This is a genomic window from Cellulosimicrobium cellulans (assembly GCF_007679345.1).
Taxonomy (GTDB): domain Bacteria; phylum Actinomycetota; class Actinomycetes; order Actinomycetales; family Cellulomonadaceae; genus Cellulomonas; species Cellulomonas cellulans_A.
This window is the reverse complement of sequence record NZ_VEGH01000006.1, coordinates 230687-288357: the sequence shown is the minus strand read 5'-3', so window position 1 is coordinate 288357 and position 57671 is coordinate 230687. Positions and strand designations below refer to the sequence as shown.

Below are 57671 nucleotides of genomic sequence, written 5' to 3'. Positions count from 1 at the left end.
CGCGACACCCGGTTGTCCGTGCCGAGCTCGTGCCACCAGGACCCGCCCGACCGGTCGACGAGGAACTCCTCGGCGTAGTCCCACCAGGTCGCGTACCAGTCGTCGAACCGCTGCTCGCCGGTCGCGGCGTGCAGGGCGGCGGCCGCGGCGATGCCCTCGGCGGCGACCCAGTGCATCCGCTCGCGCACCACCGGCTGCCCGGACCAGTCGACGGTGTAGACGAAGCCGGGCGCGCCGTCGACGGCCCAGCCCTCGAGGACCGCCGCGTCGAACAGCGCGGTGGCGTCCTCGAGCATCCAGGCGGGGGCGACGTCCCCGGCGGCGGTGAGCGAGGCGCGGGCGTGCAGGGTGAGCCGCGCCCACTCGAGCCAGTGCCCGACCGTCGCGCCGTAGGGCCGGAACGGGTGCGCGGGGCTGTCGGCGTTGTACTCGAGGTCCGCGTGCCACCGCGCGTCGAAGTGCTCGGGGATGCGCCAGTCGTTGTCCCGCGCGAAGCCGTGCACCACCCGGGTGAGGATGCGCACGGCGCGGTCCAGCCACACGCGCTCGCCGGTCACGCCGTGCGCGGCGAGGTAGGCCTCGACGGTGTGCATGTTGGCGTTGACGCCGCGATACGTGTCGAGCTCGGTGAACGTCCGGTCCCACTGCTCGACGGCCATCCCGGCGTCCTCGTCCCAGAACCGCCGCCCGGACACCTCGAGCGCCTCGCGCAGCAGCGCCTGCGCGCCCGGCCGGCCCGCGGCGACCGCGGAGGACGTGGCGAGGACGACGAAGGCGTGCGGGTACGCGGCCTTGGTGTCGTCCCTGGGCGAGCCGTCGGCGTTCACCTCGGCGTACCAGCCGCCGTGCTCCGGGTCGCGGAACAGCCCGTCGAGCGCGGCCAGCCCGTGGTCGACCAGCGGGGCGGAGCCCGGCCGCCCGAGCAGGTGGGCCAGCGCGTAGACGTGCGTCATCCGGCAGGTGATCCAGAGCTCGGCGGGCCCGGGCAGGGGCCGGCCCACGTCGTCCAGGCGGAGGAACCCGCCCGACGGTGCGGCGGACGCCGTCCCGAAGGCGAGCAGGCGGTCGGTCTCGGTCTCGAGCCAGCGGGCGTGCGCGGGCGTCGTCAGCCACGTCATGGGTGTCACCCTAGTCACACCCGGGCCCCCGGCACGCCCGCGGGTGCGGCTCCGCCGGACCCGCGGACACCCCCGCCCGCGGACGTCCGCGCAGCCCGCGGCCGCACGACCGACCACCCGGTCGCGATGTGCACGAACGTGCAGGCAGCGGCCGCCGCGCCCGGTTCGTCCGGGTCGTCCTGGCCCTTTGACAGCGCGGCCCGCGGGCCACCAGAATCGTCGCGGATTTGACCGGTCAAAGTGGCTCCGTCGGTCCGCACGCCGCACCGCACCCCACCCCGCACGGACGCCACGAGGACCGCCCCCATGCCCACCGCCGACGACACGCGCAGCAGCACGCACGCGCCGCGGGTGACGATCCGCGCCGTCGCGGAGCACGCGGGCGTGTCCCGGCAGACGGTGTCCAACGCCCTGAACGCCCCGGGCCGGCTGTCGCCCGCCACCCTCGAGCGCGTGCGCCGCTCGGTCGCGGCGCTCGGCTACCGCCCCGACCACGCCGCCCGCGCGCTGACCTCCCGCCGGTCCGGCCTCATCGGCATCCGCGTCGGGTCCACCGCCCACCGCACCGCCGCGCACCCCGACCGGCTGCTGCACGAGCTCGTCGCGGCGGCCCGCCCGCACGGCTACCGGTTCCTCGCGTTCAACGCCCCCTACGGGGACGACGCCGCGGAGATCGCGGCGTACGACGAGCTGCTGGCCGCCGGTGACGTCGACGCGGTGGTCGTCGCCGACACGCACCCGGGCGACACCCGGCCGGGATGGCTCGCGGCGCGCGGCGCACCGTTCGTGGCGCACGGCCGGCCCTGGGGCGACCCGGACGCCGGCCACCGCTGGGTCGACGTCGACGGCGCCCTCGGCGTGCGGCTCGCGGTCGAGCACCTCGCGGAGCGCGGCCACCGCCGGATCGGGTTCGTCGGCTGGCCCGCCGACGGCGCCGGCGGTGACGCCCGGCGCGCCGCCTGGCACGCGGCGACCGCGGCGCGCGCCGGCGCGGACGCCACGCGCGGCCCGGAGCTGACGGCCGCCGCGGACACCCCCGACGCGGCCGCCGCGGCCGTGTCCCCGCTGCTTCGCGACCCGGCGACGGCACCGACCGCGCTGGTGTGCGCGTCCGACGCGCTCGCGCTGGGCGCGCTGGCGGCGGTCGCGGACGCCGGCGCCACCCCCGGCCGGGACGTCGCCGTCACCGGCTACGACGACTCCGACCTCGCGGCGTTCGCGCGCCCGGGGCTGACGAGCCTGCGGCAACCGATCAGACTGGTGGCGCAGACCCTCGTCGAGCAGGTGCTGGACCGGCTCGGGGTCGACCTCGGGCGACCGCCCGCCCCCGCCGGGCTGGTGGCGCCGGAGCTCGTCGTCCGGGCGTCCAGCGCCGCGCCGGCACCGCGCGGCACCGTCCCCGAACCGGCCGGGGGCCGACGCGCCTGACGCCCGACCGCAGCACCCGCAGCACCGACCAGCACCACCCGCACACCACGCCCCTGGGAGCACCACCGTGGCAACCGCAGCCGACCGCCCCTCCGCGGTCCTCGACGGCCTCGACGCCGTCCTGTTCGACCTGGACGGGGTCCTCACCCCCACCGCCGTCGTGCACATGCACGCCTGGGCGCGCCTGTTCGCGCCCCTGCTCGACGCCCGCGGGGCCGCGCCGTACACGGACGCCGACTACTTCGCGCACATCGACGGCAAGCCGCGCTACGAGGGCGTGCGGTCCCTGCTGGCGTCGCGCGGCATCGAGCTGCCCTGGGGCGATCCGGCCGACTCCCCCGACACCGAGACGGTCTGCGGCCTGGGCAACCGGAAGAACGCCGTGTTCACGCAGGTGCTCGAGTCCGAGGGCGTGACGCCCTACGCGGGCTCCGTGCGCCTGGTGGACGCGCTCCTCGCGCAGGGGCGGAAGGTCGCCGTGGTGTCGAGCAGCCGGAACGCGGTGCCCGTGCTGGCCGCCGCGGGCCTGACCGACCGGTTCCCGCTCGTGGTCGACGGCCTCGTGGCCGCCGCGCACGGCCTGGCGGGCAAGCCGGACCCGGCGACGTACCTGTACGCCGCCGAGCAGCTCGGCGTGCCGCGCGAGCGCGCGGTCGTCGTCGAGGACGCCGAGTCCGGCGTCGCCTCCGGCCGGGCCGGGGCGTTCGGGCTCGTCGTCGGCGTGGACCGCGGCGCTGGCGCGGACGTGCTGCGCGAGCAGGGGGCAGACCTGGTGGTGGACGACCTCGCCGAGCTCGTCACCACGTCCGACGACACCGACGAGCACGAGAGCACCCTGCCGTGAACCCGACCTCCCTGTTCACCCCCGACCCGCTGGACCGCAACCGGTTCCCCAAGGACGAGTGGCGGCTGCGCGAGACGCGCCACGACGCGTCCGACCTGGGCCGGACCGAGACCCTGTTCGCCGTCGGCAACGGGTACCTCGGCATGCGCGGCAACGTCGAGGAGGGCCGGGACAGCCACAGTCACGGCACCTTCATCAACGGGTTCCACGAGACCTGGCCGATCCGGCACGCCGAGGAGGCGTACGGCTTCGCCCGCGTCGGCCAGACCATCGTCAACGTCCCGGACGCCAAGATCATGCGGCTGTACGTGGACGACGAGCCGCTGCTGCTGACCGTCGCCGACCTGCACTCCTACGAGCGCAGCCTCGACTTCCGCGACGGGGTGCTCTACCGCGACCTGGTCTGGCAGACCCCGTCGGGCAAGCGGGTGCAGATCCGCACCCGGCGCATGGTGTCGTTCGCCGAGCGGCACCTGGCGGTCATGACGTACGAGCTCACGATGCTCGACGCCGATGCCCCGGTGGTGCTGAGCAGCCAGATCCTCAACCGCCAGGACGGCCAGGACGAGTACCACGTCCGCGCCGCCGCGATGGGCGAGGGCTTCGACCCCCGCAAGTCCGAGACGCTGTCCGCCCGCGTCCTGGAGCCCCGCACCCACTGGGGCGCCGAGGGCCGGTACGTCATGTCCTACCGCGCCGCCGCGTCCGGCATGACGCTCTCGGTCGCCGCCGACCACGACATCGAGACGGACAACGCCTACGAGGAGCTGTCGCTGGTCGAGGAGGACCTCGCCAAGCACGTCTACCGGATCGAGGCGAAGCAGGGCCAGCCGGTCCGGATCACCAAGGTCGTCACCTACCACTCCTCCCGCGGCGTGCCCGCGCGCGAGCTCGCCGACCGGTGCCGCCGCACGCTGGACCGCGTGCAGACCGCCGGGGTCGAGCAGCAGTTCGCCGACCAGCGCGCGTGGCTGGACGACTTCTGGGCGCGCAGCGACGTCGAGGTGCCCGGGCAGCCGGACCTGCAGCAGGCCATCCGGTGGAACCTGTTCCAGCTCGCGCAGGCCACGGCCCGCGCTGAGGGCAACGGCATCCCCGCGAAGGGCCTGACCGGGTCCGGGTACAGCGGGCACTACTTCTGGGACACCGAGATCTACGTCCTGCCGTTCCTCACCTACACCTCCCCGCGGATCGCGCGGAACGCGCTGCGGTTCCGGTACACGATGCTCGACGCCGCGCGCCGCCGGGCCGCGGAGCTGAACCAGAACGGCGCGCTGTTCCCGTGGCGCACGATCAACGGCGAGGAGGCGTCCGCCTACTACGCGGCCGGCACCGCGCAGTACCACATCGACGCGGACATCGCGCACGCCGTGCGGCAGTACGTGGCCGCGACCGGCGACGACGACTTCCTCGCCCGCGAGGCCGTCGACATCCTGGTCGAGACCGCCCGCATGTGGGCCGACCTGGGCTTCTGGCGCGGGACCAACGGCGACGCGTCGTTCCACATCCACGGCGTCACCGGCCCGGACGAGTACACGACCGTCGTGAACGACAACCTGTTCACGAACGTCATGGCCCGCGCCAACCTGCGCGGCGCCGTCGAGGCGGTCGACCGCCTGGCGCACGAGCACCCGGCCGAGCACGCCGCGCTCGTCGCCCGGCTGCACCTGACCCAGGACGAGCTGGACGAGTGGGCGCACGCCGCCGAGCGGATGCACATCCCGTACGACGAGCGCCTGGGCATCCACCCGCAGGACGCGAACTTCCTCGAGAAGGAGCTGTGGGACCTGGCCAACACGGACCCGGCCAAGCGCCCGCTGCTGCTCTACTACCACCCGCTGGTCATCTACCGGTTCCAGGTGCTCAAGCAGGCCGACGTCGTGCTGGCGCTGTTCCTGCAGGGCGACCAGTTCACCGCCGAGGAGAAGCTGGCCGACTTCGACTACTACGACCCGCTGACCACCGGCGACTCGACGCTGTCCGGCGTCGTGCAGTCGATCGTGGCGTCGGAGGTCGGGTACCAGGAGCTCGCGCTGCGCTACTTCACCTCCGCGCTGTACGTGGACCTCGCCGACCTGCACCACAACACCGCCGACGGCGTGCACGTCGCGTCGGCGGGCGGCGTGTGGAGCGCGCTGGCGTGCGGGTTCGGCGGCATGCGGGACCACGAGGGCGTCGTGTCCCTCGACCCGCGGCTCCCGGAGGTCTGGGACGGCCTGACGTTCCGGCTCACGCTCCGCGGCAGCCGGGTGCGGGTCGACGTCCGGCACACCGAGCTGCGGCTCACCGTCGAGGAGGGCGACGCCGCGGACCTGGTCGTGCGGGGCGAGCCGGTCAAGGTCACCGCGGGCGACCCCGTCGTGCTGCCGCTGGCGCCCGCGCCGCGGCTGATCGGCACGCCGACGGTCCGGGACATCGAGGGCACCCGGCGCGCGGACGGCACGCTCATGACCGCCAGCGTTCCGGACCACCCCACGGTGCTCACCCCGCCGCCCGTCTCGCACGACTGAGCGGCCGCGGGGCGCTCGCGCCGGTCAGCCCGTGAGCGCCTCGCGGAGCTGCCGGAGGACCTCGACGTCCTCCGGCTCGTAGCGGAAGTCGGTCACCCGCGGGGCCGGCTCCCGGCGCGGGAGCGCGGGGGCGGGCCCGTCCGCGGGTGCCGCGTCGTCGCCCGACCCGTCGGCGGCGGGACCGTCCGCGGCAGGCTCGTCCGCCGCGCGGCGCACCGGGCCGGCACCGGCGCGGTGCGGCTCGCCGTCGGCCAGCGCGGTCCGCACCAGCCGGCGCACCAGCGCCAGGTTGAGGTCCGCCCCGGCCGCGACGACGAGCGTCCCGTGCCCGCCGAGCCGGTGCGCGAGCAGCGTCCGCGCCGGGGACTCCACCAGCAGGCTGCTGGCGTCCCCGGCGAGGTCGCCGCCGTGGCGGGACACCGTGGCCGTCAGCGCGCCGACGAGCGCCGCGACGCCCGGCTCCGGCGCCGCCACCCCGGGCGCGCCCGAGCCGTCGGGCGTGAGCCAGGAGGCCGTCGCCCCCGGGGGCAGCGCCCGGACCAGCGTGTCGAGCACCAGCGCGACGTCCACGCGCACCTCCAGGGTCGTCGCCGTGCGCCGCTCAGCGCTCGAGCTCGATGCCGGCCTGCGTCAGCTCGCGCAGCCGCCGGCGGGCCAGCGCGAGGTTGCCCCGGTGCCGGTCGAGCACGAGGTAGGAGAACAGCCCGGCGTACCGCGGGTCGTCGCTCAGCGTGATCAGGTGCAGCTCGTCCGACAGCGAGATCAGGATGTCGTCGATCGACTGCCCGCCGCCGAGCTGGTCGATCGAGCGCATCTGCGCCCGCACCACCTCGGTGGCCACGGCCGCCGCGAGCTCGATGTCGAACGGCTTCACGACGGTCGACATGATCGTCATGCCGCTCGTGTAGTCGACGCCCGCGAGCGCGATCGCGCCGTCCAGCGCCATCACCTGGGCCGTTGCTTCCTCCATGCTGACCATGCGTCACTCCTCGTCGTCCGGGTGGAACGCGAGCGACGCTGCCACCGGGGCGCACCACCCCAATACGGCCGCACCACCCCGTGAACGGGGTTTCGGGGGCGCGGGGCCGGGGCCGTCAGAGGTCCACGGCGCCGCCGAGCGAGCGCAGCGTCCGGCGAGCGAGCGCGAGGTTGCCGCGCTGGCGGTCGAGGGCCAGGTACCCGAAGACGCCCTGGAGCCGCGGGTGGTCGCACACGAGCGTCAGGTGCAGCTCGTCGTGCAGCGTGACGAGGATGTCCTCGACCGCCCCGCCGCGACCCATCTGCTCGACCGCCCGCAGCTTGGCGCGGACGAACTCGGTGGCGACGGCGGCGGCGAGCTCGATGTCGTACGGCACCGAGGTGGCGGACGCGAGCATGAGCCCGTTCGTGTGGTCGACGAACGCGAAGGCGATCGCGCCGTCGAGGTTCATCAGGTCCTGGGCGACGTCCTGCAGGGTGGGCACGGGGGGGCTCCTCGGCGGCGGCCGTCGGGGGTCCGGCCGCGGGTCGGTGGTCGCGCGCGGCGGGGGCCGACGTGCGGTGCGCCGTACGCTATCCGCGCTGCCCGATAATGTCAGCAGTTCGCTGACCAGCGGGACAAATGTGGGCAATCGATGCCAGACCGGGGTTTCTGCGCATTTTCGCGACATTCTGCGCGGCGCCCGCGCGACATCGCGGCACCGCGCCCGGCGCGCGCGGCCGGGGCCCGCGGCCGGGACCGAGGTCCCCGGGACTCCGGTCCCAGACTTTGTGAAACTTTTCTCGATACCGTTCTGGTCGTGAGGTCGACGGAGCCCTCCGCACCCCAACCCACCACCCTCGGGAGAGTCCCCGTGACCACCACGACGACGAGCACCGACACCGCCGCGGCCATCGACCAGCTGGTCGCAGGCGCGACCAAGGCGCTGGCCGAGTACGCCCGCTTCACCCAGGAGGACGTGGACCGCCTGGTCAAGAAGGCCGCCGTCGCGGCGCTGGACCAGCACGGGCAGCTCGCCGAGCTGGCCGTCGAGGAGACCGGCCGCGGCGTCTTCGAGGACAAGGCCGTCAAGAACATCTTCGCCTGCGAGCACGTCACCAACTCGATGGCGGCGCTCAAGACCGTGGGGGTCATCTCCCGCGACGAGATCAACGGCATCACCGAGATCGCCGAGCCGGTCGGCGTCATCTGCGCGATGACCCCGGTGACCAACCCGACCTCGACCGCGATCTTCAAGTCGCTCATCGCGCTGAAGACCCGCAACCCGATCATCTTCGCGTTCCACCCGAACGCGCAGAGGTCGTCCGTCGCCGCCGCCCGCGTGGTGCGGGACGCCGCGGTCGCCGCCGGCGCCCCCGAGCACTGCATCCAGTGGGTCGAGACCCCCTCGATGGAGGCCACCGGCCTGCTGATGAACCACCCGGGCGTCTCGACGATCCTCGCGACCGGCGGCAACGCGATGGTCCGGGCCGCGTACTCCTGCGGCAAGCCGGCCCTCGGCGTCGGCGCCGGCAACGTCCCCGCCTACATCGAGAAGACCGCCAAGCTCAAGCGGGCCGTCAACGACGTGGTGCTGTCCAAGTCCTTCGACAACGGCATGATCTGCGCCTCCGAGCAGGCCGTCATCCTGGACGACGAGATCTACGACGCCGCGCTGGCCGAGTTCGCCGTGCTGCACGCGTACCGCGCGTCCAAGAAGGAGAAGGCGCTCCTCGAGAAGTTCATCTTCGGCGTCGAGGCCAAGGGCAAGAACTGCGGCGACGCCAAGCTGAACCCGACCGTCGTCGGCAAGTCCCCGCAGTGGATCGCCGAGCAGGCCGGCTTCACCGTCCCCGCCGACACCTCGATCATCCTGGCCGAGGTCGGCTCGGTCGGCCCGAACGAGCCGCTCACCCGCGAGAAGCTCTGCCCGGTCCTCGCCGTGCTCCGCGCCACCTCGACCGAGGAGGGCATCCAGCTCGCCGAGCAGATGGTGGAGTTCGACGGCCTCGGCCACTCCGCCGCGATCCACACCCAGGACGACGCCCTCACCGAGGAGTACGGCAACCGGGTCAAGGCGATCCGCGTCATCGCGAACGCGCCCTCCTCGCTCGGCGGCATCGGCGACATCTACAACGCCTTCATCCCGTCGCTGACCCTGGGCTGCGGCTCCTACGGCCACAACTCGGTGTCGAACAACGTCTCGGCGATCAACCTCGTCAACATCAAGCGCGTGGGCCGGAGGAACAACAACTTGCAGTGGTTCAAGGTCCCGGCCAAGACGTACTTCGAGCCGAACGCCATCCGCTACCTGACCGACATGGCGGACGTCGAGCGCGTCACCATCGTCACCGACGCCACGATGACCACCCTCGGCTTCGTCGACCGGGTCCTGGACGTCCTGCACCGCCGCGGCAACAACGTGTCCGTGCAGATCATCGACCAGGTCGAGCCCGAGCCCAGCGTCAAGACCGTCCAGGCGGGCGCCGCGCAGATGCGCCACTTCCGCCCCGACACGATCATCGCGCTCGGCGGCGGGTCGCCCATGGACGCCGCCAAGGTCATGTGGCTGCTCTACGAGCACCCGGAGATCGTGTTCTCCGACCTCAAGCAGAAGTTCTTCGACGTCCGCAAGCGCGCGTTCAAGTTCCCGACCCTGGGCGAGCTCGCCAAGCTGGTGTGCATCCCCACCACCTCGGGCACCGGCGCGGAGGTCACCCCGTTCGCCGTCATCTCCGACCCGGACGCGGGCAAGAAGTACCCGCTCGCCGACTACGCGCTGACCCCGACGGTCGCGATCATCGACCCGGTCCTCACCTCGAAGATGCCGCGCTCGCTGGCCGCCGACTCCGGCTTCGACGCCCTGACCCACGCCACCGAGGCGTTCGTCGCGGTGTACGCCAACGACTTCACCGACGGCATGGCGCTGCAGGCGATCCGCCTGATCTTCGACAACCTGGCGCAGTCCGTGAACGGCGACCCGGCCGACCCGGCCACCAAGGACGCCCGGGAGAAGATGCACAACGCGGGCACCATCGCCGGCATGGCGTTCGGCAACGCGTTCCTCGGGATCGTGCACGCGATGGCGCACGTCATCGGCTCCACGTTCCACCTGGTGCACGGCCGGACCAACGCCACGCTCCTCCCGCACGTGATCCGGTACAACGGCCAGATCCCGACCAAGCTGACCAGCTGGCCGAAGTACGAGCACTACGTCGCCCCGGAGCGGTTCCAGCAGATCGCCCAGATGCTGGGCCTGCCGGCCGAGACCCCGGAGCAGGGCGTCGAGTCCTACGCCCTGGCGATCGAGGCGCTGCGCGCCAAGGTCGGCATCCCGTCGTCCTTCCAGGCGCAGGGCGTCGACGAGCAGGACTTCCTGTCCCGGCTCGACGAGGTCGCCATGGGCGCGTACGAGGACCAGTGCGCGCCCGCCAACCCCCGCATGCCGATGCGGGCGGACATGAAGGACATCATGACCGCGGCCTACTACGGCACCTCCGTCGCGGAGGTGCGGGGCCGCCGCGAGCAGCAGGGTGCGCAGAGCGCGCCCGCCGGGGCGGGGGCCCCGGCGCCGGCCGACGCCTGAGCGTCCGCCCGGCCTGACCCCAGGCCGCTGCTCGCCGAGCGCCCCGCCCGCGACCACGCGTCGCGGGCGGGGCGCTCCTCTGCGTCCGGGTGCCCGAGGGCTCCCGGGGCGCTCCGAGGTGCGCCTGGCACACTGGGCGGTCCACCGACGAGGAGGCCCGCCGATGACCACGCGCCGCACCACCCGCCGCACCACCGGCCGCACCGCCCGCCGCGCCCGCGCCGCGACCGCCCTGCCGCTCGCGCTCGCCGCCGCGCTGACCCTGGGGGCCTGCTCCCAGGCCGAGGACCTCGCGTCCGGGGCGCAGTCCGTCGCCGACTCGGCCAGCGAGGCCGCCGGCAACCTGCGCGACCTCGCCGACCAGGTCCGCGAGCGCGTCGAGTCCGCGCAGTCCGCCGTCGACGACGCCCGCGCCCGGCTCCAGGACCTCGACGCGAGCGCGCGCGAGGCCGCGCAGGGCGCGGTCGACCAGTCCTCCACCGCGATCGACGACGCCACCGCGGCGCTCGAGCAGGCCCAGGCCGACGGCACCGCCGCGACCCAGGCGCAGCTCGACTCCGCGCGCTCTGCCCTCGACTCGGCCCGCAGCGCGCTCGACTCGGCGTCCTCGCAGGTCGACGCCACGACGGCCGACGCGCTCGACAAGCTCGCCCAGCAGGTCGAGCAGCTGTCCCAGCAGGTGCAGGAGACCGAGCAGGGCTGAGCCCGGGCCGCCGGGCCGGGGCCCGCACGGCGCCGGCCGACGACCGGGTGGCGACCGGGTGACGCCCCGCCGGGGAACTCACCCGGCCGGGTCCGCGGCGATCACTTGAGCCCGGCCGCGTGGTGCCGATCACACAGGCATGACCACGCAGCACCCGCGCACCCGGACCCGGCACCACGTGCCGTGGTGGGTCGCGTGCGCGTGGGGGTCGCTGGTGCTGCTGGTCCTCGCCGGCCTGGCGGCCGCCTCCGGCATCCTCTGACTCCCCCCCGGGCCACCACCGCCGAGAGTGCGGCACCTGCGGGGTTCCGGGGCCGGCAACCCCGCACCTGCTGCGGTCTCGGCGCCCGTGACCGCCCGGAGCGCGCGTGCGGGGCGTCGGCTAGCCTCCCTCGGGTCCCCTCACGAACGGACCGCGATGACCGCCACGCCCTCCCCCGCCCGCCCCACGACGCCCGGCCGGTGGCGCGACGTCGCCCGGGCCGCCGGGCTGCTCGGCGCCGACGGCGTGCCGCGGCCGACGATCTTCGCCGAGATGTCGGCGCTCGCCGCACGGACCGGCGCGCTCAACCTTGGGCAGGGGTTCCCGGACGTCGACGGGCCGGAGTCGGTCAAGCGGGTCGCCGCCGACGCGATCGCCGCGGGAGTCAACCAGTACCCGCCGGGGCCCGGCGTCCCGGAGCTGCGCCGCGCGGTCGCCGAGCACCAGCAGCGGCACTACGGCCTGAGCCCGGACCCCGACGCCGAGGTGCTGATCACCACCGGCGCGACCGAGGCGCTGGCGGCCGCGGTGCTCGCCCTGACCGAGCCCGGCGACGAGGTGCTGACGCTCGAGCCGTTCTACGACTCGTACGCCGCGGTCATCGGGCTGGCGGGCGCCCGGCACACCACCGCCCCGCTCGCCGCGACCCCGGACGGGTTCCGGCTCGACGCGGACGCGCTGCGCGCCGCGGTCACCGACCGGACGCGGGTCATCCTGCTCAACACCCCGCACAACCCGACCGGGGCGGTGCTGACCCGCGAGGAGCTCGCGGTAGTCGCGGAGGTCGCCGAGCGGCACGGCTGCGTGGTGGTCACCGACGAGGTCTACGAGCACCTGACGTACGACGGCGTCCCGCACGTGCCGTTCGCGACGCTGCCCGGGGCCGCGGACCGCACGCTCACCATCTCCTCGGCGGGCAAGACGTTCTCGTTCACGGGCTGGAAGATCGGCTGGGTCACGGGGCCCGCGGCCCTGGTCGACGCGGTGCGCGCGGTGAAGCAGTTCCTCACCTACGTGTCGGGCGCGCCGTTCCAGCCCGCGATCGCGCACGCGCTCGACCTCGAGACCACGGACTCCCCCGATGCCGGGTACGTCCGCGGGCTCGCGACGTCGCTCGCCGCGCGCCGGGACCTGCTGAGCGCCGGCCTCACCGCCGCCGGGTTCGACGTCGTCCGGCCGCAGGGCACCTACTTCGTCGTCGCCGACGCCGCGCGGCTGCTCGCCGGCCCGCTCGCCCGGCACGGCCTCCGGGACGCCGCCGACCTGTGCCGCGCGCTCCCCGGCCTGGCGGGCGTCGTCGGCGTGCCGGTCGGGGCGTTCACGCACGACGGCTCTCCCGCGGACCGCGCGCTGCGCACGGCGGTCCGGTTCACCTACGTGAAGCAGGAGCCGGTGCTCCGCGAGGCGACCGGGCGCCTGGCGTCCCTGGCGGGCTGAGCCGCACGGCAGCTCTCGGCGAGCGCGGCAGCTCTCGGCGAGCGCGGTAGATCGCGCCGAGCGCGGCAGCTGGAGCGACCGCGCTCGGCTGGAGCCACCGCGGTGGACGGGAGCCCTCGCGGTCGGCGACCGGCGGGCGTCAGTGGGTCTCGACCGCCGTGCCCAGGCCGCCCTCGGTCCAGCCGCCGCGGCGGTACGCCGGCGTGGCCAGCGCCAGCACCAGGAGCGCGCCGCCCGCGCCCGCGAGCATCACGGTCGCCATCGCCCACGCCGACTCGCCCAGCACGCCGACCAGCGGCGCCACCACGCCCGAGACGCCGGCCTGCAGCGCGCCGATGAACGCCGCCGCGGTGCCCGCGCGCTCGCCGTGCCGGGACAGCGCGATGGCCGACGCGTTGGGCGGCGTGAAGTTGACCAGCGACATCGTCAGGAACAGCACCACCAGCAGCGCGGGCAGGCCGCCCCATCCCGTGATCGCGATGACGAGCAGCGCCAGGACCAGCACGAACGACGCCGGCAGCGCGACCCGGATGATCTGGATGGGCGCGTACCGGCGGACCAGCGCGGCGTTGACCTGCGCGCCACCGACCAGCCCGATGCCGTTGATCGCGAAGATCAGCGCGAACTGGCCGGCCGACAGGCCGTACCCCTCCCGGAGCACGAACGGCGAGCCGACGACGTAGCTCATCAGCACCGCGAGCCCGAGGCCCGGCAGCAGCGCCAGCGCGACGAAGTGCCGGTCCTTCAGCAGCACCCCGTAGCCGCGCCACACCCCGCGCGAGGTCGGCAGCCGGCGCTCGGCGGGCAGCGTCTCCGGCAGCCGGAGCAGCACGACGACCCACAGCACCGCGCCGTAAATCGCGAGCGCGACGAACACGGCGCGCCAGCCCCACTCGCCGGCGATCAGGCCGCCCACGCTCGGCGCGAACAGCGGGGCGACGCCGATCACGAGCATGAGCCGGGACAGCAGCCGCGAGGCGTCCGGTCCGACGAACCGGTCCCGGATGACCGCCATCGCGACCACCGACGCCGAGGCGTTGAAGAACCCCTGCACCATCCGCAGCCCGATGAGCGGGACGATCGCCGGCGCGACCGCGCACAGCAGCGACGTCACGACGTGCAGCGCGACCCCGATCAGCACGGGCAGCCGGCGGCCGAACCGGTCGGACAGCGGGCCGATCACCAGCTGCCCGGCGGCGCCGCCGACCAGCATCATCGTCATCGTCAGCTGGGCCGCGGCGGCGCTGGTGCCCAGGTCGCGCGCGACGTCGGGCAGCGACGGCAGGTAGATGTCGGTGGTGATCGCGGGCAGGGCGGTCATCACGCCGAGCAGCAGGACGTACTTGGCGCTGGGGCGGAACGCGGGCGCGGGGCCGGGTCCGGCCGACGGTGCCGCGGCGGTCGTCGAGGGTCGGGCGGGGTGCGGGACGGGTTCGCCGGTGCTCATCTCGTGCTGCATCGTCGCACGCGCACAGCCCCCGGGCGAATCGATTCGACCCCTACGCAGGTCACGGCCCCGAGCGCCACCGGGACCCGGCCGGGCGCCGACGGCGCGCCGCCGCGGGCCCGGCTCAGTCTGCCGGGCCGAGCTCCTGGAACACCGTGAGCTGCAGCCCGGCGGGGCCCTCGAGCCGCGCGTTCAGCGAGCGCCACGGCGTCTCGGTGGGCGGCGCGACGAGCTCCGCACCGCCGTCCTCGACCAGCCGCTGCGTCGTCGCCCGGGTGTCGGCCACCTCGAACGCGACCCGCACGTGCCGAGCGACCTGCCGGCCCACCTCGACGTCGTCGATCAGGCGCTTCTGCGCGGGGTTGGCGATCTCGAGCGTCGCCCGGCCGGCGTCGAGGATGGCGACGTGCGCGCCGTCGCCGCCCTCGTACGCCTCGAGCTGCTCGAGCCCGAGCACGTCCCGGTAGAACGCCAGCGCCGCGTCGTAGTCCTCCGCCTCGACCACCAGCCGCAGCTGGCGGACCGGGCGGCCCTCGCCGGGCACCGTCGCCGCCATCACGCCCGCCGGATCCGGACCGGCGCCAGCGCCCCGATCCCCTCGAGCTCGCGCTCGGGCAGCGGCTCGAGCAGCAGCCCCGGGGCGTCGAGCAGCAGCCGCGCGGTCGCCGGGTCGGTGAGCACGGTGCTCGGGTCGGCGATGTCGGTGAGCCGCGCCGCCACGTTGACCGACGGCCCGAACACGTCGCCGAACCGGGAGAGCACCCGGCCCCAGACGACGCCGACCCGCACGGGTGTCACGCCGCGGGCGCCCTCGGCGATCCCGCCGGCCGCGCGCTCCCGCTCGACGTCCAGGTCCCCGCCCAGCACCCGCGCGAGCTCGAGGGCCACCTTCGCCCCGGTCCGCACGTCGTCGGCCACGAACAGCACCGCGTCGCCGATCGTCTTGACCACCCGGCCGCCGCACTGGGTCACCACGTCCCGGGCCGCGGTCTCGAACCGCTGCACGAAGTCCGACAGGTCGGTGGACCCCAGGCCGGCCGTGCGGCGGGTGAACGACACCATGTCGGCGAACCCGACGGCACGCGCCAGCGGCAGCGCGGCCGGGTCCGTCCCGGCGCCGGCGTCACCCCCGGCCGCGAACTCGACGGCGTACCGGGCCGCGATGGACGCGAGGTGCCGGCGGTAGGCGTGCAGCAGCTGCGCCTCCAGCACGGGCGCGAGCCGCGGCAGCTCGTCGAGCACGGCGCGCCGCGCGGCCGGGTCGTCGAGGTCCCGCCGGGTCGCCATGTCCTCCACCAGCGCCTCGACCTGCCACAGCGCGAGCCGGTCGCTGGTGTGCCCGAGCGCCCGGGTCAGCGAGATCATCGTGCGCCGGCCCACCTGGTCCTCGCGCAGCAGCGCGGCGACCCGCTCGACGGCCTCGGCGTCCCGGCCGGTGAACGCGACGTCGTCGGCGTCCGGGTGCGGCAGGCCGAGCGTCCGCCAGTACAGCCGCACCAGGTCCAGGTCGAGCCCGGAGCGGTCCGCGAGGTCCCGGAGCGACAGCGCCCGGGGGCCGCCGAGCAGCGCCGCGTCCAGCGCGGCCGCCTGCACCCCGTCCTGCACCTCGTCCGTCACGACTGCGACCCTAGTTCACCGAGCGGGCGGACGTGACGCACGTCACCGGCGAGCAGCACCCGCTCGGCGCCGGACGCGTCACGCACGACCAGGGCGCCCTGCGGGTCGATCCGCTCGGCCGCCCCGCGGAGCTCCGTGCCGTCGGGCAGCGTCGCGCGCACGGCGCCGCCGAGGGTCAGGCAGGCGTCCGCGACGGCCGCGTCGAGCCCGGCCGCCGCGACGTCGCCGTCGTGGTCCTGCCAGCGCTCGACCACCGCGACGACCTCCCCGACGACGGCCACCAGCAGCGCCGTGCGGTCCACGGCCCCCGCCCCGGCGGCGCGCAGCGACGTGGCGCTCGGCACCGGCAGCTCGGCCGGCGCCTGGTCGACGTTCAGACCGATGCCGAGCACCACCGCGTCCCCCGCCGGCGCGACCTCGGCGAGGACGCCGGCGACCTTGCGGTGCGCCCCCCAGCCGGGCAGGTCGGCACCGTCCGGGGCGGGCAGCAGCACGTCGTTCGGCCACTTGACCCCCGCCGCGAGCCCGGTCGCCGCGCGCACCGCGCGGGTGACGGCGAGCCCGGTCAGCAGCGGCAGCCAGCCCCACCGCGCGCGCGGCACGCCGGGGCGCACCGCCAGGGACAGGGTGAGCGCCGCGCCCGCCGGGGTGGTCCAGGCGTGGTCGGCGCGGCCGCGGCCCGCCTGCTGGTGCTCGGCGACCAGGAGCCCGCCGTCGGCCCACCCGGGATCGGCGGCGACGCGCGCCAGCAGCTCGGTGCTGGTCGAGCCGGCGGCGGGCAGCACCTCGCACCGGCCCAGCGGCCCCGCGGGGTGCAGCAGGGCGGCGCGCAGCTCGGGGACGCGCAGCGGCGCGCGCGGGTCGGTGTCGTCCACCGCCCCATCCTCGCCCGCCCGGCTCGCGGCGGCGTTGTCGCATTCGCACGACCCGGCGCGCGGGAGTCCGTGCCCGTCGCCCAGGCCCGCCGGCGCGTCCGGCCACTAGCCTCGTGCGGGTGACCGACCAGCTCCCGGCGGACCAGCCCGCCGCCACGCCCGAGCCCGCCGCGCCGGAGGCGCCCGCCGCGACCGCCGCACCCCGGCCCGCGGGCACCGCCGCCAAGGTCGCCGACCTCGCCGACCGGCACCGCCGCGCCGTCACGGAGCCCGAGGAGGCGGCGGCGGCCAAGCAGCACGCCCGCGGCAAGCGCACCGCCCGCGAGCGCGTCGAGCAGCTGCTGGACCCGGGCTCGTTCACCGAGCTCGACGCGTTCGTGCGGCACCGCTCGACCAACTTCGGCCTCGAGGCCAAGCGGGTCCCGGGCGACGGCGTCGTCGTCGGCCACGGCACGGTCGACGGCCGTCCGGTCGCGGTGTACTCGCAGGACTTCACGGTGTTCGGCGGCAGCCTCGGCGAGGTGCACGGCCAGAAGATCACCAAGGTCATGGACCTCGCGCTGCGCACCGGCATGCCGCTGGTCGGCATCTCGGACGGCGGCGGCGCCCGCATCCAGGAGGGCGTGGCGGGCCTGACCCAGTTCGCCGAGATCTTCCGGCGCAACGTCGCCGCGTCGGGCGTCATCCCGCAGATCAGCCTGATCCTCGGCCCCTCGGCCGGCGGCGCGGTGTACTCCCCCGCGCTCACCGACTTCATCGTGATGGCCGACGGCACGTCGAACATGTTCATCACCGGCCCGGACGTGATCCGCGCGGTCACCGGCGAGGACGTCGGCTTCGAGGAGCTCGGCGGCGCGACCACGCACAACACCCGGTCCGGCGTGGCCCACTACCTGGCCTCCGACGAGGACGACGCGCTCGACTACGTGCGCTCGCTGCTGTCCTACCTGCCGCAGAACAACCTCACCGACCCGCCGGCCTACCCGCAGGAGGCGGACCTCGACGTCACCGACGAGGACCTCGAGCTCGACACCCTGGTGCCGGACTCGGACAACCAGCCGTACGACATGCGCACCGTCGTGGAGCACGTGCTGGACGACGGCGACCTGCTGGAGGTCCAGCCGCTGTTCGCCCGGAACGTGCTGGTCGGCTTCGGCCGGGTCGAGGGGCACGCGGTCGGGATCGTCGCGAACCAGCCGCTGACGATGGCCGGCACGCTCGACATCGACGCCGCCGAGAAGGCCGCGCGGTTCGTCCGGACCTGCGACGCCTTCAGCATCCCGGTGCTGACGTTCGTGGACGTGCCGGGCTTCCTGCCCGGCACCGACCAGGAGTGGAACGGCATCATCCGCCGCGGCGCGAAGCTCATCTACGCCTACGCGGAGGCGACCGTCCCGCTGGTCACCGTGATCACCCGCAAGGCGTACGGTGGCGCGTACATCGTCATGGGGTCGAAGCAGCTCGGCGCCGACGTGAACCTGGCCTGGCCCACGGCGCAGATCGCGGTCATGGGCGCCGGCGGTGCGGTGAACATCCTGCAGCGCGGCGCGCTCAAGCAGGTCGCCGAGGCGGGCGGGGACGTCGAGGCCGAGCGCGCCCGGCTCACCCGCGAGTACGAGGAGGCCATCGTGAACCCGTGGGACGCCGCGGACCGCGGCTACGTGGACGCCGTCATCGCGCCCGCCGAGACCCGCACGCAGATCGTGCGCGCGCTGCGCGTGCTGCGGACCAAGCGCGCGGCGCTGCCGCCCAAGAAGCACGGGAACATCCCGCTGTGACCGGCGACCCGCTGCTGCCCGGCCCCGGCGAGCACGACGGCCACGACCACGCGCACGACCACGCCGGCGGCGCGCACGGGCCCGAGCCGCTGCCCGGCGTCGACACCGCGGCGATGCACGGCGTCGTGGACGGTCTCGCCGCGGCGCTGCACGAGTACGTGGACACCGCCGCGGGCGTGCGCGCCGAGTTCGGTGCCGCCGAGGCCGACGAGGACCCGCGGGTGCTCGCCCTGGAGTCCCGGGTCTCCGGGCTGAACGCCCGGCTGTACGACCTGCTGCACGAGAGCCTCGGCATGCACTCCGAGCTCACGGGCATGACCTGGGAGGACGGGGCCGCGCCCGCCGAGGCGCCCGCCGCGGACGAGGACACCGACGAGTTCCACCTCGGGTTCGTCGTGAGCATGCCCGCGGGACCGCACGACCAGTCGATCGACGCCGTGCTCGGCATCGTCGACAACGGGGGCGCGGAGATCGTCGAGCGCCTGCTCGACAGCGGGTTCACCGTCGAGGGCTGGGGCGCGTCGAGGGGCGCGCCGGTGTCGTTCGACGACGACGAGGACGGCGAGTCGTGAGCGCGGGGGACGGCGTGGTGCTGCCGCACGTCCAGGTGGTCCGCGGCACCCCGGACGACGTCGAGCTCGCCGCGCTGGTCGCCGGGCTGGTGGCCGCGTCGGTGCCCGGGGACGACGACGCGGCCGAGGACGGGCTGCCCCGCCCGGCCTGGGGCGACCGCGCCCGCTCGCTGCCCGGCGCCCGCGGCGCGTGGCGCACCGGGCCGGACGCGTGGCGGCGCAGCCTGCGCTGACGCGCCGACCGGGCCGCGGGTAGGGTCGACCGGGTGAGCACTCCTGACACCACCGGGGCGCCGCAGCGCCCCGCGACGCCCATCGACGCCGTCGCCGACGCCTACGTCTCCACCTACGCCGCCCTGGACCCGTTCGACGCGACCGCGCTGGGCGTCCCGGGCCACGACCACGAGGTCACCGACCTGTCCCCCGCCGGCCACGAGGCCCGCGCCGACGCGACCCGCGCGACGCTGGCGCAGCTGGACGGCCTGGCCCCGGCCGACGAGGTGGACGCGATCACGCTCGCCGCGATGCGCGAGCGCCTCGGCCTGCACCTCGAGCTGGACGCCGCCGGGGAGACCCTCGCCGACCTGAACGTCATCGCCTCGCCCGTCCAGGGCATGCGGGACGTGTTCGACATCATGGCCACGGACGGCCCCGACGCCTGGTCGACGATCGCCCAGCGCCTGGCGGGCCTGCCGAATTCCGGCGCGGGCTACGTCGAGTCGCTGCGCCTGGCGGCCTCCCGCGGGCAGGTCCCGGCGATCCGCCAGGTGCGCGAGGCGATCGCGCAGGCCGAGGAGCTGGCCGACCCGTCCTCGTCGTTCTTCACGTCGTTCGTCGCCGGCCCCGAGGCCGCCGCGGCCGTCGAGGCCGGGGGCGACGCGCTGCGCGCCGACCTGGAGCGCGGCGCCGAGGCCGCCCGGCAGACGTACGCCGACCTGGTGACCTTCCTGCGCGACGAGCTCGCCCCGCAGGCGCCCGAGGCCGACGCCGCCGGCCGCGAGCGCTACGCGCTGTGGTCCCGGTACTTCCTCGGCGCGACCGTCGACCTGGACGAGACCTACCAGTGGGGGCTCGAGGAGCTCGCCCGCGTCGTCGCCGAGCAGGAGGCCGTCGCCGCCGAGATCGCCGGCCCGGGCGCGACCGTCGAGCAGGCCGTGGCCGCGCTCGACGCCGACCCCTCCCGCCGGCTCGAGGGCACCGAGGCGCTGCAGCGCTGGATGCAGGAGACGTCCGACGCCGCGGTCGCCGCGCTCGACGGCGTGCACTTCACCATCCCGGACGCCATCCGCACCCTCGAGTGCCGGATCGCCCCGACCCAGAACGGCGGGATCTACTACACCGGCCCGTCCGACGACTTCAGCCGGCCCGGCCGGATGTGGTGGTCGGTGCCGCCGGAGGTCACCACGTTCAACACCTGGCGCGAGAAGACGACCGTCTTCCACGAGGGCGTCCCGGGCCACCACCTCCAGATCGGCCAGGCCGTCTTCAACCGCGCCCAGCTGAACTCCTGGCGCCGGCTGGCGTGCTGGGTGTCCGGCCACGGCGAGGGCTGGGCCCTGTACGCCGAGCGCCTGATGGCGGACCTGGGGCACCTGGACGACCCGGGCGACCGGCTCGGGATGCTCGACGGGCAGCGGATGCGCGCGGCCCGCGTGGTGCTGGACCTCGGCGTGCACCTCGGCCTCGAGGCGCCGGAGCGCTGGGGCGGCGGCACCTGGGACGCCGACAAGGCCTGGGAGTTCCTGCGGGCCAACGTGAACATGCCCGAGCAGTTCATCCGGTTCGAGCTGAACCGGTACCTGGGCTGGCCCGGCCAGGCGCCGTCGTACAAGATCGGCCAGCGGATCTGGGAGCAGATCCGCGACGGCGCCCGCGACTCCGCGCAGGCCCGCGGCGAGGCGTTCGACCTGCGGGCGTTCCACGCGCGGGCGCTCGGCATGGGCGCGCTGCCGCTCGACGTGCTGCGGACCGCGCTGGCCTGACCGGCACGGGACGACGAGGGCCCCCGGACCTGCGCGGTCCGGGGGCCCTCGTGCGTGCGGGGTGCGGGGTGCGGCTCAGGACGCCAGGAGCGACGGGCCGTACTTCAGCAGGATCGCGGCCACGAAGAGCACGAGCACGGCGATCGTCACGTACCAGTCCGTGCCGGACGCCACGAACCCGCGCGCCCACGGGCCGGCACGACCGGGCAGCCGCAGGTGGCCGTCCCGGACGTTCCACCGGGTGAGGCCGGCCCACACCAGCGTCGTGGTGACGGTGATGAGCAGGCACCAGGGGCACAGCGCCTTGATGACGAAGTAGGACTGCAGGAACAGCCACCACGCGAACACCAGGGCGACCGTGTACAGCGCCTGGGTGCCGAGCATGTACCAGCGCGGGAACCGCACGCCCGCGATGCCCGCGATCGAGATCGCGATCACCACGGACTCGAACGCGATGCCGAGGAACGCGTTCGGGAAGCCGAGCACCTCCGCCTGCGGGGACAGCGCCACGGTGCTGCACGAGATCACCGAGCTGAGGTCGCAGGACAGGGCCGCGGTCGGGTCCTTCGCCAGGTGCCACGCCTCGATCGACAGCACGAACGACGTGAACAGCCCGATCACGCCGGACACGGCCATCTCGATCGCGGTCCGGCGGCGCCAGGCGGCGCGCGCGGGCGAGTCCGGGTCGTCGTCCACCGGGTCGTGGTCGAGCAGGTCGGTCGGGTCGGCTGCTGCGCCGCTCGGGCGCGTGGCCCGCGCGCTGTCCTCGGTCACGCCCGTCATCGTCGCATCCCCTCCTGGGAGTTCCCCGGACATCATCGGCACGGACGCGGTGCCGCCCGAGGGACGTACGTCCCCGACCTGGCCGTACGCTCGCCGGGTGACGACCCTCGTGCTCGCCTCCGCCTCCCCCGCCCGGCTCGCGACCCTGCGCGCGGCCGGGATCGAGCCGACCGTCGCGGTGTCGGCCGTCGACGAGCCCGCGGTGCTGGCCGCCGCCGGCGACGTGCCGCCCGCCGAGGCGGTGCTGCTGCTGGCCCGCGCGAAGGCCCGGGACGTCGCGCCGGGGCACGCCGGGGCGCTGGTGCTCGGGTGCGACTCGATGCTGGAGCTCGACGGGCGGGTGCTCGGCAAGCCGGCCGACGCCGCCGAGGCTCGCGAGCGGTGGCGCGCGATGCGCGGGCGCAGCGGGCGGCTGCACACGGGGCACTGGCTGGTGGACCGGCGCGGCGGCGCGGGCGCGGCGGCGGGCGACGCAGCAGCGGGCGACGATGCGCCGGCGGGCGGCTCCGCGGCGGGCGACGCTGCCGCCGAGGCCGGCGCCACCTCCACGACGGTCGTGCACTTCGCCGACGTCACCGACGCCGAGATCGACGCCTACGTCGCCACCGGCGAGCCGCTGTGGGTCGCGGGCGCGTTCACCGTCGACGGCCTGGGCGGCGCGTACATCACGGGCGTCGAGGGCGACCACCACGGCGTCGTCGGCCTGAGCCTGCCGCTCCTGCGCGACCTCCTCGCCGCGCGCGGCGTCCCCCTGCACACCCTCTGGACCCGCCTCCCCGCCTGACCCGCCCCGGAACCGCCCGCCGTCGGCCGGCCGCCCGCCGCCCGCCCTCGCAGGCCGCGCGCCGCGCGCCGCGCCGGAGGTGAGCGGGTAGCCGACACGTCGAGCGAGTAACCGCCGACTACTCGCTCGACGTGTCGGGTACCCCCTCGGCGCACGCCACCCCCTCGGCGCACGCCGCGCCGGCGCCGAGGGGGCGAGGCGCGCTGCGGCCCGGCGGGCGGGCCGGCGGGTTTGTCGGGGGCGGACAAGGGCGCGCCGGGCCGCGCACCCGGCGCCGCGCGTCCGCTGTGGAACCCTCCAACGCGGCGGGGACCCGGTTGGCCGGATCGGCGATCTTCGTGGCGCGACCGGCCGCGGGCGTGAACGCCGGAGGCACCCCGCGTTACGGTGAGCCGTGCCCCGCATCTCGAAGGTCCTCGTCGCCAACCGCGGCGAGATCGCCGTCCGCATCGCCCGCGCCTGCCGCGACGCCGGCCTCGCCTCCGTCGCCGTCTACGCGGACCCCGACCGCGAGGCGCTGCACGTGCGCGTCGCGGACGAGGCGTACGCCCTCGACGGCGCCCGCGCGGCCGAGACGTACCTCGACATCGCCAAGCTGCTGGACGTCGCGCGCCGCTCCGGCGCGGACGCCGTGCACCCGGGCTACGGGTTCCTCTCGGAGAACGCCGAGTTCGCCCAGGCCGTCCTGGACGCCGGCCTGGTCTGGGTCGGCCCGCCGCCCGCCGCGATCCGCGACCTCGGCGACAAGGTGAGCGCGCGGCACATCGCGCAGCGCGCCGGCGCCCCGCTCGTCGCCGGCACCCCCGACCCGGTGTCGGGCGCCCAGGAGGTGCACGCGTTCGTCCGCGAGCACGGCCTGCCGGTCGCCATCAAGGCGGCGTTCGGCGGCGGCGGCCGCGGCCTCAAGGTCGCCCGCACCTCGGAGGAGATCGACGAGCTGTACGACTCCGCGGTGCGCGAGGCCGTCGCCGCGTTCGGTCGTGGCGAGTGCTTCGTCGAGCGCTACCTCGACCGGCCCCGGCACGTCGAGACCCAGTGCCTCGCGGACGAGCACGGCACCGTCGTCGTCGTGTCGACCCGCGACTGCTCGCTGCAGCGCCGGCACCAGAAGCTCGTCGAGGAGGCCCCCGCGCCGTTCCTCACGGACGCGCAGCGCGCCCAGCTCGTCGACGCCTCGGTCGCCATCCTCAAGGAGGCCGGCTACGTCGGCGCCGGCACCTGCGAGTTCCTGGTCGCCGCCGACGGGACGATCTCGTTCCTCGAGGTGAACACGCGCCTGCAGGTCGAGCACCCGGTCTCCGAGGAGATCAGCGGCATCGACCTGGTCCGCGAGCAGCTGCGCATCGCCGACGGCGAGCCCCTCGGCTACGACCACGTGGAGACCCGCGGCCACTCCTTCGAGTTCCGGCTCAACGGCGAGGACCCGGCCGCCGGGTTCCTGCCCGCGCCGGGGAAGATCTCGACGCTGCGGTTCCCCGCCGGCCCGGGCGTCCGGGTCGACTCCGGCGTCGTCGAGGGCGACACCGTCTCGGGCGCGTTCGACTCGATGATCGCCAAGCTGGTCGTCACCGGCGCCACCCGGCAGCAGGCCGCCGAGCGCGCGCGCCGCGCCCTGGCCGAGCTGGAGATCGCCGGCATCCCGACCGTCGTGCCGTTCCACCGCGCGGTGATGGCCGAGCCGGCCTTCGTCCCGACCGACCCGGAGCAGCCGTTCGCGGTGCACACCCGGTGGATCGAGACCGAGTTCGCCGACCGGCTGCCCGCGCTCACCGGCACCCCGGCCGTGACCGCCGCGGGCCCGGCCGACGACGGCGAGCCGACCGAGCTGGAGCGCGTCGTCGTCGAGGTCGGCGGCAAGCGCCTCGAGGTCGTGCTGCCCGCCGCGCTCGCCCTGCGCGCCGGCCGCGGCCGTCCCGCCGCCGCCGGTCCCCGCCGCTCGGCCCCGCGCCGCGCCGCGGGCCGTCCCGCGGCGTCCGGCAACGCGCTCACCTCCCCGATGCAGGGCACGATCGTCAAGGTCGCGGTCGGCGAGGGCGACACCGTGGCCGAGGGCGACCTGGTCGTGGTGCTCGAGGCCATGAAGATGGAGCAGCCGCTGGTCGCGCACCGCGCCGGCACCATCGCGTCCCTGTCCGCCGACGTCGGCGGCATGGTCGCGGCGGGCACCGCCATCTGCGAGATCGTCGACTGACCGCGGTGGCGCGGCGACCGCACCACCCGGGCGACGGGTGGGTCGAGTGCCGGTGCGGCCGCCGGCACTGGGGCACGGCCGGGGCCGCCGGTCTGCTGCTCGTGCGCCCCGCGACCGGCACCGCCCCGGCGGCGGCCGTGCTCCAGCACCGCGCGCCGTGGAGCGACCAGGGCGGCACCTGGGGTCTGCCCGGCGGCGCCCGGCACACCGGCGAGTCCGCCGTCGACGGGGCGCTCCGCGAGTCGCAGGAGGAGGCCGGCATCGAGCCCGCGTCCGTCCGGGTGGTCGGCGAGCACGTCCTGGACCACGGCGACTGGTCGTACACGACGGTCGTGGCCGTGACCGCCGGGCCGGTCGACCCCCGCCCGACGGACGACGAGAGCCTCGCCATCGCCTGGGTCGCGCTGGACGACGTCACGGCGCTGCCGCTGCTGCCCGCCTTCGCGGACGCCTGGCCGACCCTGCGGGCGGGCCTGCCCCCGGAGGTCGAGGGCGCCGCGTCCTGACCCCGGGCGTACCGCCGGCGCGCGTCCGTGCGGGCCAGTTCGTTGGCCCGGGCGGCTCGCCGCCCACTACGTTGACAGCCGTGAGCGTCCCCGAAGCCGCACCGCCGTCGGTGCCTCCCGCGTCCGCACCGTCGCCGGCCGGGAGCCCGCTCCCCCCGGACGCCGGCACGGCCACCCGGGTGTCGCTCGTCGCGCTGGTCACGGTGCTCGCCGTCGACGCCGTGCGGGCCGCCGGGCCGGTCCTGGACCGCGCCTTCGCCGTGAGCACCGTCGCCGTCGGGGCCGCGGCGCTGCTCACCTTCCTCGGCGCGGGGCTGCTCGCGGCGCTGGCGCTGCTCGGCACCGGCCGCCGCGGCCCCGGCACCGCCTCCGGGCGCACCGCGCTCGTCGCCGTCGTCGCCCTGGGGGCCGCCCGGCTGGTCACGCAGGTGCTGCACGACGGCCCGCGGTTCGTCGCCGGCCTGGTCACCGCCTCGCTCGCCGTCACCGCGCTGGTCCTGGCGACCACGCTCGTCGCGGGTCGCGCCGGCGGCGGGCGCCAGGCCGCGCTCGGGCTGACCCTCGGCACGGGGCTGTCCGCGGCGCTGCAGCTCGCGCTCGGTACCTGGGACCCGCTGTGGCGCGGCGGGGTGCTCGGCAGCGTCGTCGCGGTCGTCCTCGTGCTGGTCACCGTGGCCGTGGCGGTGGTCGCCCGCCGGCAGGAGGCGTCCGGCCGCCCCCGGCGGACCTGGGTGCTCGGGCCGGCCCTCGCGCTGGTCGTCATGGTGCTGGGGAACCCCGCCTTCGCGGCGGCGCAGTCGCACCTGCCGCTGATGGTGGCCGGGACCGCGACCGTGCTGGCGTCGGCGCTGACCGCCTGGCTCCTGCTGGTGCCCCGCATCATGGCCCGGCCGGTGCGGTGGGCCGCCGCGGTCCTGCTCCCCGTCGCCGCGGCGGTCGCGTTCCTCACCACCGGCGTCACGGCGCTCATCGCGATCCTGGTCGCCGAGGCGGCGCTCGGCGTCGTGCTCACCGTCGCGCTGAAGACCCGCCGGCCCGCGCCGCCCGGGATCCCCCGCACCGCGCTCGCCACCGGCGGCGTCGGCCTCGGGCTGGTCGTGGTGCTGCTGCTCTACCTGCTCGACTACGACGTCCCGCTGCCCGTCGACAACGCGTGGGTCGTGGTGCTCGCCGCCGCGCTGCTCGCCACCGGCGGGCTGCGCTGGCGCACGCCCGCCGAGCCCGCGGGGCGCGAGCCCGCACCCCCGCTGCGCGCCAACGCCCTGCGGTTCCTGGTGCTGCCCTCCGTCGCGCTCCTGCTGGTCGGCTGGGTGTCCGCCACGGTCGCCGCCCCGGCGCCCGCCGCCGACCGGGACCCCGACGCGTTCGTGGTCGTCGACTGGAACCTGCACTACGGCGTCGCCGCGCACACCGCCGTCGACCTGGAGCAGATCGCCCGGACCATCGAGGCCCAGGGCCCGGACGTCGTGGCGCTCCAGGAGGTGTCCCGGGGCTGGGTGCTCGGCGGCGGCGCCGACATGCTCACCTGGCTCGGGCACCGCCTCGGCATGCACGTCGCGTTCGCCCCGGCCGCGGACCAGCAGTTCGGCAACGCGCTGCTGTCCCGCACGGAGCTCAGCGACGTCGAGGTGATCGAGCTGCCGTACGGCGCCGGGCCGCAGGCGCGCTCGGCGCTGACCGCACGGGTCGAGGGCCCCGGCGGCGAGCCGGTCCGGGTGACGTCGGTGCACCTGCAGCACCGTGACGACAACGTCGACACCCGGCTGGAGCAGCTCGCCGCGCTCCGGGCGGCGCTGCCCGACGACGGGCCGTCCGTGCTGGCCGGCGACCTCAACGCCGAGCCGGGCTCGGCCGAGCTCGACGCCCTCGCGGACGCCGGGTGGGTGAGCGCCATGGACACCGCGGGCGCCGAGGACGTGCTCACCCACCCGAGCAACGACCCGGAGGTCAGGATCGACTGGGTGCTCGGGCAGGGCGTGACGTTCGCCGAGGCGCGGGTGCTCGCCGACGACTCGTCGGACCACCTGGCGCTGGTGACGGAGGTCCGGGCGGGCTGACGGCGGCGCGCCCGCCCGGCCCCGCGCCCAGCGCGCCCGGGCCCCGGGCTCAGCCCTGGTCGGTCCGGTGCAGCACCCGCGCGACCTCGCCGATCGAGCCCGACAGCGACGGGTACACGGTGAACGCGTTCGCCACGTCGTCGACGGTCAGGCTGTGCGACACCGCCAGCGTGATCGGGAAGATCAGCTCCGACGCCCGCGGCGCCACCACCACCCCGCCGAGCACGGTGCCCGCCGTCGAGTGCGCGAACAGCTTCACGAAGCCGTCGCGGACGCCCAGCATCTTCGCGCGGGGGTTCCGGGCCAGCGGGAGAGTGTGCGTGACGAAGTGCGCGTCCCGCTCGACGAGCGCCGTCTCGCTCAGGCCGACCGTCGCGATCTCCGGGGCGGTGAAGATGTTCGCCGCCACGCCGCGCAGCTTCAGCGGCGCCACCGCGTCGCCGAGCGCGTGCGACATCGCGATCCGCCCCTGCATCGCCGCGACCGACGCCAGCGGCAGCACGCCGGTCACGTCGCCCGCCGCGTAGACGCCGCGCGCCGAGGTGCGCGACACCTTGTCGACCTCGATGTGCCCGGACGGCGTGGTCCGCACGCCCGCCTCCGCCAGGCCGAGGCCCTCGGTGCTCGGGATCGAGCCGACCGCGAGCAGCACGTGCGAGCCGTGGATCTCCCGGCCGTCCGCGAGCGTCACGACCACCCCGTCCCCGGTCCGCCGGGCCGCCTGGGCGCGCGAGCGCCCGACGACCTCCATGCCGCGGGTCCGGAACACGTCCTCCAGCATCGTCGCGGCGTCGGCGTCCTCCCCCGGCAGCACCCGGTCGCGGCTCGACACCAGCACGACCTGGGACCCCAGCGACACGTAGGCCCCGGCGAACTCCGCGCCGGTGACGCCCGAGCCGACGACGATCAGCCGCTCCGGCAGCGCGTCCAGGTGGTACAGCTGCGTCCAGGTGAGGATGCGCTCGCCGTCGGGCTGCGCGTCGGGCAGCGTCCGCGGGGTCGCGCCGGTCGCCAGCAGGACGACGTCGGCGTCGAGGGTCTCCTCCGCGTCGCCGGTGACGACCACGCGCTCCGGGCCGTCGAGCCGCCCGTGGCCGATGACCACGCGCACGCCCTCCCGCTCGAGCCGGGTGCGGATGTCGTGGGACTGCGCCAGGGCGAGGTCGCGCACCCGCGCGTTCACCGCGGCCAGGTCGATGCTGTGCCGGCGGCTGCGGCCGGTGTCGCGCGCGGGGTCGTCGTCCTCGGCCGGGCCCGCCGGCACGTCGAGGCGGATGCCGAGGTCCGGGGCGCGCTCGGCGATCGTCATCCACTCGGCGGTGGCGATCAGGGTCTTCGACGGCACGACGTCGGTCAGCACCGCGGCGCCGCCGAGCCCCGCGCGCTCCACGACCGTGACCTCCGCGCCCAGCCGGCGGGCGACCAGGGCCGCCTCGTAGCCGCCGGGGCCGCCGCCGACCACGACGACGCGCGGCGCGGGCCGGCCGTCGTCGACGGGACCGGGCGCGGGCTCGGCGGCGCTGCTGGTCGAGGAGGCGGGCGGGGCCGCCGCGGCGTCGGGGGCGTCGGCCGCGGCCGGGGTGGCCGGGCCGGGCTCGGCGGGCGCGGGCGTGGGGGTCGGCTGCGTCACGCGTCCATCTTCCCGGACCCGCGCCGCTGCGCACCTCGCGCCACGCCCCGCCCGCGCGCGGTGCGGGACCTTCCGGGGTCCTGCGGGGCGGGCACGGCCGGTACGCTCGACCGTTGCGACCGCACGTGTCCCGCGCGCCGGGTCGCCACCTGCACCGACCCGCACCGACACCGCCGCACGCACCGCGAGGAGCACCCGCATGGCCGACGACGCCCGTCTCGACGACCCGACCACCGACCCGCTGGCCGTCGCGGCCGACGCCGCCGCGTACCTCGCGGAGGCGACCGGGGTCGAGAAGCACGACGTCGCCCTGGTGCTGGGCTCCGGCTGGGGCGGCGCGGCCGACCTGCTGGGCGAGACCGTCGCCGAGATCGCCGCCCCCGACGTCCCGGGCTTCGCCGCGCCGGCCGTCGTCGGCCACGTGGGCACCATCCGCTCCGTGCGGATCGCGGCCACCGGCAAGCACGCGCTCGTGCTCGGCTCGCGCACCCACCTGTACGAGGGCAAGGGCGTGCGCCGCGTCGTGCACGGCGTCCGCACCGCCGCGGCCGCCGGCTGCTCGACCGTCGTGCTCACCAACGGCTGCGGCGGCCTGAACCCGGCGTGGGGCCCCGGCACCCCGGTGCTCATCCGCGACCACATCAACCTGACGACCGTGTCCCCGCTGGAGGGGGCGACGTTCGTCGACCTGACGGACCTGTACGCCGGCCGGCTGCGCGACGTGGCCCGCCAGGTCGACCCGTCGCTGGACGAGGGCGTGTACGTGCAGTTCCGCGGCCCGCACTACGAGACCCCGGCCGAGGTGAAGATGGCCGGCATCATGGGCGGCGACCTGGTCGGCATGTCCACCACCATCGAGGCCATCGCCGCGCGGCACGTCGGCATGGAGGTGCTCGGCATCTCGCTGGTCACCAACCTGGCGGCGGGCGTCGGCGACGAGCCGCTGTCCCACGCGGAGGTCCTGGAGGCCGGCGCCGCCGCCGGCCCGCGGATCAGCCGCCTGCTGGCGGACATCGTCGGCCGCATCTGACAGGCGCGCCGCCGCGGCCCGGACGCCGCGGCGGCGCGGTACGCACCACGGCGCGTCCGCGCCGCGCAGGACGAGGGTCGGGGCGGGGCGCCCCGGGGAGGACGGCAGTCGATGAGCGAGCGCACCGAGGACCACCCGGCCGTGACCGAGCAGGGGCCGGGCGGCCGCTGGGCGGACCTGGCCGGCCGGGTCCGCGAGTGGATCGCGGACGACCCCGACCCGCGCACCGCGGCCGAGCTGACCGCGCTGCTCGACCGCGCCGAGGCCGGCGAGCCGTCGGTGCCCGGCGGCGCGTCGCCCGAGGAGCAGCAGGCGGCGACCGACGTGCGCGAGGCGCGCGAGGACCTGGCCGACCGGTTCCAGGGCCTGCTGCAGTTCGGCACCGCCGGCCTGCGCGGTGCGGTCGAGGGCGGCCCCCACCGGATGAACCGCGCGGTCGTGATCCGCGCGGCGTCCGGCCTGGGCGCGTACCTGCTCGGCGAGCTCGAGGGCGTCTCCCCGGCTCCCCGCGTGGTCGTGGGCCACGACGCGCGGCACGGCTCCGTCGACTTCGCACGCGACACCGCCGCGGTGCTGACCGCCGTCGGCATCGAGGTCGTCATGCTGCCGCCGTACCTGCCGACGCCCGTCCTGGCGTTCGCCGTCCGGCACCTCGGCGCCGACGCGGGCGTCATGGTCACCGCGAGCCACAACCCGCCGCAGGACAACGGCTACAAGGTCTACCTCGGCGGCCGCGTCGTCACCGACTCCGGCCAGGGCGCCCAGATCGTCCCGCCGATGGACGGCGCGATCGCCGCGGAGATCGGCCGGGTCCCCTCGGTCGCCGCGGTGCCGCGCGCGGCCGACGGCTGGTCCACGATCGGCCCCGAGATCGTCGACGCCTACGTCGCCGAGGTCCTCGGCCTGGCCGACCTGTCCGACGAGGCCCGCGCCCGCCACGCCGCGCTGCGCGTCGTGCTCACCCCGATGCACGGCGTCGGCGGCGGCACCGCCCGGCGGGTGCTCGCCGAGGCGGGCTTCACCGACGTGCACGTCGTGGACCTGCAGGCCGAGCCCGACCCCGACTTCCCGACCGTCGCGTTCCCGAACCCCGAGGAGCCCGGCGCGATCGACCTCGCCGTCGCGCTCGCCGCGGAGGTGCAGGCCGACCTGGTCATCGCCCTCGACCCCGACGCCGACCGGTGCGGCGCCGCCGTCGTCGACCCGCGGGCGCGGACGCACATGAGCCCCGGAGCCGCGGGGTCCGACGGGTGGCGGATGCTGCACGGCGACGAGACCGGCGCGCTGCTCGGCAGCGTCACGGCTTCCCGGCTCGGCACAGCGGGCGCGCCGGTGGCGGACGACGCCCCCGTGCTCGCCAACTCCATCGTGTCGTCCCGGCTGCTCGGCCGGATCGCCGCGCACGCCGGCCTCCGGCACGCCCAGACGCTCACGGGGTTCAAGTGGATCTCCCGCGTCGAGGGCCTCGTCTACGGCTACGAGGAGGCGCTCGGCTACTGCGTCGACCCCGCCCACGTCCGGGACAAGGACGGCATCTCCGCCGCCCTGACCCTCGCCGGCCTGGCCGCCCGTCTCAAGGCCGAGGGCCGCGCCCCGGTGGACGTGCTGGACGACCTGGCGCGGCGGCACGGCCTGCACCTGACCGACCAGCTGTCGGCCCGGTTCACCGACCTGTCGCAGATCCCGGAGACCATGCAGCGGCTGCGCGAGCACCCGCCCGTGATGCTCGCGGGCTCCCCGGTCATGGCGGTCTTCGACCTGGCAGCGGGCTCGGACGCCGACCGCGAGGGCCTGCCGCCGACCGACGGCATCCGGCTGCTCACCCAGGACGACACGCGGGTCATCGTCCGGCCCTCCGGCACCGAGCCGAAGGTGAAGTGCTACCTCGAGGTCGTCGTGCCGGTCGAGGAGCACGCCTCGGTGGCGTCGGTCGGCGAGGCGCGGGTGGCCGCGCGTGCGCGGCTCGGCGCGGTGCGCGCGGACGTGGCGGCGGCGCTGGGGCTCTGAGGCGCCGCCCCGGCGGCGGCGAGACGAGGCGGCGGCCCGTCCCCCGATCGGGGGCGGGTCGTCGTCGTCGGTGCGCACAGCGCCCGCCGCACCGGACCGCCCCGCTACGGTGCCGGTGTGGACAGCGTGACCCCCGCCGCGCCTCGGACCGCCGCCTCGCGCGCGGTCGCGGGCCCGCTGCTCGCGATCGCCCTCGTCGCCGGGGCGGGCGTCGCGGCGCTGTGGCCGGTGGTGCTGGGACTGCCGCCGGACCTGATGTGCCCGGCCGTGCTCCCGGTGCCCTGGTGGTGCTCGGTCGGCGGCGCACGGGTGCACGGGCTGCGCCTCACCGGCGCGCTGCTGGCCGCGGCGGCCGGGGCGGCGGGACTCGCGGTCCTGCTCGGCCGCCGGTGGCCGCGCGCGGCGTGGCTGCTGCCCCTCGCGGTGGTCGCCGCGGGGTGGGCGGCGCGCGAGGCCGCGGCACCCTGACCGCACGCACCCGCGCCGGCCCCGGACGCGACGACGGCCCGTCCCCCGCTGCCGGGGTGACGGGCCGTCGTCGTGCGTGCGCGTGCGCGCCGGGGCTCAGTACCCGCCGTCCGCCTCGAAGCCGCCGAGCACCGCAGCGGTGCCGGACAGGCCGAGCCGGGTCGCGCCGGCCTCGATCATCGCCAGCGCGTCGGCCGTGGTGCGGATGCCGCCCGAGGCCTTGATGCCGAGGCGGCCGCCGACGGTGGCGTTCATGATCTCGACGGCGTGCACGGAGGCTCCGCCGGCGGGGTGGAAGCCGGTCGAGGTCTTCACGAAGTCGGCGCCCGCGGCCTCGGCGGCCCGGCAGACCTCGACGATCTCGTGGTCGGTCAGCGCCGCCGACTCGATGATGACCTTGAGCACGACGGGCGGCGGGGTGGCGGCGCGCACGGCGGCGATGTCGGCCTGCACGTCGGCGAACCGGCCCTCCTTGGCGGCGCCGACGTCGATCACCATGTCCACCTCGTCCGCGCCGTCGGCGACGGAGCGGGCGGCCTCGGTGGCCTTGACGTCGCTGTGGTGCTTGCCGGACGGGAAGCCGCACACGGTGGCGACCTTGAGGCCCTGCGCGTCCAGCGGCAGGAACGACGGCGAGACGCACACGGAGTACACGCCGAGCGAGGCGCCCTCCGCGACGAGCGCCTCGACGTCCGCGCGGGTCGCCTCGGGCTTGAGCAGCGTGTGGTCGACGAACTGCGCCAGCGCGGCGGCGTCGAGGGACTGGGTCATGCGCGGTGCCTTCCTGTTCCGGTCGGTGCGTGACCGGGGACGATGACCCGGTCGATGAGGTCCTGGCGCTCGTCGGCGTGCACGAACGCGTGGCGGGCGGCGGTCAGGGTGACCGTCCGCACGTCGTCGAGGGTCCAGCCCGCCTCGGTGACGAGCAGGTGCAGCTCGCGGCTGAGGCCGGTGCGGGACTGGAGGCGGTTGTCGGTGTTCACGGTGACGGCGAACCCGAGCCGCAGCAGGGTCGTGACGGGGTGCTCGGCGATCGAGGTGGCGGCGCCGGTCTGCAGGTTCGACGTCGGGCACACCTCGAGGGCGATGCCTCGGTCGCGGACCCAGTGCGCAAGGCGGCCGAGCACGAGCGCGCCGTCGTCGTCGTGCTTGATGTCGTCGACCAGCCGCACGCCGTGCCCCAGGCGCAGGGCGCCCACGTCGACCGCCTCGTCCATCGAGTCGCGGCCCGCGGCCTCGCCGGCGTGCACGGTGACCGGGAACCGGGCGGTGCGCAGCTGCGCGAAGGCGGCGCCCAGGGCGCTCGCCGGGAAGCCGGCCTCGGGCCCGGCGATGTCGAAGCCGACGACGCCGCGGTCCCGGTTGGCGAGCGCCAGGGCGGCGATCTCGTCGGCGCGGTCGGACTGGCGCATGGCGCACAGCAGCAGCCGGGCGCGGATGGGCCGGCCCTCGGCGGCGGCCTCGGCCTCGCCCTCGGCGAGCCCCTCCAGCACGGCGTCGACGGCCTGCTGGAGCGACAGCCCGCCGGCCTGGTGCAGCTCCGGGGCGAACCGCTCCTCGGCGTAGACGACGCCGTCCGCGGCCAGGTCCAGCACCGCCTCGCGGGCGACCCGGCGCAGCGCCTCGGGTCGCTGCATGACGGCGAGGGTGTGGCTGAACGTCGCGATGTACGCCTCGAGGCTGCCGCTGTCGGCGGCGTCCCGGAACCAGGCGGCCAGCGCCTCCGGGTCGGTCGTCGGGAGCGTGTGGCCCGCCTTCTCGGCGAGCTCGACGACGGTCCGCGGGCGCACGCCTCCGTCGAGGTGGTCGTGCAGCAGGACCTTCGGCAGCGCGACGATCTGCTCGAAGGTCACGGTCATGCGCCCCACCGTAGTGGCCGGGCGCCCGGAACCCCGCATCGGGGAACCGGGCGCCCGGGTGGTCCTGCGCGGCGTGCGGCGCGGTCCGCGGTGCGCTCAGGGGTAGTCGTCGCGCTCGTCCTCGGGGACGGGTGTCTTCTGCTCGGCGACGTCGCCCGGGTCGGCCTCGCCGGCCAGGTCGGGCCGCGGCTCGTCGGGCTGGTAGGCGCCGTCGCGGGCGTCGGTGTCGTCGTCGGGCTGGACCTCGGGCAGGTCGGTCAGCGCGGGCTCCACGAGCCCGGCGTCGCGCCAGGTCCGGTCGCCGGGAACGGTGCTCATGTCCACTCCTGTCGTCGACAGCGGGGTACGACTCCATCGTGTCCCGGACGGCGCCACCCCGCCAAGCCGGGGCGGCCTTCCGCAGCCCTCCCTCCCCCCGCTGCGGCCTCCGAGACCCGCCGAGATCGCAGAACCGGCGGGGTTCCGGGCCCGCGAACCCCGCAGCTCGTGCAGGTTCGGCGTCGAGGTACGGGGTGCGGAGAGGGGGGCGTCAGCGGGTCGGGGTCGGGAGGAGCGCCCAGGCCAGGTGCGGCCAGTGCCCGAGCGCGGGGACCGGGCCGGACGGCGACCGGAGAGCCGCGCGCGGCAGCGGCAGCACCGCACCGGCGCCGGGCTCGTACACGCGGTACCCGTCGCCCGCCCGCCCGACCGCGAGGACCACGTGCCGCGGCACGGCCGCCGCGACGCCGCCGGACAGGTCGCCCCCGGAGTACAGCGGCACGGGCACGCCCCGGTCGAGGGCGGCGTCCACGCGCGCCAGCAGGTCCTCGACCTCGGCGGTCCGGGTGTCGTCGACCAGCACCGACCGGTACCGGACCCCCGGGAACCGGGCCAGCCGCGCGGCGGCCCACGGCGGCGTGCCGAGCGACCGCGGCCAGGGCAGCACCCCGGCGACCGCCCGGGCGGTGCTGCGCCGGTGCAGGGCCGCCTGCAGCAGGCCCCAGCGTGCCGCGGCGGCCTCCTCGCCGGTCGCGGACGCGTGCACGACCCGGCCGCCGGGGGTGCGGAACCACGTCGGGGCGTCGGGGTGGTGCGGGTCGGCAGGTTCGGGCAGGTCGAGGCCGACGAGCTCGGGCGGGCGCGGGCCGTCGGGCAGCCGCCCGGAGACCAGCCACAGGGCGAGCCGCGGGTCGCCCGACGCCGCGAGCAGGCCGAGCACGGCCGCGCCGCAGGTGGTGCCGTCGACCTGCCGCGCGGCGGCGGTGCCCCACCGGACGGTCCGGCCGGCGGGGACGTCGAGCGGGGCGAGCACCTGCCCGCGCCGCCGGGCGTCGAGGCCGTCGAGCGCGCCGTCGGGCAGCGCGGCCCGCGCGCCGGCCGCGGCGAGGGCGACCCCGTCGACGCGCGACCGCGCCGGCTCCCCGGCAGAGCCGCCCACGCCACCCACGCCGTCCGCCGGCGCCGGCGGCACCACCCGCCCGCGCACCGCCCGCAGCACCGTCACCAGCTGCCCCCTGCGCCACCCCGCACGCGCGCCCACGCCCGCTCCCCTCGCTCGCCGAGTCTCCATTGTTCGCCTCCGACCGCGCCGCCCGCCAAAGCCCGGAGGTGCAGACTCGGCGAGAGGGGGCCGCGCACGAGCGCGGTCCCGCTGCGGCGCGGGCGGACGCGACGAGGCCCCGCAGCGCGTGCGCTGCGGGGCCCCGTCACCGCCGTCAGGACGCCGCGATGCGGTCCAGGATCAGCGGGGTCGCCGCCGGCGCCTCGGCGGCCACGTCGAAGCCGCCCTCCAGGGCCTCCTTCGCGCGCTCGAACCGCTCCGGGGTGTCCGTGTGCAGGGTCAGCAGCGGCTGGCCCGCCCGCACGGCGTCGCCCGGCTTGGCGTGCAGCTCGACGCCCGCGCCGGCCTGCACCGGGTCCTCCTTGCGCGCGCGGCCGGCGCCCAGCCGCCACGCCGCGATGCCCACGGCGTACGCGTCGAGCCGGGTCAGCACGCCGTCGGCCGGCGCGAGGACCTGCTCGGTGTGCCGCGCGACCGGGAGCGTGGCGTCGGCGTCGCCGCCCTGCGCCTCGATCATCCGGCGCCACACGTCCATCGCGCGGCCGTCCGTCAGAGCGGCCCGCACGTCGAGGCCCGGGCGCCCGGCGGCGGCCAGCATCTCCTCGGCCAGCGCCACCGTGAGCTCGACGACGTCGGACGGCCCGCCGCCGGCGAGCACCTCGAGCGACTCCCGGACCTCGAGCGCGTTGCCCGCCGTGAGGCCGAGCGGCGTCGACATGTCGGTGAGCAGCGCGACGGTGTTCACGCCGGCGTCGGTGCCCAGGTCGACCATGGTGCGCGCGAGCTCGCGGGCGCGGTCCAGGTCCTTCATGAACGCGCCGGAGCCGACCTTGACGTCCAGCACCAGCGCGCCGGTGCCCTCCGCGATCTTCTTGCTCATGATCGACGACGCGATGAGCGGGATCGCCTCGACGGTGCCGGTGACGTCGCGCAGCGCGTAGAGCTTGCGGTCGGCGGGCGCGAGGCCCGAGCCGGCCTGGCAGATCACTGCGCCCGGGCCGTCGAGCTGCGCCATCATCTCGTCGTTCGACAGCGCCGCGCGCCAGCCCGGGATGGACTCGAGCTTGTCGAGGGTGCCGCCGGTGTGGCCGAGGCCGCGGCCGGACAGCTGCGGGACCGCGACGTCGAACACGGCCACCAGCGGGGCGAGCGGCAGCGTGATCTTGTCGCCGACGCCGCCGGTGGAGTGCTTGTCGGCGGTGGGCCGGCGCAGGCCGGAGAAGTCCATCCGCTCGCCGGAGGCGATCATCGCGGCGGTCCACCGGGAGATCTCGGCGCGGTCCATGCCGTTGAGCAGGATCGCCATGTTGAGGGCGGACATCTGCTCCTCGGCCACGACGCCGCGGGTGTACGCGTCGATGACCCAGTCGATCTGCGCGTCGGTCAGGCGGTGGCCGTCGCGCTTGGCGACGATGACGTCGACGGCGTCGAACTTCTCGGTGCTCATGACTTCCTCTCGACCAGGTCGGCCGGCCCGAACGCGTCGGGCAGCACCTCGGTCATCGGCTTGATCCCGCTCACCGTGTCGACGAGCAGGTCGGGGCCCCCGTGCTCCCAGAGGAGCTGGCGGCAGCGGCCGCACGGCATGAGGGCGTTCCCGTGGGCGTCCACGCAGGCGAACGCCACCAGGCGCCCGCCGCCGGACACGTGCAGGCCGGACACCAGGGCGCACTCGGCGCACAGGGTCAGGCCGTACGACGCGTTCTCGACGTTGCAGCCGACGACCACGCGGCCGTCGTCCACCAGCGCCGCGACGCCGACGGGGAACTTCGAGTACGGGACGTACGCGCGGTGCATCACCTCGGTGGCGGCGGCACGCAGGGCGTCCCAGTCGATCTCCGGCACAGCCGGTCTCCTGTTCTCCCCGGGCGACCGGGGCGTCTCACGGCACCTGCTCGGACGCTCCCGAGTGTGCCCGTGAAGCACGACCGCCGCCGCCCTGCGCGGGCGACGGCGGTCGTGACGTGCTCACTTCACGTAGGCGATGCCCTCGGCGGCGGGGGCGCGCACGCGGCCGACGAGGCCGGCCACCGCGAAGATCGTCACCACGTACGGGGTCATCAGCATGATCTGGCTCGGGATCGGCGTGCCGATGATGCCGAGCACCACCTGCAGGTTGTCCGCGAAGCCGAACAGCAGGGCCGCGGCGAGCGCGCCCTTCGGGCTCCACCGGCCGAGGATCATCGCGGCGAGGGCGATGAAGCCCTTGCCGCCGGTCATCTCCTTGCCGAACGCCAGGCCGTTCGCGACCGTGAAGAACGCACCGCCGAGGCCGGCGATCGCGCCGCCCAGCAGGGTGTTCCACACGCGGGTGCGGTTGACCTTGATGCCGACGGTGTCCGCCGCCTTGGGGTGCTCGCCGACGGCCCGCAGCCGCAGGCCCCAGCGGCTCCGGAACACCAGCACCTGCAGGACGATCACCACGACGTACATCAGGTAGACGAGGATCGTCTGCCGGAACAGCACCGGGCCGATGATCGGGATGTCGGACAGCCCGGGGATGGCCAGGGTCGGCAGGCGCGGCGGCGTGTTGAGCGTGCCGGCGTTCTCCTTGAGGACCGTGGAGAACAGGTAGCTCGTGATGCCGACGACCAGCACGTTGAGCACGACGCCGACGATGATCTGGTCGACCACGTACTTGATCGCGAACGCGACCAGCAGCGCCGACACCAGCGCGCCGGCGATCGGCGCGGCGATGAGCCCGACGTAGGCGCTGGACGTGATGGTCGCGACGACCGCGGCGAGGAACGCGCCCGCGAGCAGCTGGCCCTCGATCGCGATGTTGATGATGCCGGACCGCTCGCTGACCAGGCCGGCGAGGGCGCCGAACACCAGCGGCACCGCGAGGAACAGCGAGCCCTGCAGCAGGCTGGTCAGGGGCAGCGGCTGCGCCTTGCCCGCGACGGCCCAGGTGAGCAGCGCGAACACCAGCGCCACCGCGTACACGGCGGGCAGCCAGACGCCGACCTTGCGGCGGGTCCGTGCGGCCTGGAACGACCAGGCCGCGAGCCCGAGCGCGATCAGGCAGAGCACGATCGCGGTCAGCTTGGACGGGACGGAGAACTCGATGTTCTCCCCCGGCGCGAACATGGTGAACGAGGTCTCCCGGCCCGAGGCGGGCAGGATCCCGAACAGCAGCAGGGCGACCGCGGCGACCGCGCCGTACGCGATCGGCGCCTTGTAGGAGATCGGCGGAAGCGGCTTGCCCGCCGCGGCGCGCGCGGGGGCGGGGGCGGCGACGGCGCTCACGCGGCGGCCTCCTTGACGACGGGCGCGGCGAGCTCGGCCGGCTGGGCGCCGGGACCGCGGGGGGACGGGAGGCGGAACACCGCGCGCACCAGCGGGGGCGCCGCGATGAACAGCACGACGAGGGACTGGACGACCAGCACGATGTCGATCGGCGTGCCGGTGCGGGACTGCATCGCGAAGCCGCCGGCGCGCAGGGCGCCGAACAGCAGGCCGGCGAAGAAGGTGCCGAGCGGCTTGGACCGGCCGAGCAGCGCGACGGTGATCGCGTCGAACCCGAAGCTCGCCGCGATGCCGGCGGTGAGCACCTTCTCGGTGCCGAGCACCTGCGCGGTGCCCGCCATGCCGGCCAGGCCGCCGGCCACGAGCATCACCAGCAGGTACATCCGGTTGACGTTGATCCCCGCGGTGCGGGCGGCGTTCGGGTTGGACCCGACCGCGCGGAACGCGAACCCGATCGTCGACCGGTTCATCAGCCACCACACGAAGACGGCGGCGAGGATCGCGACGACGAAGCCGAGGTGCAGCCGGAACTGCGGGCCGAGCAGCTGCGGGTACAGCGCGGTCTCGGCGATCGGCGGGGACACCGGGTTGTTGCTGTCGCCGCGCTTGAACGCCGACGTGGTCAGCAGGTAGCCCACCAGGTAGATCGCGATGTTGTTCAGCATGATCGTGACGATCACCTCGTTGGCCCCGGTCCGGGCCTTGAGGTAGCCGGCGATGCCGGCCCACAGGCCGCCGCCGATGACGCCGCCGATCACGGCGAGCAGCAGGTGCAGCACCGGCGGCAGGTCCCAGGCGAAGCCGATGTAGCCGGCGAAGATCGCGCCGAGGATGATCTGGCCCTGCGCACCGATGTTGAACATGCCGGCCCGGAAGCCGATGCCCAGGCCCAGGCCGGCGAGGATCAGCGGGACGGCCCAGGTCATGGTCTCGGTGATCGGGCGGATGCCGCGGGCGAACGTCGCGGCACCCGGGTCGAAGACGGCGCCCTGGAACAGCGCCACGTAGGCGCCCCAGACGGCGTCCCACGCCGCGGAGAAGAAGTCCGCCGGCCGCGCGAAGAAGTAGCCCGCGGCGTCCTGCACGGCGCTGTCCGCGGCCGCGATCAGCACGCCGGAGATGACGAGCGCCAGCACCAGGGCGGCGAGCGTCACCAGCCAGCTGCTCTCCAGCATCTCGCGCAGCGCGCCCTGGGCGCGGGACTCGAGGCCGTCGTCGCGGCGCGCCGGCGCGGTGGACCCGGCCGGCGGCTGCTCGGGGGCGGGGGTCGCCTGGCTCACTTGCTCTCCTCCTCGGAGGCCTCGATGTCGGCCTCGCCGAGCACGGTGTGGTGGGTCGCGGCCTGCTGCACGGCCTCGGCCTGCGGGACGCCGGCCATCATCAGGCCGAGCACGTCGCGGTCGGTGCCCCCGGGGACGATGCCGACGATGCGGCCGCGGTACATGACGACGATCCGGTCCGCCAGCGCGAGCACCTCGTCGAGCTCGGTCGAGACGATGATGACCGGGGTCCCGGAGTCCCGCTCCTGCACGATCCGCTTGTGCACGAACTCGATGGACCCGACGTCCAGGCCGCGGGTGGGCTGGGACGCGATGAACAGCCGCAGCGGGCGGGACATCTCGCGGGCCAGGACGACCTTCTGCTGGTTGCCGCCGGACAGCGTGCCGGCGTGCGCCTCGGTCGACGGGGTGCGGACGTCGAACTCCACGGTCCGGCGCTCGGCGTTCTCCAGGACCTTCTTCGGGTCCAGCGAGATCCCGCGCGCGAACGGGGCGCGGTCGTACAGGTCGAGGATGAGGTTCTCCGCGACGGAGAAGTCGGCGACGACCCCGTCCTCCGTCCGGTCCTCGGGGACGAAGCCGACGCCGGCGTCGAGCACCTGCTTGACCGTGCGGCCGACCAGCTCGGTCCCGTCGAGGACGACCGACCCGGCGACCGGCTGCTGCAGGCCCAGGATGACCTCGGTGAGCTCGGTCTGGCCGTTGCCCTGCACGCCGGCGACCGCGACGATCTCGCCGCGGGCCACGTCGAACGACACGTCGTCGACCTGCCGGACGCCGGCCTCGTCGAGCACCGACAGGTTCCGCACCTGCAGGGCGACCTCGCCGGCCTGCGCGGGCGAGCGGTCGACGCCGAGCGAGACGGACCGGCCGACCATGAGCGAGGCCAGCTCGGTCTCCGCGGCGTCGGGCCGGGCGCTGCCCACGACCTGGCCGCGGCGGATGACCGTGATCCGGTCCGCGACGGCGCGGACCTCACGGAGCTTGTGGGTGATGAAGACGATGGAGGTGCCCGCCGCCTTGAGCTGCCGCATGATCGCGATGAGCTCGTCGGTCTCCTGCGGCGTCAGCACCGCGGTCGGCTCGTCGAGGATCAGGACCCGGGCGTCCCGGGACAGCGCCTTGATGATCTCGACGCGCTGCTGCGCGCCGACGGGGAGGTCCTCCACCAGGGCGTCGGGGTCGACGTCGAACCCGAACCGGTCGGAGATCTCCTTGACGCGGCGGCGCGCCGCGGCGAGGTCGAGCATCCCGCCGCCCTTGACGGGCTCGTACCCGAGGACGACGTTCTCCGCGACGGTGAACACCGGGACCAGCATGAAGTGCTGGTGGACCATGCCGATCCCCGCGGCCATCGCGTCGCCGGGGCCGGCGAACTCCACGGGCCGCCCGTCGACGAGGATCTCGCCCTCGTCCGGGTCGTAGAACCCGTACAGCACGTTCATCAGGGTGCTCTTGCCGGCACCGTTCTCGCCCAGCAGCGCGTGGATCTCGCCGGGCTCGACCACCAGGTCGATGTGGTCGTTCGCCACCAGGGCGCCGAAGCGCTTGGTGATCCCCCGCAGCTCGAGCTTCACGTGGGAATGCTCCTTCGGTCGATCGTGTCGCTGCGCACACTAGGCCAAACCGGACGGCCGATCACAGCCTCAGGTCCCGGGTGCGCGGGTGAACGCACCGGTGGCCCGGGCAGGCGTGCTGCCCGGGCCACCGGTGGTGCTGGTGCGTCAGTTCTGGCTGATGGACTCCACGACCAGGTCACCGGAGATGATCTGGGCCTTCAGGTCCTCGACGGCCGTCTTGACCTCCTCGGGGACCACCGAGTCGAAGTCGTGGAACGGCGCGATGCCGATGCCCTCGTTCTCCAGGGTGCCGACGTACGGCTCCGAGGAGAAGTTGCCCTCCGAGGCCTCCTTGACCGTGTCGAACACGGCCTGGCCGATCTCCTTCATGACCGAGGTCAGGATGATCGAGGAGTAGTCGGGCGAGGTCTCGAACCAGTCGGCGTCGACGCCCACGATGGAGACGTTCCCGGCCTCCTGCGCGGCCGCGGCGGCACCGAGGCCGACCGGGCCGGCGACGGGCATGATGACGTCCGCGCCCTGGTCGATGAAGCCCTTGGCCAGGTTCTGGCCGTTGGTCTGGTTCTCGAAGTCACCGGTGAAGGAGCCGGTCTGGGCCTCCTTGTCCCAGCCGAGGACCTTGACGTCGGCGCCGTTGTCCTCGTTGTACTTGGCGACGCCGTCGGCGAAGCCGTCCATGAAGATCGAGACCGACGGGAGCTGGATGCCGCCGAAGGTGGCGACGGTGCCCGTGGTCGAGGTGCCCGCGGCGACGTAGCCGGCCAGGTACGCGGCCTCCTGCGTGTTGAACAGCAGCGGCTTGGCGTTGTCCAGCGTCACCGGGTTGAAGTCCGCGTCGGAGAACGCGGAGTCGATCAGCGCGAACTCGATGTCCGGGTTGGCCTCGGCGGCCTCCTGGATCGGGTCCTCGAGCAGGAAGCCGACGCCGATGATCAGGTTGCAGTCCTGCTGCACCAGCGAGTCGATGTTCGGCGTGAAGTCGGTCTCCGCGGTCGACTCGACCTTGACCTCCTGGATGCCCAGCTCGTCCTTGGCGCGGTCGAGGCCCTCGGCGCCCGACTGGTTGAAGGACTTGTCCTCGAAGCCGCCGGAGTCGGACACCATGCAGGCCTTGAAGTCGGAGCCGCCGGCGTCGCCGCCACCGGCGGTGCTGTCGGACTCCTCCGGCGCGCTGCCGCAGGCGGCGAGGGCGAGCGCGACAGCCCCGGTGAGGGCGGCCGCACGGATGATCTTCTTCACGCGATGCTCCTGCTTCTCGTCGTCGACCGGTCCGTGAGGCCCGCCCGGTCGCCGCGCGCGACGCTGCGCGTGGGTCGGGAGGGGTCGTCCGGCGTTGCGAGGAACACTAGCCACGCCCAGGTGTCGGCTGTGTTACCGGACCCCTTCCGGGGCCCTTCGTTACTGACTTGGAACATTCGTCCGCGGGACGACTCACCCGACCGGCCCAGCGCGCGGTGCCGCGGGCCGCGGGCCGGGCGGAGATCAGCCCCCGGGCGTCGCGCCGACCCGCAGCGCCGCCCGCGCGAGCAGCGCCGCGCCGGCCGCGATCGCACGCTCGTCCACCACCAGGTCCCCCTGGTGGATGTCGTACGTCCGGCCGCCCGGGGTGCGGGTGCCGAGCCGGGCCATCGCGCCGGGGACGCGCGTGAGGTACCAGGCGAAGTCCTCGCCGCCGAGCGACTGCTCGGTGAGCTGGACCGCCTCCTCCCCCAGCACGTCGCGCGCCGCGGCCTCCAGCACGGCGACCGCGCGCTCGTCGTTCTCGACCGGCGGGACGCCGCGCTGGTGCCGCACCTCGACCTCGACGCCGTAGGGCGCGACCACCTGCTCCACCGCCGCGTGCAGCACCTGGGACGCCTTCTCCCACGCGCGCACGTCCAGGCAGCGCAGGGTGCCGCGCACCGAGCCGGAGGCGGGGATGGCGTTGTGCGCCGAGCCGGCCTGCACCGCGCCCCAGGTGAGGTTGACCCCGGACCGCGGGTCGAGCCGGCGGCCGAGCACCGCGGGCACCTGGGTGATGACCTGCCCGAGCGCGTAGACCAGGTCGGCCGTGAGGTGCGGGCGCGACGTGTGCCCGCCGGGCCCGGTCAGGACGACGGTGATCTCGTCGGAGGCCGAGGTGATCGGGCCGATCCGGCTGCCGATCCGGCCGACGTCGACCTTCGGGTCGCAGTGCAGCGCGAAGATCCGGCCGATGCCGTCCATCGCCCCGGCCTGCAGGACGTCGAGCGCGCCGCCGGGCTGCACCTCCTCGGCGGGCTGGAACACCAGCCGCACCCCCGTCGGCAGCTCGCCGGCGGCATGCAGCTCGGCGAGCACCAGCCCGGCGCCGAGCAGCGCGGTGGTGTGCACGTCGTGGCCGCAGGCGTGCGCGACGCCGTGCACGGTCGAGGAGTAGGGCAGCCCCGTCGTCTCCTGGACCGGGAGCGCGTCGATGTCGGCGCGCAGCGCGATGCGGCGGCGGCCCGTCTCGAGAGGGCTGGGCCCGATGTCGCAGATCAGGCCCGTCCCGGGCAGCGGCTTCGGGGACAGGCCGGACAGCCGCAGCCGGTCGGCGATCAGGCGGGTGGTGCGCTGCTCCGTGCGGCCGAGCTCGGGGTGCGCGTGGATGTCGCGGCGGATCTCCACCAGCTCGGGCTGCAGGGTGGCGACGAGCTGGTTGACCCGGGAGGCATCGACGATCACGCTCCCGACCCTAGTCGTCCCCGCAGGTGGCGGCAGGTCCGCGCACTCCGGCGGCCCGCGGCGGGCGGGCCCGCGGCGGGGGACGCCGCGGGCCGGGGCGCCCGGTCAGAGCAGGTCGTCGCGACCGCGCTCGCGCCAGCCGTCCACCGCCTGCTTCACCGCCTGGGCGTGCGCCCGGGTGGTGACGAGCAGGGCGTCCGGGGTGTCGACCACGACGGCGTCCCGGACGCCGAGCACGGTCACCGCGCGGCCCGCGCCGGGCACCACGACCGCGCCGGGGGCGTCGAGCCGCAGCACCAGGCCGTCGTCACCGAGCGAGCGGCCGCCGTCGACCCCGACCGCGGGCAGCAGGGCGGCGAGCGAGTCGAAGTCGCCCACGTCGTCCCAGGTGAACGACCCCGGCACCACGGCGACGCCGCCGGCGGCCGCGACGGGCTCGGCGATCGCGTGGTCGATGGCGATCTTGGTCAGCCCGGGCCAGGTCTGCGCGAGCACGGCGTCCCGGCGCTCCGGGTCGTCCCAGACGGCGGCGATCGCCCGCAGCCCGGCGGCCAGCGGGGGCAGCTGCTGCGCCAGGTGGTCCAGCAGCACGCCGGCCTGGACGAGGAACATGCCGGCGTTCCACCAGTAGTCGCCGGTCGCGAGGTAGCCGGCGGCGGTCTCCGCGTCGGGCTTCTCGGTGAAGCCGGCGACGTGCCGCGCGCTCGGGGCGCCCTCGGCGCCGAGCGGCTCGGCCGCGCGGATGTAGCCGAACGCGGTGGACGGTTCCGTCGCGGTGATGCCGATGGTCACGACGTAGCCGGCGCGGGCCGCGGCGACGCCCTCGGTGACCGCCGACCAGAAGCCGGCCAGGTCGTCGATGACGTGGTCCGCGGCGAACGACCCCAGGACCACCTCGGGGCCGTGCCGCTCGGCGAGGATCGCCGCGGCGAGCCCGATGGCCGCCATGGAGTCGCGCGGCGACGGCTCGGCGACGACCTGGCCCGGGCCGAGCTCGGGCAGCTGCGCGGCGACGGCCTCCGCGTGCCGGACGCCGGTGACGACGAGGACCCCGTCGCGGCCGGTGAGCGGCAGCAGCCGGTCGACGGTGCCCTGCAGCAGGGTGCGGCCCGTTCCGGTCAGGTCGTGCAGGAACTTGGGCGCGCCCTGGCGGGACAGCGGCCACAGCCGGGTGCCGGCACCGCCGGCGGGGACGACGGCGTGGAAGCCGTCGATCGGGCGGGGCTGCGCGGGCGACGCGGACGTGGCGGGGCTCGACATGCCCGGCAGCGTATCGGGACACAACCGGTCGGTCGCCCACCCTCTCCATCCCCCCGGCGCTGGGTACCGTCGACCAGGGACCCAGGTCCCGGTGCGCGTGTGCGCTTGATCACATCGGGCCCGATCTGGCCCCCGACGGCAGGGTGACCCAGCGCACGATCACTACAGTGATCGGACCGGACACAGCAGTCCCGCCCGAACTCGCCAGGAGGCCACCCGTGCCCACTGCGCCTGCCGAAGCCCGCGACGACGCCGCCCCCACGGCCAAGCGGATCCCCGGCGGCACCCTCTACCGCGGCCGCGAAGGCATGTGGTCCTGGGTGGCCCACCGGATCACCGGCGTGCTCATCTTCTTCTTCCTGCTCGTGCACGTGCTCGACACGTCGCTCGTGCGGGTCTCCCCCGAGGCGTACAACGCCGTCATCGGGACCTACAAGAACCCGATCATGGGGCTCGGCGAGGCCGGGCTGGTCGCCGCCATCGTGTTCCACGCCTTCAACGGCGTCCGGATCATGCTGGTCGACTTCTGGCCCAAGGGCGCGAAGTACCAGCGCGTGATGCTCTGGGTCGTGCTCGGCCTGTTCGTCGTGACCATGGCGGGCTTCCTGCCGCGGCACCTCATGCACGTCTTCGGAGGCGAGTGATGACCACGATCGCCGCCCCCCGCACCCGGGGCGCCGGGCCCGGCCGCCGGACCTCGCGCGGCAACTGGGAGCTGTACGGCTGGGTGTTCATGCGCGCGTCCGGCGTCGTGCTGCTCGTGCTGATCTTCGGCCACCTGTTCGTCAACCTGGTCGCCGGCGAGGGCATCTCCGCCATCGACTTCGGCTTCGTCGCCGGCAAGTGGGCGTCGCCGTTCTGGCAGATCTGGGACCTGCTGATGCTGTGGCTCGCGATGATCCACGGCACCAACGGCGTCCGGACGATCATCAACGACTACGCCGAGCGCGACGGCACCCGCCTGGTGCTCAAGCTCGCGCTGTACACGGCGTTCACCGTGGTCGTCGTGCTCGGCACGCTGGTGATCTTCACCTTCGACCCGTGCCCCGCGAACAGCCCGGCGGACCTGCTGCCGTCCTTCTGCACCGCCTGAGCGCCCCCGCTCCCCTCTCGCCTTGGAGGCATCGACCCCGATGCAGACCCACCAGTTCGACGTCGTGATCGTCGGCGCCGGCGGCGCCGGGATGCGCGCCGCCCTCGAGTCGTCCGCCCGCACCCGCACGGCGGTCATCTCGAAGCTGTACCCGACCCGCTCGCACACCGGCGCGGCCCAGGGCGGCATGTGCGCCGCGCTCGGCAACGTCGAGGACGACAACCCCGAGTGGCACACCTTCGACACCGTGAAGGGCGGCGACTACCTGGTCGACCAGGACGCCGCCACGATCATGGCCAACGAGGCCATCGACGCGGTGCTCGACCTGGAGCGCATGGGCCTGCCGTTCAACCGCACGCCCGAGGGCCGGATCGACCAGCGCCGGTTCGGCGGCCACACCCGCAACCACGGCGAGGCCGCGGTGCGCCGGGCCTGCTACGCCGCGGACCGCACCGGGCACATGATCCTGCAGACGCTCTACCAGCAGTGCGTGAAGAACGAGGTCGCGTTCTTCAACGAGTTCTACGTGCTGGACCTGCTGCTGACGCACGACCTGACGGGCCGCGAGGTGCCGGACGGCGAGGACGTCGCGGTCTCGGGCGTCGTCGCGTACGAGCTCGCGACCGGCGAGATCCACGTGTTCCGCGCCAAGTCCGTGGTCCTCGCGACCGGCGGCGCCGGCAAGATCTACAAGACGACGTCGAACGCGCACACCCTCACCGGCGACGGGATGGCGCTCGCCTACCGCCGCGGGCTGCCGCTGGAGGACATGGAGTTCTTCCAGTTCCACCCGACCGGCCTGGCCGGCCTCGGCATCCTGCTGTCCGAGGCCGCGCGCGGCGAGGGCGGCATCCTGCGCAACGCCGACGGCGAGCGGTTCATGGAGCGCTACGCCCCCACCATCAAGGACCTCGCGCCGCGCGACATCGTCGCCCGGTCGATGGCCAACGAGGTGCGCGAGGGCCGCGGCGCCGGGCCGAACAAGGACTACGTCCTGCTCGACCTGACCCACCTGGACCCCGCGCACATCGACGCGAAGCTCCCGGACATCACCGAGTTCGCCCGGACCTACCTCGGCATCGAGCCGTACACCGAGCCGGTGCCGGTGTACCCGACGGCGCACTACGCGATGGGCGGCGTGCCGACCAACGTCGAGGGCGAGGTCCTGCGGGACACCACGCACGTCGTGAAGGGCCTGTACGCGGCCGGCGAGGTCGCCTGCGTCTCCGTGCACGGCTCGAACCGGCTGGGCACCAACTCGCTGCTCGACATCAACGTGTTCGGCAAGCGCGCCGGCATCTCGGCCGCCGAGTACGCCGCCGGGACGTCGTGGGTGGACCTGCCCGACGCGCCGACCGACGCCGTCGTGGGGCAGCTCGAGGACATGCGGAACCGCCCCCAGGGCGAGCGCGTCTCCGACGTCCGCCGCGAGCTGCAGCAGACGATGGACACCAACGCGCAGGTGTTCCGCACCGCCGAGTCGCTGCGCCAGGCGTTCCAGGACATCCAGGTGCTCCAGGAGCGCTACACGCGGGTGTCGGTCCAGGACAAGGGCCGCGCGTTCAACACCGACCTCATCGAGGCCATCGAGCTCGGCTTCCTGCTCGACATCGCCGAGACCGTCGTCGTCGGCGCGCTGAACCGGCGCGAGTCCCGCGGCGGGCACTTCCGCGAGGACTACCCGAAGCGCGACGACGAGAACTTCATGGAGCACACCATGGCCTACCGCCGGGTCCCCGGCGTGCCGGTGGACTCCCCCGCCCTCTCCGCGCCGAAGGGCGAGGAGGTCCCCGAGCCGGGCCCGGGCCGCCCGGTCGTGCTCCTGGGCACCAAGCCCGTCGTGACCACCGTGTACCAGCCGATGGAGCGGAAGTACTGATGACTGCTGTCGCAGAGCGCTCGGCCGCGCCCGAGCCGAAGGCCGGCGAGATCCCGTCGTTCGAGGTCACGCTCAAGATCCGCCGCTACACCCCCGAGACGCACGGCGACGAGGCGTACTGGGAGGAGCACACGGTCACCGCCCACGGCACCGACCGCCTGCTCGACGCGCTGCACAAGATCAAGTGGGAGTCCGACGGCTCGCTGACGTTCCGGCGGTCCTGCGCCCACGGCGTGTGCGGCTCGGACGCCATGCGGATCAACGGCCGCAACCGGCTCGCGTGCAAGGCCCTGCTCAAGGACCTCAACCCGGACAAGCCGATCACCGTCGAGCCCATCAAGGGCCTGCCCGTGATCAAGGACCTCGTGGTCGACATGGAGCCGTTCTTCGCCTCCTACCGCGAGATCATGCCCTTCCTCATCACCACCGGCACCGAGCCGTCCCGCGAGCGGCTGCAGTCGCCCGAGCAGCGCGCCCGGTTCGACGACACCACCAAGTGCATCCTGTGCGCCGCGTGCACGAGCTCGTGCCCGGTGTTCTGGACCGACGGCCAGTACTTCGGCCCCGCGGCGATCGTCAACGCGCACCGGTTCATCTTCGACAGCCGCGACGAGGGCGGGGCGCAGCGGCTCGAGATCCTCAACGACAAGGAGGGCGTCTGGCGCTGCCGGACCACCTTCAACTGCACCGAGGCCTGCCCCCGCGGCATCGAGGTCACCAAGGCGATCCAGGAGGTCAAGCGCGCGATGATCACCCGCGCGTTCTGACCCTGCTGGGCCCTCCCCTCCCCTCCGCCCCCCTCAGCGGTCGCGGAATGGATCCGAACGCACCGACACGCCCAGGTGTGTCGGTGCGTTCGGATCCATTCGCGTACCAGCAGCCGGTGGGCCGGGCAGGCGGGCGCGGGGTCGGCGTCGTCGCCAGGTCGCCTTGATCGGGTGCGCGCGGGCGCGGCGGTGCGCCTCGCGGAGCCGGACGCACCACGCCGCGCGCGCTGCCGGCGTCGCCAGGTCGACCGACGTCGCACGCACGACGACGAGGCCGAGCTGCTCCAGCCGCTGCTGACGAGTCGCGTCCGCGGACCGGCTGCGCGCGGACGCGTGCACGGCACCGTCGTACTCGCCCACCAGACCGGCCTCCGCGTCGAGGACGTCGACCCGCACCACGAACCGGCCCGAGCCGTCCAGGATCTCGACGTTGGGCTCCGGGACCGGGAGCCCCGCCTCGCACCAGAGCAGGCGCATGGCCGACTCCTGGGGCGACTCCGCGCCGTCCACCGAGAAGGCGAGGGCGCGACGTGCCCGGTGCAGGCCGGCCAGAGGGCCGCACCGGTCCAGCGCAGCGGCCACACTGGCCGCGCTGACCAGCCCGAGCGCTCGCAGCCGGTCGAGCACCGGGACAGCGAGCGGCAGCGGGGAGAGCCGCGCGACGTCGACGGCCGTCCGGTCGGGCGCCGTCACGGCGACGCCCGCCACCTCTGCCCGGTCGCGGTCGGGGACGCGCGTCCGCAGCAGGCGACGGAAGGGCCGGTCGACCAGACGCGTCTCCGGCGGCACGAGCACCAGCACCGGCTCCGGCCGGAGCGGGACCCCGCTCCGGCCGTCGACCTGCCCCGGACGCCCGCGCCGCAGGCGGGTCGCCTCGTGGAGCCGGGCGGCGGCCCACCCCCCGACGACGACGTCACCCGGCACCCCCGCCGTCGCCAGCCGGATGCGCGTGTCCGGGTCCTCCGGGTCGGCGCCGGCCACCAACCACAGCCCTCGGGCGACCCGCGCGTAGGTCCCGTCCCGCAGCAGCCGGGACACCCCCGCCGCTCGTGCCTGCGCTGTCGTGAGCACGCTGAGTACCGCATCCGTCGTCACCATCCGGGGAGCGTCCTCCGACCGCGCCTGCGGGCGGTACGCCGACGCTCCCACCCTGGGGACGACATGCCTCGGGCGGGCCTGTGGAGGACTCGGCACCTGCGGGAGCACGCGCCCGGGACGCCTGGCGGCCGCAAGGATCCGATCGCACCGACTCGCCGGGGTGTGTCCGTCCGCTTGGATCCACTCCGGCAGCTGCGCGGGCGCGCGGGGCGGACGCGCAACCGCCCACGAGCCCTGCACGCTGCGCGGGCGGCCCCCGGGCGCCGTCAGGACACCGGGCCGGGCTGAGGACCTCGGGGTCGGACGAGGACCGGCGTCAGGATGCCGTGGGCGCCGCCGGCTCCGGGTCCTGGTGGTCCTCCTCGGGTGCCGGCGGGTCGGCGGTCCAGGCCGCGGCCAGGAGGACGATGCGGGCGATGAGGTTGATCCAGATCAGCAGGGTCACGATCACCGCGAACGACGCCAGGATCGCGTTCCGGTCCGCGGAGCCCGCGACGACCGAGGTGCCCAGCACCCGCACGACCCCGAGCCCGACCGCGGCCACGAGCATCCCCTGCCGCAGGTCCGGCCACGCCGGGTGCTGCGCCGCGAGGACCCGCACGATCAGCACGAAGGTCCCGGCGTCGACGACGAACGCCACGAGGATGCCCGCGCCGCGCAGGACCAGCGAGCCGACCGTCGAGCCGTCGAGCCCGAGGGCGCTGAGCGCCCAGTCGGCGGCGGTCGTGGTCGCGATGCTGAGCAGCGCGGAGACGAGGATCGCGAGGCCGATGCCGGCGAACCCGCCGAGCTCGCGCAGCTTGCCCGTGACGGCGTTGCCGCCGGCCCGCTCGGCGGCGAACATCGCCCGCACCGCGGTGCGCAGGGCCGCCATGGCGGAGATCGCGCTGACCAGCAGCACCACGAACGCGATCAGCCCCGCGATGCCGACACCGGTGCTCAGCTGGAGCGAGTCCGGGTCGATCACCCCCGTCTTGTCGTCGCTGCTGGTCTTGATCAACCCCGGCAGGTTGGCGTCGATCGTGTCGAGGACGGTCTGCCGCAGGGCCTCGTTGTTGCCGAGGACGGCCATGAACACGGAGTAGCCGATGGTGAGCCCCGCGAACACCGAGAAGATCGTCGCGTAGGCGATGCCGCCCGTCAGGACGCCGCCGCCCGCCTCGCCGAACCGGGCGTTGGCCCGCGCCGCCCGGGTGCGCTGCCACCAGGCGAGGACGGCCTTGCCGCGCGCGACCAGCCCGGCGAACCCGCCCGGGTACACCCGGGCACCGACGTCGTGCCGGTTGCCGGCGGCGACGTCCTCCGCGCTCGCGGCGGCGGCGTGCGCCCGCCCGGCGCCCTGCGGTTCGGCCGGGACTCCCATGCCGACGACCCTAGGGAGCGCGCGCTCGCTCGGCATCCCGAGCGGGGCGTCGCCGCCGGTCACGGCCGCGCACGCACCGTCGACGAGCGCCCCGAGCACCCACCGGCGCGCCGCCCGGCACCGGTGTCAGCCGCCGAGCGGGAACGCCCCGATCGTCCGCCACACGCCGTCGTCCCCGTGCTCGTACACGTGGATCTCCGTCACGTCGAACCGGGCCTCGAAGTCGGCCATGTCGGCGAAGGCCCGGTCGAGCGCCTCGTCCGGCACCTCGTGGGCGATGGTGACGTGCGGGTGGTAGTGGAACCGCAGCTCCTGGTCCAGCACGCCCGACCGGACGGCGACCTCCAGCAGCTCGCACGAGGCGATGCCCTCGACCACCTGGACGAACACCACGGGCGACACCGGCCGGAACGTCGCGGTGCCCCGCAGGTGCACGGTGAACGGCGCGTGCTGCGAGGCGACCGCGCGCAGGTGCTCCTCCGCGTCCCGCAGGGAGGCGGTCGGCAGCACGGTCGGGCCGAGCAGCGTGATGTGCGGGCGGATCAGGTGGGCGGCCGGGTCGCCGACGCGGGCCCGCGCCTCCTGGAGCTCGGCGGCGTAGGGCTCCGGGACGGAGACCGCGACGCCGATCCGGAGCTCGTCGCCGAACGGCCCGGTGGGGTTCATGCGGTCCGGCGGCGCGGCAGCAGCCCGAAGCGGTCCGCGACCCGGTCGAGGGTGCCGCGCGCGATCGCCCGGGCACGCTCGGCGCCGTCCTCGAGGACCGCGTCCAGGGACGCCGGGTCCGCCAGGTAGCCGTTCACCCGCTCCTGGAACGGCGCGAGGAACTCCACGACGACGTCCGCGAGGTCGACCTTGAGGTGGCCGTAGCCCTTGCCCTCGTAGTCGGCGACGATCGACTCGACCTCGCGGCCGGTCAGCGCCGAGTAGATCGTCAGCAGGTTGGCGATGCCGGGCTGGTTCTCCCGGTCGAACCGGATCTCCGAGCCCGTGTCGGTGACCGCCGACCGGATCCGCTTGGCGACGGTCTTGGGCGGGTCGAGCAGCTCGATGATGCCGTTCGGGCTCGACGCGGACTTGCTCATCTTCGCGGTCGGGTCCTGCAGGTCGTAGATCTTCGCGGTGGCCTTGACGATGTGCGCGTCGGGCACGACCGCGGTCCCGTCGCCGAACCGCTTGTTCAGCCGCTCGGCCAGGTCGCGGGTCAGCTCGAGGTGCTGGCGCTGGTCCTCGCCGACCGGCACGAGCGCCGTGTCGTACAGCAGGATGTCCGCCGCCATGAGGATCGGGTAGGTGAACAGCCCGACGGTGGTGCCCTCGGCGCCGTGCTTGGCCGACTTGTCCTTGAACTGCGTCATCCGGCCGGCCTCGCCGAAGCCGGTCTGGCAGGACAGCAGCCAGGCGAGCTCGGCGTGCTCCGCGACGTGCGACTGCACGAACAGGATGGAGCGCTCCGGGTCCACGCCGGCGGCGAGGTACTGCGCCGCGGTCCGCCGGGTGCGCTCGCGCAGCGCCGCGGGGTCCGGCGCCACCGTCAGGGCGTGCAGGTCCACGACGCAGTAGAGGGCGTCGTAGGACTCCTGCAGCGCGACCCACTGGGTCAGCGCCCCCAGGTAGTTGCCGAGGTGGAGGGAGTCGGAGGTGGGCTGCATCCCGGAGAAGATGCGAGGGGAGCCGGAGACCATGGGTCCATTCTGACGGTCGGGGGCGGGTGGCCCGTGCAGGAGGGGGACGGGGGGCGGGACGCCGGAGGGCTCAGGTGGCCTCGTCGTCGAACGGGGCGGGCGCGTCCGGCGGCAGCGGCGTCGTCGCCGGCGCGGCGCGCGTGGCGTGGGCCGCGGTCCCGGCGGCGGCCGCCGCGGCGGCGGTGCGCGCCCCGGCGGGCGTGGGCTCGGGGTCGAGCAGGGCGTCGCGGACGATCCGGCGCGGGTCGTACTTGCGCGGGTCGAGCGCGGCCCAGTCGATGTCCTTGACCTCGTCGCCCAGCTCCTCGTCCACCCGCTGCCGGGCGTCCGCGAGGAAGTGCCGGGCCTGCTTGGTCAACCGGGCCAACTGCTCGGCGTACCCGGGGAGCCGGGTGGGTCCGATGACGATCACGGCCACGACCAGGATCACGAGGAGCTCGCCGCCGTTGATCCCGAACACGCGCCCCAGGCTACCGTCCGGGACGCCCCCCACCTAGCGGTCGCGCGACCACGTCCGGGTCACCCCTGGGCGGACTCGTCGAGGACGACGCGCACGTCCCGCTCGGCGCCGTCGGCCGCGCGCACCCGGAGGGTCACGGCGTCCCCGGGCGTCCGGGCGCGGATCGCGACCACCAGCTCGTCCGAGGCGGTGACCGGCCGGCCGTCGATCGCGAGGATGACGTCGCCGGCCCGGATGCCCGCGCGCTCCGCCGGGCCGCCGGGGGTGACGGGCTGCTGCCCGCCCTGCGGCTCGGCCGAGACCTGCACGCCCTCCCCCGTGTACGACCCGTCGAGCAGCACGCCGATCACCGGGTAGGTCGCGACACCGGTCTCGATCAGCTGCTCGGCGGTGCGCCGCGCCTGGTTGGACGGGATGGCGAACCCGAGGCCGATGCTGCCGCCGCTGGTGGCCGAGGCGCCCGGCGGCTGGGCGATCGCGGAGTTGATCCCGACCACCTCGCCGGCGGCGTTCACCAGCGGGCCGCCGGAGTTGCCGGGGTTGATCGCGGCGTCGGTCTGGATCGCGTTGATGAAGGCCGTGTCCTCGGCGCCCTCGCCCGCGGCGACGGGCCGGTTGAGGGCGCTGACGATGCCCGTGGTGACGGTGCCCGCCAGACCCAGCGGCGCGCCGATCGCGACCACCGGGTCGCCGACCTGCACCTCGTCCGAGTCGCCGAGCACCAGCGGGGTCAGGCCCTCGGCCTCGACCTTCACGACCGCGAGGTCGTAGTCGGACGTGCTGCCGACGATCGTCCCGGGCAGCTGCGACCCGTCCGCGAGCAGCACGACGATCGACGAGCCCGCGCCGGCCGCGCTCGCGACGACGTGGTGGTTGGTGAGGATGTAGCCGTCCTGCCGGAGGACGAGCCCGGACCCGGTCGACCCCCCGGAGGCGGACGACACCTCGATGGACACGACGGACGGCAGCACCGCGGCGGCGATGCCGGCGACGCTGTCGGGCGCGCGGTCGCCCGCTCCGGAGCCCACGGCGGCGGGCAGGCCGGCGTCCGCCAGGTGCGCGTCGTCGCGGTCGAACCGGGCGCCGACGACGCCGCCGAGCAGTCCCGCGCCGAACGCCGCCACGACGAGCCCGGCGACCACGCCGAGCGGCAGCCGGCGGGAACGGCCGCGCCGACGGCTCCGGGCCGGGACGCCGAGGTCGGGCATCGGGGGCGGCAGGACGCCGGGGGGCAGGAGCGCGGGCGCGGGGGCGGCGGCCGGGTCCGTCGGCAGCGGGGTCGGCGGCAGGGTCCCGGCGGGGGCGCCGGGGGCGGGGTACGGCGACGCCGCGGGGCCGGCCGGGCGGCCGGGGGCGGTGGGGGCGCCCCAGGGGGACGGCGAGCCCCACCCGGACGGCGCCGGCGGCTGCGGTGCGCCGGCCGGGAACGGGCGCGGGGCCGCGTAGGGGTCGGCGGGCCGCGGGGCCGCGTAGGGATCGGCGGGGCGCCGGCCGGCGGGGCCCGGAGCCCCGGTGGGCGCGGGACCCGACGCCACGGGACCCGACGCCACCGGACCGGCGCCCACGGCGTCGGACGTCGCGGCGCCGTGCCCGGCCACGGTCCCCGAGGGCGCCCCCCACGCGGGCGGGGGCGTCCAGCCGCGCGGCGCGGCCGGCGGCGGGGCGAACGGGTCGGCGCCCGCGGGCCGGTGCCCCGCCCGGTCCTGCGGCGCGTCCTGCGGGGCGTCCTGGGTCGCGTCCGCCGGTCGGCCCCCGGCGTGCTCCTCGGGCGCGGTCACGGCAGGTGCACCGCGGTCGCGAAGGTGTCCCACCCGCGGGTCAGCCGGGCGCCGAGGCCCGCGTCGAACTCGCCCTCGGGGAACTGCGCGACCACGGCGGCGGCGCCGGGACCGGTGCGCGACGACACGACCTCGACGACGGTGTCCCCCGACTGCCACGCGGCGTGCCAGGGCTCGGCGGACAGCAGGTAGACGGTGCGGCCCTCGACGTCGATCGGCTCCGCGGCGGTGAGCGCCGACACGTCGAGCCGGCCGTGCTGCTCGGTGACGACGACGTCCCCGGTCGGCCCGGACAGGTCCACCTCGAGCGTGCCGCCGTCGTCGCGCAGGTGCACGGCGGTCACCGCCCAGCCGGCGGGGACCTGCTCGGGGCAGGTCCAGCCCTCGGCGCGCATCCAGTCGAGGTAGTCCTGGGTCGTCGCGCCCGCGGCGGGCGCGGCGCCCTCCGACCCCGTGGCGACCACCGGCAGCGCTGCGGGACCGGCGTCGCCGAGCAGCGACAGCGCCTCGGTGGACTCGGTCAGCGGGGCGACGGTCGGGCGGTCGCCCAGCAGGAACAGCCCGACCGCGACGACGCCGAGGCCGGTGATCGACCCCACCGCCGCCCGCAGGCCGCGGCGGGTCGCACCGGGGCCGGTCGACGCGGGGGCGCTGCCGACGACCGGGCGGTCGCCGAGCAGCCGCCGGGAGCCGAGCACCGAGCCGCCCAGCACGGAGTGGCCGCCGAGCACGGACCGCCCGCCGAGGACGCCCTCGCCGAACGGACCGCGCCCGCCGAGCAGCCCCGTGAGGCCGGACGCGGTCGACGTCGGCGAGCCGGTGAACGCCGCCGCGCCGCGCACGGCGGACGGCGGCACGAACGGGTCCATCGGCCGGACGCCGCCCGGACGCGGGGCACCGTCGGCGCCCGGGGGCACGGGCGCGCCGCCCAGGGCGAGCAGCCGGGCCGTGAGGTCGCCGGCGGGCCGGACGTCGTCGCAGGCCGACAGCACGCGCCGGGCGGCGCGCGCCGCGGCGAGGTCGGCCGCGCACCGGGCGCAGCCGGCGACGTGCGCCAGGGCGCGCTCCGCGGCGGCGGGGGCGAGCTGGCCGTCGACCAGCGCGCTCACGCGGTCGCCGAGGTGGGCGCTCACCTCGCGCCCGCCGGTGCCGTCGCCTCGGCGGGGTCGCCCGCGGGCTCCGCCGCCACCGCGCGCGTGGCCGAGGGCGCCCGGTGCTCGAGCGCCACCCGCAGCCGCGCGCGGGCGCGGTGGATGCGCGAGCGCACCGTGCCGAGCTTGATGCCCAGGGTCACCGCGATCTCCTCGTACGACAGCCCCTCGATGTCGCAGAGCACGACGGCCGCCCGGTACTCCGGGGGCAGCTCGTCGAGCGCGCGCTGCACGTCGACGTCGAGGTTCTCGTGCTCGAAGGCGCGCTCGGGGCCGGCCCCGGTCGCCGGGTAGCGGTCGCCGTCCTCCCCCATCGCGTCCATGCGGATGCGCTGGCGGCGCCGGGCGCCGTCGAGGAACAGGTTGGTCGT

At 75.4% G+C, this 57671-nt stretch carries 52 protein-coding genes (2 of these 52 running past the window's edge); 22 read left to right on the top strand and 30 right to left on the bottom strand.

Features of this window, described 5'->3' with window-relative positions; translation table 11 throughout:
- Nucleotides 1–1118: the 5' portion of an AGE family epimerase/isomerase gene (locus FS882_RS10515; protein ID WP_158372990.1), read on the bottom strand. It extends 115 nt beyond the left edge of the window; only the first 1118 of its 1233 coding nucleotides appear in the window; it begins with the start codon at nucleotides 1116–1118; its stop codon lies off the left edge, out of view.
- A gap of 306 nt (nucleotides 1119–1424) precedes the next feature.
- On the opposite strand from FS882_RS10515, the gene FS882_RS10510 reads away from it, so the two are divergent.
- The 3 genes from FS882_RS10510 to FS882_RS10500 all read left to right on the top strand — a co-directional run bounded on the left by FS882_RS10510 (nucleotide 1425) and on the right by FS882_RS10500 (nucleotide 5900).
- Entirely contained in the window at nucleotides 1425–2546 is a 1122-nt protein-coding gene (locus FS882_RS10510; RefSeq protein ID WP_158372989.1) for a LacI family DNA-binding transcriptional regulator, read from the top strand.
- 67 nt (nucleotides 2547–2613) lie between these two features.
- Nucleotides 2614–3390 carry an HAD family hydrolase gene (locus FS882_RS10505; protein WP_158372988.1) on the top strand — a complete coding sequence of 259 codons (777 nt, stop codon included), beginning with the start codon at nucleotides 2614–2616 and terminating at the stop codon, nucleotides 3388–3390.
- Nucleotides 3387–5900, top strand: a complete 2514-nt coding sequence (locus FS882_RS10500; RefSeq protein WP_158372987.1) for a glycoside hydrolase family 65 protein — start codon at nucleotides 3387–3389, stop codon at nucleotides 5898–5900. Before FS882_RS10505 ends, FS882_RS10500 begins: the two co-directional genes overlap by 4 nt.
- A gap of 24 nt (nucleotides 5901–5924) precedes the next feature.
- Here the strand turns inward: FS882_RS10500 and FS882_RS10495 are convergent, their stop codons facing one another.
- The 3 genes from FS882_RS10495 to FS882_RS10485 all read right to left on the bottom strand — a co-directional run bounded on the left by FS882_RS10495 (nucleotide 5925) and on the right by FS882_RS10485 (nucleotide 7363).
- Entirely contained in the window at nucleotides 5925–6470 is a 546-nt protein-coding gene (locus tag FS882_RS10495; protein WP_187365250.1) for a hypothetical protein, read from the bottom strand.
- 31 nt (nucleotides 6471–6501) lie between these two features.
- Nucleotides 6502–6879 (bottom strand): hypothetical protein, encoded by a 378-nt coding sequence (locus FS882_RS10490; RefSeq protein WP_158372985.1) that lies wholly within the window; start codon nucleotides 6877–6879, stop codon nucleotides 6502–6504.
- Nucleotides 6880–6994: 115 nt separating this feature from the next.
- Nucleotides 6995–7363, bottom strand: a complete 369-nt coding sequence (locus FS882_RS10485; RefSeq protein WP_262348208.1) for a hypothetical protein — start codon at nucleotides 7361–7363, stop codon at nucleotides 6995–6997.
- Nucleotides 7364–7732: 369 nt separating this feature from the next.
- Here FS882_RS10485 and adhE point away from each other — a divergent pair, with 369 nt between their 5' ends.
- The 4 genes from adhE to FS882_RS10465 all read left to right on the top strand — a co-directional run bounded on the left by adhE (nucleotide 7733) and on the right by FS882_RS10465 (nucleotide 12846).
- Nucleotides 7733–10444, top strand: a complete 2712-nt coding sequence (gene adhE, locus FS882_RS10480; protein ID WP_158372984.1) for a bifunctional acetaldehyde-CoA/alcohol dehydrogenase — start codon at nucleotides 7733–7735, stop codon at nucleotides 10442–10444.
- A gap of 163 nt (nucleotides 10445–10607) precedes the next feature.
- Nucleotides 10608–11147 (top strand): hypothetical protein, encoded by a 540-nt coding sequence (locus tag FS882_RS10475; RefSeq protein WP_158372983.1) that lies wholly within the window; start codon nucleotides 10608–10610, stop codon nucleotides 11145–11147.
- 139 nt (nucleotides 11148–11286) lie between these two features.
- On the top strand, nucleotides 11287–11409 hold the full coding sequence (locus tag FS882_RS10470; RefSeq protein ID WP_158372982.1) for a molybdopterin oxidoreductase: 123 nt from the start codon (nucleotides 11287–11289) through the stop codon (nucleotides 11407–11409).
- Nucleotides 11410–11565: 156 nt separating this feature from the next.
- On the top strand, nucleotides 11566–12846 hold the full coding sequence (locus tag FS882_RS10465) for an aminotransferase class I/II-fold pyridoxal phosphate-dependent enzyme (RefSeq protein ID WP_158372981.1): 1281 nt from the start codon (nucleotides 11566–11568) through the stop codon (nucleotides 12844–12846).
- Nucleotides 12847–12985: 139 nt separating this feature from the next.
- Here FS882_RS10465 and FS882_RS10460 read toward each other — a convergent pair whose 3' ends face one another.
- The 4 genes from FS882_RS10460 to FS882_RS10445 all read right to left on the bottom strand — a co-directional run bounded on the left by FS882_RS10460 (nucleotide 12986) and on the right by FS882_RS10445 (nucleotide 16785).
- On the bottom strand, nucleotides 12986–14293 hold the full coding sequence (locus tag FS882_RS10460; RefSeq protein ID WP_262348207.1) for a multidrug effflux MFS transporter: 1308 nt from the start codon (nucleotides 14291–14293) through the stop codon (nucleotides 12986–12988).
- A gap of 124 nt (nucleotides 14294–14417) precedes the next feature.
- The gene (locus FS882_RS10455) at nucleotides 14418–14849 is read right to left on the bottom strand and encodes a VOC family protein (protein ID WP_158373047.1); all 432 of its coding nucleotides are present in this window, start codon (nucleotides 14847–14849) and stop codon (nucleotides 14418–14420) included.
- Nucleotides 14849–15910: an adenylate/guanylate cyclase domain-containing protein gene (locus FS882_RS10450; protein ID WP_158372979.1), complete on the bottom strand. Its 1062-nt coding sequence runs from the start codon at nucleotides 15908–15910 to the stop codon at nucleotides 14849–14851. Before FS882_RS10450 ends, FS882_RS10455 begins: the two co-directional genes overlap by 1 nt.
- A complete protein-coding gene (locus FS882_RS10445) occupies nucleotides 15907–16785 on the bottom strand; it encodes a biotin--[acetyl-CoA-carboxylase] ligase (protein ID WP_158372978.1) in 879 nt (292 codons plus the stop codon). Before FS882_RS10445 ends, FS882_RS10450 begins: the two co-directional genes overlap by 4 nt.
- Nucleotides 16786–16904: 119 nt before the next feature.
- Between FS882_RS10445 and FS882_RS10440 the strand changes: the two genes are divergently transcribed.
- From FS882_RS10440 to FS882_RS10425, 4 genes are read left to right on the top strand one after another with little or no spacing between them, the layout of a single operon-like run.
- Nucleotides 16905–18563 carry an acyl-CoA carboxylase subunit beta gene (locus tag FS882_RS10440; protein ID WP_158372977.1) on the top strand — a complete coding sequence of 553 codons (1659 nt, stop codon included), beginning with the start codon at nucleotides 16905–16907 and terminating at the stop codon, nucleotides 18561–18563.
- Entirely contained in the window at nucleotides 18560–19135 is a 576-nt protein-coding gene (locus FS882_RS10435; RefSeq protein WP_262348206.1) for a hypothetical protein, read from the top strand. Before FS882_RS10440 ends, FS882_RS10435 begins: the two co-directional genes overlap by 4 nt.
- Nucleotides 19132–19368 (top strand): acyl-CoA carboxylase epsilon subunit, encoded by a 237-nt coding sequence (locus FS882_RS10430; protein WP_262348205.1) that lies wholly within the window; start codon nucleotides 19132–19134, stop codon nucleotides 19366–19368. The genes FS882_RS10435 and FS882_RS10430 overlap by 4 nt, the downstream gene beginning before the upstream one ends.
- A 33-nt stretch (nucleotides 19369–19401) precedes the next feature.
- The gene (locus FS882_RS10425; RefSeq protein WP_158372976.1) at nucleotides 19402–21117 is read left to right on the top strand and encodes a DUF885 domain-containing protein; all 1716 of its coding nucleotides are present in this window, start codon (nucleotides 19402–19404) and stop codon (nucleotides 21115–21117) included.
- Between the two features lie 75 nt (nucleotides 21118–21192).
- Here the strand turns inward: FS882_RS10425 and FS882_RS10420 are convergent, their stop codons facing one another.
- Nucleotides 21193–21900: a vitamin K epoxide reductase family protein gene (locus FS882_RS10420; RefSeq protein WP_158372975.1), complete on the bottom strand. Its 708-nt coding sequence runs from the start codon at nucleotides 21898–21900 to the stop codon at nucleotides 21193–21195.
- Nucleotides 21901–21997: 97 nt separating this feature from the next.
- On the opposite strand from FS882_RS10420, the gene FS882_RS10415 reads away from it, so the two are divergent.
- The 4 genes from FS882_RS10415 (at nucleotide 21998) to FS882_RS10400 (ending at nucleotide 27438) form a co-directional block, all read left to right on the top strand.
- Nucleotides 21998–22684, top strand: coding sequence for a Maf family protein (locus FS882_RS10415; RefSeq protein WP_158372974.1), 687 nt, complete (start codon nucleotides 21998–22000; stop codon nucleotides 22682–22684).
- 403 nt (nucleotides 22685–23087) lie between these two features.
- Nucleotides 23088–24875 carry an acetyl/propionyl/methylcrotonyl-CoA carboxylase subunit alpha gene (locus FS882_RS10410; protein ID WP_410053273.1) on the top strand — a complete coding sequence of 596 codons (1788 nt, stop codon included), beginning with the start codon at nucleotides 23088–23090 and terminating at the stop codon, nucleotides 24873–24875.
- A complete protein-coding gene (locus tag FS882_RS10405) occupies nucleotides 24872–25381 on the top strand; it encodes an NUDIX domain-containing protein (protein ID WP_158373044.1) in 510 nt (169 codons plus the stop codon). Before FS882_RS10410 ends, FS882_RS10405 begins: the two co-directional genes overlap by 4 nt.
- Before the next feature lie 80 nt (nucleotides 25382–25461).
- Complete coding sequence (locus FS882_RS10400) at nucleotides 25462–27438, top strand: endonuclease/exonuclease/phosphatase family protein (protein ID WP_262348204.1); 1977 nt, start codon at nucleotides 25462–25464, stop codon at nucleotides 27436–27438.
- Nucleotides 27439–27487: 49 nt separating this feature from the next.
- On the opposite strand, the gene FS882_RS10395 is transcribed toward FS882_RS10400, so the two are convergent.
- Nucleotides 27488–28900 carry an NAD(P)H-quinone dehydrogenase gene (locus tag FS882_RS10395; protein ID WP_262348214.1) on the bottom strand — a complete coding sequence of 471 codons (1413 nt, stop codon included), beginning with the start codon at nucleotides 28898–28900 and terminating at the stop codon, nucleotides 27488–27490.
- Between the two features lie 367 nt (nucleotides 28901–29267).
- Between FS882_RS10395 and FS882_RS10390 the strand changes: the two genes are divergently transcribed.
- The 3 genes from FS882_RS10390 to FS882_RS10380 all read left to right on the top strand — a co-directional run bounded on the left by FS882_RS10390 (nucleotide 29268) and on the right by FS882_RS10380 (nucleotide 32573).
- Entirely contained in the window at nucleotides 29268–30098 is an 831-nt protein-coding gene (locus FS882_RS10390) for a purine-nucleoside phosphorylase (protein ID WP_158372971.1), read from the top strand.
- 111 nt (nucleotides 30099–30209) lie between these two features.
- Nucleotides 30210–32105 carry a phospho-sugar mutase gene (locus tag FS882_RS10385; protein WP_158372970.1) on the top strand — a complete coding sequence of 632 codons (1896 nt, stop codon included), beginning with the start codon at nucleotides 30210–30212 and terminating at the stop codon, nucleotides 32103–32105.
- A gap of 117 nt (nucleotides 32106–32222) precedes the next feature.
- The gene (locus FS882_RS10380) at nucleotides 32223–32573 is read left to right on the top strand and encodes a hypothetical protein (RefSeq protein ID WP_158372969.1); all 351 of its coding nucleotides are present in this window, start codon (nucleotides 32223–32225) and stop codon (nucleotides 32571–32573) included.
- Nucleotides 32574–32669: 96 nt separating this feature from the next.
- Here FS882_RS10380 and deoC read toward each other — a convergent pair whose 3' ends face one another.
- The 12 genes from deoC to FS882_RS10320 form a co-directional block, all read right to left on the bottom strand.
- Complete coding sequence (gene deoC, locus FS882_RS10375) at nucleotides 32670–33344, bottom strand: deoxyribose-phosphate aldolase (RefSeq protein ID WP_158372968.1); 675 nt, start codon at nucleotides 33342–33344, stop codon at nucleotides 32670–32672.
- Nucleotides 33341–34432, bottom strand: a complete 1092-nt coding sequence (locus FS882_RS10370) for an adenosine deaminase (protein WP_158372967.1) — start codon at nucleotides 34430–34432, stop codon at nucleotides 33341–33343. The genes deoC and FS882_RS10370 overlap by 4 nt, the downstream gene beginning before the upstream one ends.
- A 96-nt stretch (nucleotides 34433–34528) precedes the next feature.
- Nucleotides 34529–34750, bottom strand: coding sequence for a hypothetical protein (locus tag FS882_RS10365; protein WP_158372966.1), 222 nt, complete (start codon nucleotides 34748–34750; stop codon nucleotides 34529–34531).
- Nucleotides 34751–34961: 211 nt separating this feature from the next.
- Nucleotides 34962–35915, bottom strand: a complete 954-nt coding sequence (locus FS882_RS10360) for a hypothetical protein (protein ID WP_158372965.1) — start codon at nucleotides 35913–35915, stop codon at nucleotides 34962–34964.
- 211 nt (nucleotides 35916–36126) lie between these two features.
- Nucleotides 36127–37419 carry a thymidine phosphorylase gene (locus tag FS882_RS10355; RefSeq protein ID WP_158372964.1) on the bottom strand — a complete coding sequence of 431 codons (1293 nt, stop codon included), beginning with the start codon at nucleotides 37417–37419 and terminating at the stop codon, nucleotides 36127–36129.
- Complete coding sequence (locus FS882_RS10350) at nucleotides 37416–37817, bottom strand: cytidine deaminase (RefSeq protein ID WP_154728596.1); 402 nt, start codon at nucleotides 37815–37817, stop codon at nucleotides 37416–37418. Before FS882_RS10350 ends, FS882_RS10355 begins: the two co-directional genes overlap by 4 nt.
- Before the next feature lie 123 nt (nucleotides 37818–37940).
- Nucleotides 37941–39221, bottom strand: a complete 1281-nt coding sequence (locus FS882_RS10345; protein WP_158372963.1) for an ABC transporter permease — start codon at nucleotides 39219–39221, stop codon at nucleotides 37941–37943.
- Entirely contained in the window at nucleotides 39218–40501 is a 1284-nt protein-coding gene (locus tag FS882_RS10340; protein ID WP_410053271.1) for an ABC transporter permease, read from the bottom strand. The genes FS882_RS10345 and FS882_RS10340 overlap by 4 nt, the downstream gene beginning before the upstream one ends.
- On the bottom strand, nucleotides 40498–42078 hold the full coding sequence (locus FS882_RS10335) for an ABC transporter ATP-binding protein (RefSeq protein WP_158372962.1): 1581 nt from the start codon (nucleotides 42076–42078) through the stop codon (nucleotides 40498–40500). The genes FS882_RS10340 and FS882_RS10335 overlap by 4 nt, the downstream gene beginning before the upstream one ends.
- Nucleotides 42079–42225: 147 nt before the next feature.
- Nucleotides 42226–43320 (bottom strand): BMP family protein, encoded by a 1095-nt coding sequence (locus tag FS882_RS10330; protein WP_158372961.1) that lies wholly within the window; start codon nucleotides 43318–43320, stop codon nucleotides 42226–42228.
- Nucleotides 43321–43563: 243 nt separating this feature from the next.
- On the bottom strand, nucleotides 43564–44766 hold the full coding sequence (locus tag FS882_RS10325; protein ID WP_262348203.1) for an amidohydrolase: 1203 nt from the start codon (nucleotides 44764–44766) through the stop codon (nucleotides 43564–43566).
- 105 nt (nucleotides 44767–44871) lie between these two features.
- Nucleotides 44872–46026, bottom strand: coding sequence for a mannose-1-phosphate guanylyltransferase (locus FS882_RS10320; RefSeq protein WP_158372959.1), 1155 nt, complete (start codon nucleotides 46024–46026; stop codon nucleotides 44872–44874).
- A gap of 272 nt (nucleotides 46027–46298) precedes the next feature.
- On the opposite strand from FS882_RS10320, the gene sdhC reads away from it, so the two are divergent.
- From sdhC to FS882_RS10300, 4 genes are read left to right on the top strand one after another with little or no spacing between them, the layout of a single operon-like run.
- Nucleotides 46299–46670: a succinate dehydrogenase, cytochrome b556 subunit gene (gene sdhC / locus FS882_RS10315; protein ID WP_316043632.1), complete on the top strand. Its 372-nt coding sequence runs from the start codon at nucleotides 46299–46301 to the stop codon at nucleotides 46668–46670.
- Nucleotides 46670–47119 (top strand): succinate dehydrogenase hydrophobic membrane anchor subunit, encoded by a 450-nt coding sequence (locus FS882_RS10310; protein ID WP_147795869.1) that lies wholly within the window; start codon nucleotides 46670–46672, stop codon nucleotides 47117–47119. The genes sdhC and FS882_RS10310 overlap by 1 nt, the downstream gene beginning before the upstream one ends.
- Nucleotides 47120–47159: 40 nt before the next feature.
- Nucleotides 47160–48998, top strand: a complete 1839-nt coding sequence (gene sdhA / locus FS882_RS10305) for a succinate dehydrogenase flavoprotein subunit (RefSeq protein ID WP_158373041.1) — start codon at nucleotides 47160–47162, stop codon at nucleotides 48996–48998.
- Entirely contained in the window at nucleotides 48998–49765 is a 768-nt protein-coding gene (locus FS882_RS10300) for a succinate dehydrogenase iron-sulfur subunit (protein WP_158372957.1), read from the top strand. Before sdhA ends, FS882_RS10300 begins: the two co-directional genes overlap by 1 nt.
- A 33-nt stretch (nucleotides 49766–49798) precedes the next feature.
- On the opposite strand, the gene FS882_RS10295 is transcribed toward FS882_RS10300, so the two are convergent.
- The 8 genes from FS882_RS10295 to sigE form a co-directional block, all read right to left on the bottom strand.
- On the bottom strand, nucleotides 49799–50863 hold the full coding sequence (locus FS882_RS10295) for a hypothetical protein (protein WP_158372956.1): 1065 nt from the start codon (nucleotides 50861–50863) through the stop codon (nucleotides 49799–49801).
- Nucleotides 50864–51179: 316 nt separating this feature from the next.
- Entirely contained in the window at nucleotides 51180–52226 is a 1047-nt protein-coding gene (locus tag FS882_RS10290; protein ID WP_158372955.1) for a YihY/virulence factor BrkB family protein, read from the bottom strand.
- 126 nt (nucleotides 52227–52352) lie between these two features.
- A complete protein-coding gene (locus FS882_RS10285; protein WP_158372954.1) occupies nucleotides 52353–52892 on the bottom strand; it encodes a 2'-5' RNA ligase family protein in 540 nt (179 codons plus the stop codon).
- The gene (gene trpS, locus FS882_RS10280) at nucleotides 52889–53911 is read right to left on the bottom strand and encodes a tryptophan--tRNA ligase (RefSeq protein WP_158372953.1); all 1023 of its coding nucleotides are present in this window, start codon (nucleotides 53909–53911) and stop codon (nucleotides 52889–52891) included. The genes FS882_RS10285 and trpS overlap by 4 nt, the downstream gene beginning before the upstream one ends.
- Nucleotides 53912–53981: 70 nt before the next feature.
- Nucleotides 53982–54371 carry a twin-arginine translocase TatA/TatE family subunit gene (locus tag FS882_RS10275; protein WP_158372952.1) on the bottom strand — a complete coding sequence of 130 codons (390 nt, stop codon included), beginning with the start codon at nucleotides 54369–54371 and terminating at the stop codon, nucleotides 53982–53984.
- Between the two features lie 59 nt (nucleotides 54372–54430).
- Nucleotides 54431–56149 (bottom strand): trypsin-like peptidase domain-containing protein, encoded by a 1719-nt coding sequence (locus FS882_RS10270; protein WP_262348202.1) that lies wholly within the window; start codon nucleotides 56147–56149, stop codon nucleotides 54431–54433.
- Nucleotides 56146–57282, bottom strand: coding sequence for a zf-HC2 domain-containing protein (locus FS882_RS10265; RefSeq protein WP_158372951.1), 1137 nt, complete (start codon nucleotides 57280–57282; stop codon nucleotides 56146–56148). Before FS882_RS10265 ends, FS882_RS10270 begins: the two co-directional genes overlap by 4 nt.
- Nucleotides 57279–57671: the 3' portion of an RNA polymerase sigma factor SigE gene (gene sigE / locus FS882_RS10260; RefSeq protein WP_158372950.1), read on the bottom strand. Its footprint extends 210 nt past the window's final position; the window shows 393 of its 603 coding nt (coding positions 211–603); its start codon lies off the right edge, out of view; its stop codon occupies nucleotides 57279–57281. Before sigE ends, FS882_RS10265 begins: the two co-directional genes overlap by 4 nt.

Excerpts from the sequence above, each read along its gene's own strand:
- trpS (WP_158372953.1), bottom strand. The coding sequence starts at position 53,911 with ATGGTCTCCGGCTCCCCTCGCATCTTCTCCGGGATGCAGCCCACCTCC.
- FS882_RS10465 (WP_158372981.1), top strand. The coding sequence starts at position 11,566 with ATGACCGCCACGCCCTCCCCCGCCCGCCCCACGACGCCCGGCCGGTGG.
- deoC (WP_158372968.1), bottom strand. The coding sequence starts at position 33,344 with ATGACCCAGTCCCTCGACGCCGCCGCGCTGGCGCAGTTCGTCGACCAC.
- FS882_RS10370 (WP_158372967.1), bottom strand. The coding sequence starts at position 34,432 with ATGACCGTGACCTTCGAGCAGATCGTCGCGCTGCCGAAGGTCCTGCTG.
- FS882_RS10365 (WP_158372966.1), bottom strand. The coding sequence starts at position 34,750 with ATGAGCACCGTTCCCGGCGACCGGACCTGGCGCGACGCCGGGCTCGTG.
- FS882_RS10490 (WP_158372985.1), bottom strand. The coding sequence starts at position 6,879 with ATGGTCAGCATGGAGGAAGCAACGGCCCAGGTGATGGCGCTGGACGGC.
- FS882_RS10310 (WP_147795869.1), top strand. The coding sequence starts at position 46,670 with ATGACCACGATCGCCGCCCCCCGCACCCGGGGCGCCGGGCCCGGCCGC.
- FS882_RS10420 (WP_158372975.1), bottom strand. The coding sequence starts at position 21,900 with ATGACGGGCGTGACCGAGGACAGCGCGCGGGCCACGCGCCCGAGCGGC.
- FS882_RS10460 (WP_262348207.1), bottom strand. The coding sequence starts at position 14,293 with ATGAGCACCGGCGAACCCGTCCCGCACCCCGCCCGACCCTCGACGACC.
- FS882_RS10300 (WP_158372957.1), top strand. The coding sequence starts at position 48,998 with ATGACTGCTGTCGCAGAGCGCTCGGCCGCGCCCGAGCCGAAGGCCGGC.
- FS882_RS10455 (WP_158373047.1), bottom strand. The coding sequence starts at position 14,849 with ATGGCGGCGACGGTGCCCGGCGAGGGCCGCCCGGTCCGCCAGCTGCGG.
- sdhA (WP_158373041.1), top strand. The coding sequence starts at position 47,160 with ATGCAGACCCACCAGTTCGACGTCGTGATCGTCGGCGCCGGCGGCGCC.
- FS882_RS10320 (WP_158372959.1), bottom strand. The coding sequence starts at position 46,026 with ATGTCGAGCCCCGCCACGTCCGCGTCGCCCGCGCAGCCCCGCCCGATC.
- FS882_RS10285 (WP_158372954.1), bottom strand. The coding sequence starts at position 52,892 with ATGAACCCCACCGGGCCGTTCGGCGACGAGCTCCGGATCGGCGTCGCG.
- FS882_RS10390 (WP_158372971.1), top strand. The coding sequence starts at position 29,268 with ATGGCCGACGACGCCCGTCTCGACGACCCGACCACCGACCCGCTGGCC.
- FS882_RS10355 (WP_158372964.1), bottom strand. The coding sequence starts at position 37,419 with ATGAGCACCGAGAAGTTCGACGCCGTCGACGTCATCGTCGCCAAGCGC.
- FS882_RS10290 (WP_158372955.1), bottom strand. The coding sequence starts at position 52,226 with ATGGGAGTCCCGGCCGAACCGCAGGGCGCCGGGCGGGCGCACGCCGCC.
- FS882_RS10385 (WP_158372970.1), top strand. The coding sequence starts at position 30,210 with ATGAGCGAGCGCACCGAGGACCACCCGGCCGTGACCGAGCAGGGGCCG.
- FS882_RS10475 (WP_158372983.1), top strand. The coding sequence starts at position 10,608 with ATGACCACGCGCCGCACCACCCGCCGCACCACCGGCCGCACCGCCCGC.
- FS882_RS10510 (WP_158372989.1), top strand. The coding sequence starts at position 1,425 with ATGCCCACCGCCGACGACACGCGCAGCAGCACGCACGCGCCGCGGGTG.
- FS882_RS10470 (WP_158372982.1), top strand. The coding sequence starts at position 11,287 with ATGACCACGCAGCACCCGCGCACCCGGACCCGGCACCACGTGCCGTGG.
- FS882_RS10295 (WP_158372956.1), bottom strand. The coding sequence starts at position 50,863 with ATGGTGACGACGGATGCGGTACTCAGCGTGCTCACGACAGCGCAGGCA.